The organism is Candidatus Nanosynbacter sp. TM7-087, from assembly GCF_022828365.1.
Lineage (GTDB): Bacteria > Patescibacteriota > Saccharimonadia > Saccharimonadales > Saccharimonadaceae > Nanosynbacter.
This window is the reverse complement of sequence record NZ_JAJQJU010000001.1, coordinates 461,374-518,269: the sequence shown is the minus strand read 5'-3', so window position 1 is coordinate 518,269 and position 56,896 is coordinate 461,374. Positions and strand designations below refer to the sequence as shown.

Genomic DNA, 56,896 nt, shown 5'->3' with positions numbered 1-56,896 from the left:
AGGTGCAATAAGTGACTAAGTTTTTGAAAAAAGTACGAAGTTTGGTTTTTGCTGATGATAGCGACGCGGTGTCTTTATTGAAATTCCGTAAAAAAGATCGTCCATTAAAGAAATTTACCGAGCGCGAACTAATCCAATTGGAAAGTGAAATTGGCGCAACAATTTTTGGCGAGAAGCCGGCGTATGTTGCGCGACGAGAATTTTTTAATTTAGATAAAGATACCTGGATTTGGTATGAAGAAGTTGCTGATGGTAAGGGTGGCCGGCAAGAATTGACGACACGTTATGAAGTGCAACCAAAGGGAATTTTGAAGATTCAGCCGAATTATCGCTATAGTTACTTGGAGGGCGACGAGCTTCAGAATTTTGTCTTGGCAACTAAGGAATATTACGAGCGAGTTTCTCGGCAATTGTATAAGAAAGATCCGCAAACCGGTCGGCCGCTTTGATATAATAAAAAAGTGAATAAAGACTATATCTATCTTGATCATGCTGCTGCTACGCCAATGGATCCGTTGGTGATTGATTCGATGCTACCATATTTTTCTGAAAAGTTTTTCAATCCGTCTAGTCCGTACGCTCCCGCCATATTTACAAAACGTGAATATCAAGACGCGAAGGCTCGGCTGGCACGCTGTTTGGGTGTGATGGCTGATGAATTGATAATGACAGCTGGAGCAACTGAGTCTGTTAATTTGGCATTCAATGCAGCAAATGGCGTAAGTTTAATTTCGGCAATTGAGCATGATTCGGTGATTAATTCCGCAAAAGCGCGTTCGGAAGTAAAGCTAATTCCGCCAATGAAAAATGGACGAATAGACCCGAACACGGTTAAAAAAATGTTAACGCCAGATGTTGGATTTGTTAGTATTGCGCTAGTGAATCATGAGCTGGGCTATATTCAGCCAATTGAAGAGATTGCGGAAATCGTAAAAACTGAGCGACTCAGGCGCCAAGAAAATGGCGAATCTTTACCGTTGATTTTTCACACAGATGCTTCGCAGGCGGCGGCTTTAATTGATGTGAAGATTAAAAGGCTGGGTGTTGATTTATTGACATTATCTGCGGCGAAAGTTTACGGTCCAAAGCAAGTTGGTTTATTGTGGGTGCGACCTGGTGTTGTTTTGACGGCCAATATTTTTGGTGGTGGTCAAGAATTGGGTCTGCGCAGTGGAACCGAAAACGTTGCTGGCGTGGTTGGTTTTGCGACGGCTTTGGAATTGGCACAAAAACGACGTTCTGCCGAAGTGAAGCGACTGCGAAAACTACGAGAAAATTTGGTAAAAGATTTGAGGCAGGCTTTTCCTGAGATGTTGATATCATCAGATATAAAAAAAAGTTTGGTGAGCTTTTTGAATATATCATTTTCTGGAATTGACGCTGAAAGATTGGTGTTTTTATTAGAATCTCGTGGAGTTCTAGTGGCTACGGGCAGTGCTTGCGCGGCTAATTCTGGAACGCGTTCTCACGTACTAGCGAGTGTTGGTCTGAGCGAATTAGAGATTGACGGAAGTCTAAGGCTTACCTTAGGCAAGTTGAACAATGATGAGAATATAAAGCGAGCTGGCGAATTTATCATTGAGGCTGTGCAAGCGGAAATGAAGAGGACTCGTCGATGATTCATAAACTAGTTGGCTTGATTGTTTTTGCTGCTTTGGTGATTTTTGGGCTTAGCGCATATTTGTCGCCGAATGATTTGGGAAAATGTCAAGGCGTGGGTGAAGGCGATTGTCGTAAGGCTGATGCAATAGTTGTTGTCAGCGGTGGCGATACGAATGCGCGAACTGACGAGGCTATTAAACTGTATAAAGAAGGTTGGGCGCCGTTGATTGTTGTATCTGGCGCGGCGGCCGATAAAACTGGTCCGTCCAACGCTAAGGCTATGTACCAGCGAGCGATTAACAGCGGCGTTCCAGAGAAAGCCATTGTTATGGACGAGTCTTCCGAAACGACCAGACAAAACGCCACTGAAGTGAAGAAGATTGTCGATTCGCGAAAAATTGAAGATGTGATTCTGGTGACGAGTGGATATCATATGCGTCGGGCGCAACTCGAATTTTCAGCGCAATTTAATGATGTGAAGATTCGAAGCCATCCAGTTGCTTCTGACAAAAACTGGAGTTCGTGGTGGTGGTTGACTCCGTGGGGCTGGTGGCTGGCAATGGGTGAATTAATGAGAATTGGGCTATTCGCTCTGGGGTTATCTAGATGAGTAAGAAAGTTTTTGTTGGAATGTCAGGCGGTGTGGATTCCTCCGTTGCCGCAGCACTTTTGGTTGAGCAGGGTTACGATGTAACGGGTGTTTATATGAAAAACTGGTCGGAAGATCTTCCTGGGATGCATTGTCCGTGGGCGGAAGATGTTGCTGACGCCAAGCGTGTGGCGGTTGGCCTGGGCATTGATTTTCGAGTTTTTGATTTCCAGAAAGAATATAAGCAAAACGTTGTCGATTACATGATTCGCGAATATCAAGCTGGCCGCACGCCAAACCCAGATATTATGTGTAATCAAGAAGTGAAGTTTAAGATATTTTTGGAGGCTTCGTTAGCGGCTGGAGCGGATTATATCGCGACAGGGCATTATGCGCGTGTTGTTCATGAATCGTCTTCGTCAGCCAAATTGTTACGCGCTCGTGATGATAATAAAGACCAAACCTACTTCTTATATCGAGTGACTTCGGAGGCTTTGTCCAAAACCATATTTCCGTTGGGCGATTTCACTAAGGCGGAAGTTCGCGAAATGGCGAAAGAGCGTGGTTTGTGGACGGCGAGTAAAAAAGAGTCGATGGGAATTTGTTTTGTTGGACAAGTTGGAATTCGCGAGTTTTTGTCGGAATATGTTAAAACTGCACCAGGAAATATCATTGATCAACAGACGGGATCTGTCGTCGGTAAGCATGACGGCGCAATTTTTTATACTCTTGGTCAGCGTCATGGTTTGAACGTTGGTGGCGGATTGCCTTATTATGTTGTGGGTAAGGATATGGAGAAAAATGAGGTTTACGTGTCGCGATCAATTGACAATGAAAGTTTGTGGCGAAAAGAGCTTAGGCTGGCGGATATTCATTGGATTGATCAAGCACCGCATAAAGATAAGAATGTACAAGTTCGGTTGCGTCATCGAGGCACTTTATTTGACGCGAAAATTGACGGAGATATTGTAAGTCTTTCTGCTTCGGAGCGTGCCGTAGCTGCGGGCCAATCTGCGGTAATATATGACGGCGATGAATGTTTGGGTGGCGGAATCGTGAAAACAGATTGACGTTATAGGAAAAATAGTGTAAACTGTTCTAAAGTAAGGAATAATAAAACGTAGAGTTAAAGGAAGAATTAATTTTATGCTAGCAATTCGTTTGCAACGTTTGGGTCGCAAAGGTTATCCAGTATATCGCTTGGCGGTACAAGAAGCACATCGTCATCCATCAAGCGGTCGTGTAGTCGCTTATGTCGGTAGCTACAATCCACATACTAAAGAATCAAATATCCAAGTTGAATTGGCTCAGAAATATTTGGACAATGGCGCACAGCCAACACCGCGCGTAGTTAAGTTATTGAAAGAAGCTGGCGTTAAGTTGCCAAAGTGGGTTAAGGAAGTCTCAGCTGACAAGCACAAAGCCATCCGTAATCCAGAAAAGCTTCGCAAGAATCAACCAAAAGAAGAGCCAGCTGAAGAAGTAGCTGAATAATTTGTTGAGATTGACGATTTGAACTATAAACCCCATCTGCAAGGTGGGGTTATTTTATGGTATAATAACACTCATGAATGCCCAAAAAATACGTAGTAAATATCTTGAATTTTATAAAAAACAGGGTCACGCCGTTGTTGAACGTGCGCCGTTGATTTTAACTAATGATCCGACGACTTTATTTACGGGCGCCGGAATGCAGCCGATGATTCCGTACTTGCTTGGTGAGGCGCATCCCGAAGGCAAGAGAATTGCCGATTCTCAAACGTGTTTGCGAGCGCAGGACATCGACGACATTGGGGACAATCGTCATACGACGTTTTTTGAGATGCTTGGAAACTGGAGTTTGGGCGACTATTTTAAGGAAGAGCAAATTGGCTGGATGTGGACGTTTTTGACTGAGGAAATTGGTCTTGATCCACAGAGATTGTACGTAACGTGTTTTATTGGTGCGCCGGAATATAATATCGATAAAGATGTTGAAGCGGCTAAATTGTGGCAGAAAAAGTTTGCAGAAAAGGGCATTGATGCAAAAATGGCGGATATCGGCAGCGAAGAGCAGGGCGCGGCGCGTGGTGTAAATCCAGGTGAAAGAATTTTCTTTTATGATGGCAGTAAAAACTGGTGGAGTCGCAATGGCGGTCCAGAAACTACTCCGGTTGGTGATCCGTGTGGCCCGGATAGTGAGATGTTTTATGAGTTTGATTTCATTGAGCATGATCCAAAATTTGGTGAAAATTGTCATCCGAACTGTGATTGTGGTCGATTTATGGAGATTGGCAATAACGTATTTATGGCATATAAAAAAGTTGCTGAGGGGCAATTTGAGCCACTTGATAAGCCAAATATTGACCATGGATCTGGACTTGAGCGAATCGCGGCTGCAGTAAATAATGATCCTGACGTCTTTAAGATTAGTTTGCTTTGGCCGATTATTGAAAAGCTGCAAGATCTGAGCGGCAAGGATTACGCTTCGCATACCGAAAGTATGCGAGTGATTGCTGACCATTTGAGAGCTGCGACGTTTATGGCGGTTGATGGGTGCGTGCCAAGTAACAAAGAGCAGGGCTATGTGATGCGTCGTCTGCTCCGTCGGGCAATTCGTTATAGTTTTGACTTGGGGATTGAGCAGAATTTCCTGCAAGAAGTTGTGCCGACGATTGCTGATTTGTACGAAGCTGATTTTCCAGAGGTGAAGAATAATCGCGACAATATAATTGCTGTTCTCGTTAAGGAAGAAAAAGCTTTTCGCCAGACTCTAAGAAAAGGCTTGCGACAAATGCAACGCTACATTGACGATGGCTTGACTGGTGAAGAATTGTTCACTTTGTATGACACTTTTGGTTTCCCAGTGGAACTCAGTACGGAAGAAGCGTATAAACAAGGAATTAAACTTTCGGACAATTGGCGCGAGGAATTTACCGCGAAAATGGATGAGCAGAGGCAGCGCTCTAAGACGGCTCGCAAGGGGCAATTTAGCGGTGGCTTGGAAGGTCATGACTCTATTCATTTGAAATATCACACGGCGACACATTTGCTGGGAGCGGCGTTACGTAAGGTTTTGGATGCGCCAGATTTACAGCAGCACGGAAGCAATATTACCGCCGATCGATTGCGCTTTGATTTTAATCACGATAAATTGACACCCGAGGAAAAACAGGCGGTTGAAGATCAGGTTAATGCTTGGATTGATGAGGATTTACCAGTTAGTTTTGCTGTATATCCGACCGATGAGGCATTGAGCATGGGGGCAATTGGTGCATTCGGTGAGCGTTACGGTGATGAGGTTAAGGTTTATTCTATTGGTAAAGATGATAATATCGTTAGCTTTGAAGTTTGCGGCGGCCCACACGTTGAACACACTGGAGTTTTGGCTGAAGATGGCAAGCGATTCAAAATCACCAAAGAAGAATCTAGTTCGGCTGGAATTCGTCGAATCAAGGCTGTTTTAAGATAGATAATTAACTGTTGCTCTAAAATCACAAGCGTTATATAATATTTCTTATATGGCATTGAAAGACATGTTGAAGAAGTCTGATAAAGATAGTCGCGAACTATTGGTTAGCTTAGATATTGGTACGGAGGTGGTTAAGGCGTTAATCGCTGAAGTTAAAGACGACGAGCTGAAGATTATCGGCGTTGGTCGAAAACAGCAGGAAATGGGCGATATGCACAGCGGTGCGATTGCTGATATTGCTGGTGTTGTAGCGAATTGCGAAGAGGCTCTGTCTGAGGCTGAGGATCAAGCTGGCGTTCAGGGTAAGCGGGTTGTTATTGGTATCGCGGGCGAATTAGTTAAGGGCGTTACGAATACTATTCGCTATCGTAGGCCGCAGCCGAATAAGCCATTAGACATTGCCGAGATGGAGTTCATCATTGAGAAAGTTCAGGAGCGAGCCCAGGGAAAGGCTCAGGCTCAAATTGCACTGGAAACTGGCAATGAGGATGTTGAAGTGAAGCTGGTTAATTCGGCGTTGGTGAGTATTCATATTGATGGCTATAAAGTTTCGAATCCGATTAGTTTTCAGGGGCGAGATGTGGCGGTGCAGATTTACACGGCGTTTGCTCCGATGGTTCATATCGGCGCGCTGGAGAAGGTCGCGGACGAGCTTGCGCTAGATTTGGTGGCTGTGGCTGCCGAGCCATTTGCGGTGAGTAGGAGCGTTTTGGGATCGGATACGGATAGTAATTTCACGGCGATTCTAGCGGACATTGGTGGTGGCACGACAGATATTGCAGTTGTTAATGACGGCGGAGTCGAAGGCACGAAGATGTTTGGTATTGGTGGACGAAGTTTCACTAGAACTATTGCGGCTGACCTGGATTTAAGCTTCAAAGATGCAGAAAAACTGAAGTTGAATATTGATAATGAGAATTTGAAGCCTAGCGTAAAGAAAAAAGTTGACGCGGCGATCGACAAGACCTTGGAAGTTTGGCTATCGGGCGTTGAATTAGCGCTGAGCGATTTTGATAATGTTGACTATTTGCCTAATAGGATTTTACTGTGTGGTGGCGGATCGAGCCTACAGAAAATTACTGAAGCTCTGAAAACTCGACGCTGGCCAGAAGACCTGCCTTTTACTAAGAAACCAGTAGTTCAATATATCAATCCGAGTGATATTACAGGGATAGTTGACGAAACCGGAGATGTTAGTGATCACACATTTGTAACTGCAATGGGCTTGTTGCGAGTTGGATATGATACAATTATCGGTAGCCAAGACGGTAATAGTTTAGTTGAAAAAGTAAATAGGTTGTTAAAGATTTAAAATGAATAAAGACGTTATTTATATCGATGTAGAAGACGACATTACGACGATAATTAGTAAGATTAAGGCGTCGAAAGAGAGGATTATTGCGTTAGTGCCGCCTCGAAGAATTGGCGTTTTACAGAGTGCCGTCAATATTCGATTACTGGCTCGGGCGGCAATTTCGGCAGATAAGAGAATTGTGTTGATTACGAATGATTCGGTTTTGGCTGGATTGGCGGCAACGGCGAAAATTCCTATTGCAAAAACGCTTCAGAGCAAGCCAGAAATTGCGGAGATTCCGGTTCTGAAAGTCGATGACGACAATGATGTGATTGATGGCGGCAAACTGGCGGTTGGAGATATGGCGGATTCCGCCAAAAGATCAAAGAAATCTGATGAAGATTCTGTCGTAGATAATGCTATAGCTGAAGCAAACAAGAAGGAGTCTAAGGGGCTGGATTCTCTGAAAAAGATGGTTAAAAAACCGAAAGTCCCTGATTTTAATACATTCCGTAAGAAGTTCTTATTGATAGGCGGTGGTGCTTTACTTTTGATCGTATTTTTGGTTTGGGCAATTTGGTTTGCTCCACACGCCACGGTCGTTATTTCAGCAAAGACTACTAGTATGACAGTCAGTGATACCGTCAGCTTGAATGAAACAGCCGCTACAAGCGCAAAATCTAATGTCATTAAGTCTGTAAAGAAAGAATTAGCAAAGGAAGTTAGTGTTGAATTTTCTGCTACGGGCAAGAAGAATGTCGGAGAAAAGGCGACCGGAATAGTTGTCTTCAGTAACTCGTCGTCAAGTAGTGTGACTATTTCAGCTGGTACAATTTTGAAAAATAGTGGGCTATCTTATACTTTGAATTCTTCTGTGACTGTCCCAGGAGCTACGTTGGGTTGGAGTTGTCCAGGATATAAATGTCCGGGATCTACTTCTGGGTCTATTACCGCAAGCGAGGGTGGAGCTCAGTATAATGCAGCCACTGGCAGTATGAGTATTTCGGTTGATGACATTTCTGCGTCGCTGCGGTCTGCTACTAGTGGCGGCACCGATAAAACTGCAACGGTTGTGACGGCTAGTGATATAGAATCGGCAAAAAGCAAGCTGAGCGAAAAGAAGATTGATGGATTAAAGGAGCAATTGTTGTCATCATTCGGCGATTCGGCAACGGTTATAACGGAAAGCTACGTTGAAAACCGATCAGATCCTAACCCAAGTGTAGCGGTAGACGGCGAAGCGACTGGAGCTGTAACTCTGAAATCTACAATTACCGCCAGCGCGTTGGCTATTGATAAGAATGAGCTAAAAAACTTTGTGGAAGCAAAGCTTAAAGAGGAGATTTCTGGTAAGAAGTCGCAGAGAATTTATGACAATGGAGTAAGCAAGATTGCGTTCTCGCAATTTTCTAAGGCGCATAATGTACAGACTGTGCGTTTAACTACGAATGGCAAGGTTGGCCCAGATATTAAAGAAGCGAACGTAAAGGATCAAGCCAAAGGCAAGAGTTACGGAGAAGTTCAGTCTGCTATTGAATCTATCGAAGGTGTTGAAGACGTCGACGTTAAATTCTCTCCATTCTGGGTTAAATCTGTTCCAAAAGATATCAATAAGATTAATGTCGAATTTAAGATAAAAGATGTCAAGTAAAAACTTTTTAGCGCTAGATGTTGGATCTCGGCGAATTGGCTTGGCTATGGCGGATTCGCAAGTGAAGATCGCTGTGCCGTTTGGTTGGTTGGAGAATAATGAAAATATCGTCCAGGAAATAACAGAGCTAGTATTGAGGCACGATATTGATACGATCGTAGTGGGTTATCCACGAAATCAATCTGGCGAACCAACAAAGCAGACGGAATTTGTAGAAGAATTTGTTAAGCAATTTGAAGACATTGAGCTTGATACGGAGATTGTTTTTCAGGACGAATCTTTAACAAGTGTGCAGGCCGAGCAGAGATTGGGTAATAAAATTAAAGATAAGGGCGAGATTGATGCGGAGGCTGCTAGCATAATTTTGCAGGACTTTTTGGAGGAGAATTATGAAAATTCGTAAACAACGCATTTGGCTATTAGTGTTGTCAATAGTTGTGGCTATCGCTGGAATCGGCACCCTTGGGGCAACAATGTGGTATAAGCAAATGCTTTCTCCTGTCGACGTAAATAGTCAGCAAACCTTCAGAATCAATATTAAAGAAGGTATGGGATCTAGTGATATTGCCAAAACTTTAGAGGATAATAAAATTATCAAAAACTCTTTGGCGTTTTCTATTTACACAAGGATCCATAATTCGGCGAGTAAGTTCAAGGCTGGTGTTTATTCTGTAAAAGCTTCACAATCTGTCGATGAGATAATTAATCATTTGACTAGCGGTAAAACTGATGAGATTGCTATAACATTTTATCCTGGATCGACTTTGAATAAAAAAATGAAGAATTCTGACGGCAGAGAAGTTGAATCCGTGTTGCTTAAGGCGGGATTCTCGGATGATCAGATAAAAAAGGCATTTGCTACTAAGTATGACAGTCCAGTTTTTGCGGGTAGACCGGAAAATGCTGGGCTTGAGGGGTATATTTACGGTGAAACATTCTATATTTCTCCAGACGAAACCGCAGAACAGGTTTTGCAGCGTTCAATTGATCATCTGGAGAAAATTGTTAAGAAATATAATCTGGAGGAGAAACTTAAAGCTCGTGGGCTGACTTTATATCAAGGTATAACACTAGCGTCGATTATTCAGCGCGAATCGATTGGCTGTGGGTCTGGTGCGGCAACTTGCGAGGATCAGCGTAAGATTGCTAGCGTATTTTACAATCGCCTGAAAGCCAATATGCCGCTTGGCTCTGATGTAACATATCAGTATATTGCTGACAAAACAGGGGTAGAGCGCTCGCCGAATCTTAAATCGCCATACAATACACGCATTCAAAAAGGCTTAACTCCTGGACCAATCGCTTCGCCTAGTTTGAGCGCGTTGAATGCCGCTGCTGACCCGATAAACTCTGATTATCTATATTTCCTGAGCGGCGACGATGATACTACGTATTTTGCAAAAACCAACGAAGAGCACGAGGCTAATGTCAAGGCTCACTGTCAAAAGAAGTGTCAGATTTCTTGACAAAAACGCATTTTATAAAATTTATTGACTTTATTGTCAATGTTGTGTAAAATAGATGTTAGATCATTTGTCTAATTTATCAACAGAGGTGAATTACGATAAATGACCTGCCAAAATTGTCGCTACGGATATAGCAAAACTAATGTAGAATAATAATAATCAATTAGGTCGACAACATATCCTGTTCTATTGCGAGAAGAAAGACAATTTGGTAGAGGTGCTAGTGGTAACATTAGCACAAGGAGAACGATTATTCGTAACCATTTTACATCTCTTCGGAGTAAAAAACGTAAACTGCAATCATTTGCAATCTACGGTGGAATATTTTTATTGACTATATCATTTTTGATCTACGGCAATAGTGGTAGTAATGTATCCGCTGAAAGATCAAAAACTTTGGCATCATCTGAAACTACTGGTGTTTCATCGGTATCTAAGTCTGCTAAGTCTAAAACAGCTTCAGTAGATGAATTAACGGCAGCTAATGCTGTAACTAATTTGGCAGAAACGGCGGAATTGCCTTCGGCTGGTGATTTACGCGAGTCTGAAACTTCACTAACGATTAAGAAGAATCTTTCTCAGAATGATACAGAAGTTATAACAAAACCTGACATTGTTAAGCCAGACACTTCGGCGGCGCGTGGTATTTCATCTTACGTAACCAAAGAGGGTGATACGATGGAGTCTATTGCTAAGAAATTTAAGATTTCATCTCAGACGCTTCGTTGGGCTAATAATACAACTTCAGACGCTGTAGAGCCGAATAAGACTCTAGTTGTGCCTCTTGTTGACGGTGTTATCTATACTGTTAAAGACGGTGATACTGCCCAATCTCTGGCAGAAAAGTATAAGACGAGTGCTGAACGTGTTGTTCTATATAATGATATCGATGACGGTGCTAAGTTGTCTACTGGCTCTAGAATTGTGTTGCCTGGAGGTGAGCTTCCAGAAAATGAGCGACCTGGTTATGTTGCTCCACGAAGTAGGTCTTATGGTAACCGATATTCTTCTTCGGCATCGTCTACTACTACGAGCGCAAGTCGAAGCTGGTTGACTGCTTCTGTCGGCAACCGCTATGCGGCAGGTAACTGTACATGGTATGCATACGAGCGTCGTTTGCAGCTTGGTCGTCCAATTGGTAGTTTCTGGGGTAATGCTAATACTTGGGCTACAAGTGCTCGTGCCGCTGGATTCGTGGTTAATAATACGCCAGCACCTGGTGCAATATTCCAGACGACTGCCGGATATTATGGTCACGTTGGTATTGTTGAGCGAGTTGAAAACGGTGTGGTTTACGTTAGCGATATGAACTATGCAGGTTATGGAATCATTACTCACCGTACGCTCAACGGTGCAGGCGGTTATCTATATATCCACTAGAACTAGTTAATATTAGCACCTCCGCTATCTCTCGGGGGTGCTTTTTGGTATACTAAAGATATGTTTGTAGATATTGCAAAAGTTTTAGTGCGCGCCGGTAGAGGCGGTAATGGTGTAGTCAGTTTTCGTCATGAGAAATACGTCGACAAGGGCGGTCCTGATGGTGGTGATGGCGGTCGTGGTGGTGATATTGTTTTTTTGGCGACGAAGAATCTTAATACGCTTTTGAATTTTAGATATAAGCCGGAGCTTAAGGCTGAAAAGGGTGGTGATGGCGGAAAACGTAATAAGCGAGGAAAAAGTGGTGCGCCGCTAATCGTTAAGGTGCCGATGGGCACCCTAGTGAAGCGCGACGGTATGGTAATTGCGGATTTGACCGAAGATCAGCAGCAGGCAGTGGTGGCTCGCGGTGGAGATGGTGGATTTGGAAATGCGCACTTTACGTCTAGCACGCGCCAAACGCCTAAAATTGCTGAACTTGGTGAGGCTGGCGAGGAGTTCGAGGCAGAGTTGGAATTGAAATTATTGGCCGACGTTGGTTTGGTTGGCTTTCCGAACGCTGGTAAGTCGACGTTCCTGAGTGTGGTTTCTAATGCGCGTCCGGAGATTGCCAATTACGAATTTACGACTTTGACGCCTAATTTGGGAGTGGCTGATGTTGATGATGGGTCGATTTTGATCGCTGATATCCCGGGGTTGATTGAGGGCGCATCGGAAGGTAAAGGTTTGGGTGATCAGTTTTTGCGACATGTCGAGCGAACGGCCGTGTTGCTTCATATGATTGATGTGTATAGCGATAATCCTGCGGAGAAATATCAGGCAATTCGTCGCGAGCTGGAAAAATATTCTGAATCATTAGCGGAGCGTCCAGAGATAATAGCGCTGACCAAGTGTGAAGGCTTGGATGATGAGATTATTGCTATGCAGTCGACTGCCCTTCAAAAAGTAGCTAATGGAGCGCCAGTTGTGGCGATTTCTTCCCAGACGCACGACGGAGTGACTGAGCTTCTACGAATGTTGCGCGATGAAGTTGCTGGGTATCGAGAGCGTGAAGCTGAGATTGTTGATGAAAAAGAGGAAGATTTGCCGACAATTTCGTTGGACGATCAGGTCGTTTCTGATGCTTGGTCTGTAAGGCGTGTTTCTGACGCTGAATCTAATGAGATTGACGATGAAGATGAGAAGATTGAGTTTATTGTTACGGGTGCTAAGATTGAAAAGTTTGCTCGTCGGACTAACTTTGATCAGTTTGAATCCGTTAATCGCTTGCGAGATATTATGCGAAAAATGGGAATTACTCACGAATTATTGCGTCAAGGGGCGATTGGTGAAAGCTTGATTCAGATTGGCGAATCTATGCCGTTTACATTGATCGAGCAATAGATTCTGCTGGTGTAAATTAGCGTGAGCTTGATGATATAATATAAATATGGCGCAAACATTTTTCTTCTACGATCTTGAAACTAGCGGTCTTAATCCCAGGCAAGATCGAATTATGCAATTTGCCGGTCAGCGAACCGATATGGATTTGCAGCCGATTGGCGAACCGTATAACATTCTCGTGACACTAAATGACGATACGCTGCCGAGTCCTGATGCGTTGATGGTGACGGGCATAACGCCACAAAAAACTGTCGAAGAAGGCTATACTGAGGCTCAATTTGCGCGTATGTTAAGCGAGGAAATATTTACGCCTGATACGATTGCTGTTGGATTTAATAATATTCGTTTTGACGACGAGTTTATTCGTCATTTGTTTTGGCGAAATTTTTACGATCCATATGAGTGGACTTGGAAAGACGGTCGATCCAGGTGGGATTTGTTGGATGTGGTGCGCTTGACCAGGGCGCTTCGACCTGAGGGAATTAAGTGGCCAATTGACGATAAAGGCGAGCCGAGTAACCGCCTAGAGCTTATCACGAAAGCTAACGGGATAGAGCATGAAAACGCCCATGACGCGCTGGCGGATGTGACGGCGTTGATTGCTGTGACTAAATTGATTAAGCAGAATCAGCCACAAATGTACGACTATTTGCTGAAAATGCGCGATAAGAAATTGGTTCAGAAACTGGTGAATGTCGATGATAAAAAACCTTTTGTTTATGCGAGTGGTCGTTATGATAAAGAGTTCGCCAAAACGACCGTAGCATTTCCGCTAACCACGAGCCGAAATGGTGGCGTGATTGTTTATGATTTGCGTTATGATCCGACGCCGTTTGTTGATCTGAGTGTTGAGGAATTGTCGGCGAAGATATTTGCAACATGGGAAGAAAGGCAAGCTGAGGATTTTGTCAAATTGCCAGTTAAGGAATTGCAATATAATCGTTGTCCGGCAGTTTCGCCACTTGGCGTGTTGACTCAGGGCGATGGCTGGAAGAAGATTTCTCTGGATGCGGAAACTGTACAGAAGCACCAAGATGTTTTACTTTCTCATCCAGATTTTGCTGAAAGGTTGCGCAGTATATTTGAGAATAAGCCAGAGTTTAAGAAAATGACCGATCCGGAAGCGCAATTATACGATGGATTTTTGGACAATAGTGATCAAGTTCGCGTTGAAGCCGTACGTAATGCTGATGAGCGCGAGTTGGCTGACTTTCATCCGGATTTTCAGGATGAGCGATTGTCGCCACTATTGTTGCATTATAAAGCGCGAAGTTTTCCTAATTTGCTCAGTGAAGATGAGTTGCGACAATGGGAAGAATGGCGAACTGAGCATTTACAGGCGCAACTGCCGCAATTTATGAAATCTCTGCAACGATTAGCGCCTAGTGCGACTGACGAACAGCAGTTTATTTTGCAAGAATTGCAGTTATGGCTGGAGTCGGTTTTACCTTCTGTTGACGCCTGAAATATGGTTATGCTAAAATCAGAAAGACGGTTTCGCATAGAAAAACAAAAAATGGGGGAGTGATGTTAATTAAGAACAGAAAACGTGCAGCATACAGGGGGATACTGTCTTTGGTATTCATATTTTCGTTGTCGACGTTGGCAGTCTTATCGCCTTTGGTTAGAGCAGAGGAATCGCCTAAGTATACATGGAAGGACGTAACCGTACCAGGAGATGATAAATTTAGGGAGGCGACTATCAGTCCAGACGGATCAAAACTTTTTGTCCGACGAGAAGATACTAATACTGGCGATATGAAATTGTTAATTTCCGCAGATAATGGTGTAAGCTGGAATAGTTTTGCAATGCCAGATTACGCGAATAGATTGCTAGTAAATACAGACGGATCTAAGATGGTTGTGAACGGTCGGCACGGAGAAAATTCTTTTTATACGTCAACTGACGGTGGGCGTAATTGGGTGAAGTCTAGTAATATAGACCCGAGTAATAATCATTTATTTATGAGCCCAGACGGTTCCACTCTGGCTAGGTGTGGAGATGATGGTGAAACTCCTCCGCTTTATGTTTCTACTGACAATGGTCAAACTTGGACGCAAAAAGGTAATATTTGTCCCGAGCGCGTGCTTGATGGCGGAAAGATGATTGCAATAAATACAACTCCGAGTGTGGTAAAGAGGTCTAATGATTACGGATTAACTTGGACGGATGCTGGAGCTCACAGCCCCTATGACGTAACACTTGCGTCTATTAGTGCTGATGGCAATAAACTGTTTGATGGTCACAAAATTTCAGTAGATGGCGGTGTCAGCTGGGCGCCTATTCCTACTAAAGTTCCGACTTGGAAGACGGGTGACTATATTACGCAGACAGGCATTAGCGATGACGGCAAGAAATTGTTCGCTTATGTTCGACCAGGTGTCCTAGACGCTTCAAATTTGCCATATATTGTAATATCGGTGGATGGTGGTAAAACCTGGACGACACAGAGTGATAGTGTGTTTGGTTTTGGTAGTGTCTATTCGTCTTCGTCGATGTCCAGAATGTTCGCGATGTTCTATGACATGACAACGGGCGCACCTTATTATCGTCTAGCAACCCTACCGACGCCCCCACCTGTAGCTCCTGGCGGTACTGGCTCAGGCACGAGCGGAGCTGCCACTCCATCCACAGGCTCTACTTCTGCCACTCCTGGGCAAAAGCCAGGAAAAGCATCAGGGCGTTTGGCTGAAACAGGAAACTCTGTTCAGTTAATCGGTGGATTGGCGGTTATCGCCGTCGCAGCTGGTGCGTTGGTGCTGAGAAAACGGCTGTAAAAATTAAGTCATAGACGGAGCGAGCTTTTGAGATTCAATCTCATCATAAGGCTCGCTCTTTTCCATATTGGAAAGTAGATAAATTGATAATAAAATAAGTTCGCTTTTTTGATTTGGTGTAAAGTAGCGGATTTTTCTGTTGATTCGTCGTTGCGCGATTTCGCCGGCAATGCTAATGAATTCCCAGAACAGGGCAGAAAGTGATTTTCTGAGGATAATTGCCAACGGTACGATAATTGCCCAGAAAATAACCATTAAAATTGCGGGCAGGCTGATGTTTGTGAATGGGATTTTTCCTAGGAAAAAGAAGAAAAAAAGTTGGTCAATTACAAAAGGCGCGAGTAGTATCGCTCCGAGTGTTATAACTAAGTAAATGCCCAGCTTTCTCATAGATCTAACTGTAGCAAATAAGATATTGACTTGCAATCATAAGCGTAATGTGTTTTAACTCTGATTTGCGTCGATATTTGGACTGGAAAAAATTGTCAAAAACCTGTATAATATAGCGGTTATGACAGAGGTAATTCGTGTTAAAGGTGCTCGTGAGCACAATCTGAAAAATGTAGATATTGAGATTCCGCGAGATCAGCTGGTGGTGATTACTGGGCTTAGTGGGTCTGGGAAATCCAGCCTGGCATTTGATACGATTTACGCTGAAGGTCAGCGTCGCTATATGGAGAGCTTGAATTCTTATGCGCGTCAGTTTTTGGGGACGATGGATAAGCCTGATGTTGATTCGATTGAAGGGCTTAGCCCAGCGATTTCAATTGACCAGAAGTCGACCAGCCGCAACCCGCGATCTACCGTGGCTACAGTTACCGAAATTTATGATTATCTTAGGCTTTTGTTTGCGCGAATTGGTGTGCCGCATTGTCCGATTTGTGGCAATGAAGTGACGCGTCGCACGACCGAGGTGATTATTGACGAGATTTTGCGACAATTTGTTGATAAGCGAATTTTGCTATTGGCGCCAATTGTTAAGAATAAAAAAGGTGAGTTTGCGCATATTCCGGAGCAATATCAGCGACTTGGTTATGCCAGGGTTCGCGTGGACGGCGTGGTGTACGCGCTGGATGAATTTCCAGAGCTGCAAAAAAGTTACAAGCATAACATCGAGCTGGTGGTTGATAGGCTGGCGTTGACGGCGGAAATGCGATCTCGATTGAGTCAGAGCGTTGAGCAGGCGCTGGACTTAGGTCAGGGAGTTATCGAGGTTTTAGACGCGGACAGTGATGAAGTGAAGACATTTTCGCAGAGATACGCTTGTGTTGATCATCCTGATGTCGATATCCCAGAGCTGGAGCCGCGACTGTTTAGTTTTAACGCGCCGCAGGGAGCTTGTCCTGTGTGTACAGGTTTGGGGTCGAGGTTGGAGGTTGATCCAGAATTGGTCTTTAATAACAATTTGACGATTTCCGAAGGCGCAATTCGACCTTATAATCGAATGAATTCTGACGCTTGGAATATGAAGCGATTGGCGTCTGTTGCTGAAGCTCACGGCTTTAGTTTGAAAGTTCCCGTAGACAAGCTTTCTGATGATGCTAAACATAAAATATTATACGGAACTGGTGACCAAAAATATCGCGTTGATTTGGGTGGCGGTCGGCATTATGATACGACTTACGAGGGCGTTATTCCTAATCTGGAGCGACGCTGGAAAGAAACTGATAGCGATTTTATGCGACGAGATATTGAGCGATTTATGCGCGAGAGGGATTGTTATGCCTGTAAAGGTGCGCGCCTGAAACCTGTGGTTTTGGCGGTGACGGTTCATGAATTGAATATCGTTGACGTATGTGATTTGAGTGTTGATGACGCGTTGGATTTGTTTGACAATAAACTTCAACTGACTGAGCAAGAAATGACGATTGCTCGCTTGATTGTGAAGGAAATCAAATCTCGTTTGGCATTTATGAGTAATGTTGGGCTGAACTACTTGGAACTAAGTCGAGCGGCTAACACGCTTAGTGGCGGTGAGGCGCAGCGAATTCGCTTGGCGACGCAAATTGGCGCTGGACTTCAGGGCGTACTTTATGTACTGGACGAGCCGTCAATTGGACTTCATCAACGTGACAACGACAAGTTGATTGATATGTTGAAGCGCCTTCGAGATTTGGGAAATTCTGTGCTGGTGGTTGAGCATGACGAGGACACGATTCGTCAGAGTGATTTTCTGGTTGATATGGGACCGGGAGCTGGTGTGAATGGCGGTCAAGTAGTGGCAATGGGGACGCCTGAAATTGTTGCGAAAAATGAGAATAGTATAACGGGTCGCTATCTATCTGGGGCGGAAAAAATTGCCGTTCCGAAAAAGCGTCGCAAAGTCGTGAAAGATAGAAAGTTGATTGTTCGTGGCGCTCGCGAAAATAATCTTAAGAACATTGATGTAGAGTTTCCTTTGGGTTTGATGACTGTAGTGTCTGGTGTTTCTGGTAGCGGAAAGTCGACGCTTGTGAATGACATTGTGGCGCGGGAACTAGCGGCGGAACTTAATCGCGCAACGACAGCGCCAGGGTTGCACGACGCTATAGAAGGTGTGAATTTGCTTGATAAGACGATTGTCATAGATCAGTCGCCAATTGGTCGAACGCCGCGCTCCAATCCAGCAACATATACTGGGATTTTTACGCCGATTCGCGAGCTTTTTGCCAGCACACCCGAGGCTAACGTTCGAGGCTACAAATCTGGGCGTTTTAGCTTTAATGTTAAAGGCGGTCGCTGCGAAAATTGTCAGGGTGATGGTGTGATAAAAATTGAAATGCACTTTTTACCGGACGTTTACGTTCAATGTGACGAGTGCCACGGCAAGCGTTATAATCGCGAGGCGCTGGAAATTAAGTATAAAGACAAGACGATTGCTGATGTTCTGGATATGACAATTGATCAAGCGGCGGAGTTTTTTGACAGTGTGCCGAATATTGCGCGTAAACTTCAGACATTGGTTGAGGTTGGGCTTGGCTATATTAAACTTGGTCAGCCAGCAACTACTTTTTCAGGCGGTGAGGCGCAGCGAATTAAATTGGCAACGGAGCTCTCCAAGCGTTCCACTGGAAAAACTATGTACATTCTGGACGAGCCGACCACTGGGCTTCATTCTGCTGACGTAAAGCGACTGTTGGGAATTTTACAGCAATTGGTTGAGGGCGGTAATAGTATGATTATCATTGAGCATAATTTGGACGTCATAAAGTCAGCCGACTGGATAATTGATATGGGTCCAGAGGGCGGAATTGGCGGCGGTACCGTTGTGGCTTGTGGTACGCCTGAAGATATCGCCAAAGTGCCAAATTCGTTCACTGGCAAATATCTGAAAAAGATGCTTTAAGGCTATTTTTTACGCTTGGTTTTTGAGAGGAGAACCGACAATTGTTTTCTTAATAAAGCGCGAGTATTTGGTTGTTTCAAAGCATGAATAATCATCGGCGAGACGGACAAGAAGATGATGAGAATAGCCGCAACTTCAATATTTACGCCTGCTTTGGTCAAAAACTCGCCAGCGTAGAATCCTAGATAAACGAATGCTGACGACCAAAGAAATCCACCGATAAGATTGAAAGTTAAGAACGTTTTATAGTGCATTTTACTGGCGCCGGCAACGATTGGGGCGAAGGTTCTTACAATTGGTACAAATCGAGCCAGGACGATTGTCGCTGAGCCGTGCTTGTCGTAAAACTTTTCTGTTTGCTCCAAATATTTTTTCTTGAAGAATCGGGAATTTTCTTTTTCAAACAGCTTGCGTCCAACTTTGTGACCAAAACTATAGCCAACACTGTCGCCTAGTACTGCCGCCGCAAAAACCAAAAGCGCAAAAATGTGGATGTCAATGTGCTGAGGATTTTGCTGAACCATATATCCAGCGGTGAAAAGTAGACTGTCGCCAGGTAAGACGAAACCAATCAGTAGACCGGATTCTGCAAAAACTACTAATAAAATTGCGAATACGCCAAAGCTAGTTATCAAGTGAATAAAAGATTCCATATCTTGATTATAACATAATTAGCGTATGCAGATTGAGCTATTCTTCAATAAATCCGCCAGATTGTCGCGCCCATAATTTTGCGTAAACACCGCGTTTTTTATTGATGAGTTCGTCGTGTGATCCGTCCTCGACAATTTTCCCATTTTTCAAAACAATTATACGGTCCAACTTAGCAATTGTAGATAAGCGATGGGCAATGACAATTGAGGTTCGATTCTCCATCAACGTTTCCAAGGATTTTTGGATCAACGCTTCTGACTCAGAATCTAGCGCTGAAGTCGCCTCGTCGAGGACTAGAATTGGCGCATCTTTTAGAATTGCCCTAGCAATTGCAACTCGTTGTCGCTGTCCGCCAGATAATTTAGTTCCGCGTTCGCCAACCATTGTGTCAAAACCGTTTTTAAGTCCAATGATGAAATCGTAAGCGCCAGCTTTTTTGGCGGCTTCTTCAATTTCTGCGTCCGTTGCATCAGGTCGACCGTAAGCGATGTTTTCGCGCACGGAGCGGTGGAATAGTAATGGCTCTTGTGGTACGTAAGCGATTTTGGCGCGCAGGCTTGCTTGGGTGACTTCGGAAATATCTTGTCCGTCGATGGTAATTTTTCCCGAGTCAATGTCGGCGAAGCGTAATAGCAATTTGGTGAGCGTCGTTTTCCCAGAACCGCTCGCTCCGACTAAACCTATTTTTTCGCCCGATTTAATATCCAGAGAGAAGTCGTGGAATAGAGTGTCGCCTTGACCTTCGTCGTGCGTGAAAGTTACTTTATCCATAGAAATTTCGCCGTTTGTGACTTTTAGCTTTGAATTGCTTTTATCAATCAATGTTGTTGGCGTTTGTAAGATTTCTACCATATCATTTGCGTTACCGATAATTCGGTTGTAATTGCGCATAATTCCGTTCATATTCCACAACTCATGTGCGACGCTTCCAGTGTAGGTGATAATAAGATAAACGGACGCCACGGACACCAAATTATTCTGGGCTGCGTACACTGCGAAGGCGATTGCTCCGATTTTAATAACCATGTTGATTGACGAATATATAGTGCTGACTTTTAAGAATCCACGCATTACGTCGAGGCTTGAATTTCGCCAAGAGTTGACGGTTTTTGTGAAAAATTTCTGTTCCGTAGCTTCGGCGCCAGATGACTTGACTGCTAGAACGTTTGAGATTACGTCGGCTAATTGACCGTTTAATTTGTTGCTGGATTTGGCTTCTTTTTTTGTCAATTTCGCCATTGGCTTGGATCCGTAATAAACGACGATGCTGAAAACGATTGAGAAGATGAGTAAGAATAACGCGTATTGCCAGAGAAGGGTTGATAGGACAATTATCGAACCGACCAGTGAAACAACTAGTGGCAAAATTGACCAAATTATCGTGTCCCAAAAACTTTCCACCGCACCAACTAATTTATTTGTTTGGCTAACGAGCGACCCGCCGAATTTATTTGAATGAAAGAATAATGTTTGGTTAGTCAGTTTGCTGAAGCATCGAGCGTACAAATCTCGCTGCATGGCGGTTTCGAATGTCCAGACGAGATATAAAACTAATCGCCAGCCGATGACGCTCGACCATAATTCACTGACGCCGTATAAAGCAATTAGTGTCCATAGATTTTTTGCGTCGTGTAGTTGATTGTGTTGGATAATACTAAGAAGTTGGGCAATTATGAGCGGCCCGACAAAAATAGTAACCACGAGAGTTAGCATTGCAAAAAATATTGCCAAGTTTCGGCGGTGTCTGTATGGTGCTGATGTTTTCCAAAATAGACGAAATATTTCTTTGCTGTTCGGTTTGTTTTTCAAATCAATTCCTTTCGATAATAAATTAATATTTATAAACTGCACAGAAAACTGAGCGTTCTTAAGTGTTCAAAAATGTATATTAGAGGAACTCGCCGTCGGGAGTTCATAGACTTTGACTATTATAGGGAATATATAGATATAAGTCAATTTGTGGAGCAAAGGTCTTGTTTATTTATTGTAAATACTTTACAATAGGAACATGACGCAAATTGTTAGGCGATCAACAAAATACACGAATGACGTGATGGCGATTTTAAAGAGTAAGCATCATGCGACGAATGCGGAAATTGCTCAGGAATTGCGGAACATTCATCCTGAAGTCAGCGACACGACGGTGCATCGAATAACTCAACGCCTGTGTGGCGACGGGATGATTGGTTTGGCGCCATCGACCAAAAAAGGTTGCTTGCGATATGATATTCGTAAGGACGATCACGATCATTTTGTGTGTAGTGACTGCGATGGCTTGATGGATATTAAAATTGCCGATGAGATGAGAAAGCAAATTGCGCATGAAATTAGCGATTGTTATATTGACGGCCCGTTGGTTGTGACGGGAGTTTGTAAAAAATGCCAGAAAAGGAGGAAATAATGGCTTTATATGAAATTACAACGAAGCAAGAATTCGAAGATAAGGTGCTAAAAAGCGACGGTCCTGTACTAGTTGATTTTTGGGCACCGTGGTGTCCGCCATGTCGTGCAATGGCTCCGCTTTTGCATCAAATTGCTGAAGAAACAGAGTTTGATATTGTTAAAGTTGACACTGAAGCAAGTCAGGAAAATGCACAATTAGCTATGGAATATCGCGTGCAGGGAATTCCAAACATGAAGATTTTTGTTGGCGGCGAGGAAGTTGCTGAAATGATTGGCATGAAGCCAAAGCAGACATTGATTGACGCTTTGGAAAAAGCTGCGAAATAAAAAATAGAAGGGGGATTTATGAAGGGTTTTAGTGGAAATATCGAAGAGCTTACATTGGCAAATAATAATTTTCGTCAAGTTCTATATACTGCCAGGCATTGTCAATTGGTGTTGATGAGCCTGCCCGTTGGCGGGGAAATTGGTTCGGAGATTCACGAGGAGAATGATCAATTTTTCAGATTTGAGTCTGGCGAAGGTAAGGTTTTGATTGATGGCAATGAATATATTGTTTCTGACGGTAGTGTGATTATTGTGCCGGCGGGCGCTGAGCATAATGTGATAAATACCGGCGAGGAGCCACTTAAGCTTTATACTATTTATAGTCCAGCACACCATAAAGATGGAATCGTTCGGGCGACTCGCGAAGAAGCGGAGGCTAACGAAGAAGATTTTGACGGCGTAACTACCGAATAAGCTGTCGCCAAAGGAGAAAGTTTTTACTAATTATGTCTCAGAAAGGGTCAATAGTCGGCGAGATATTCAGCTCATTCGTGCGGGCAATTTTTCGTGGAACTGCATGTGTCATATCGCTAGTTTTTAGGATTGTACCGCAGAAGGATCGCGTACGGGTGATAGTTTATCGTGATGATGGTAAGATTTTATTAGTTAGAGGTCGTTTTAGCCGCCAAAAGTGGGCTCTACCGGGAGGCGGGGTGAAACGTAGTGAGAGTTGTGAACAGGCTGCCGTTAGAGAAACCTTGGAAGAAGTTGGATTAAAAGGGTGCATAATCTGCGATATCTCGGAAAAGCTAATTCTCATGAATCATATGTCAAATTTTCAGTTCGAGTTTTTGCGGCGCACGCGTCTGACTATGACATAAAATGTAACTTTGAAATAATGGAAGCCCGGTGGCTTAATATGAATTATCTTCCTGAAGAATACACTTTACTAACTAACGCTTTATGACATAATTGTAATATGGAGAATATATTTGATATTATTGAGAAAAGTAACCTTCATGATCGACTAAATGACTTGGGTGGGCAATATGTTATCGTTGGCAGGCTGGGCTTACACGCAGTAACTAATGCTGAAGAAATCAATTGGGGCGAGCGAGTAGTGACAGTAGGTGGCGATACTGATTTTCCACGACTCCGTGAAAATGGTACTATCCGCGACCTAGATACGTTAGTGTGTAGTGTTAATACTGAGGTTGTAGATGAATATAAGAAGACTATAGTCAGGGCTATTGGTAATGAAGTGGTTGCATCAGTGTTTGGACTACATCAATATGAGAAAAATAGGCGTGGGTTGCTTGATTTCACGGGTAGTCGCTATTCTGATAACGAAGGCAACAATGATCGGTATGAAGTCAAAGCGGATGTCAATTGACGCTTTGGAGAAAGCTGTGAAATAAAATGGCTATTTGTAAAACTGGCAATCCACTTTTGTATGATCAGATAGTGTCTGATCCGGCTAACGCTGATTTTACAGAAAAAGGATGGTCGCCCGTATATTCCGCTTCACCAAATTCAAAAATTGTATTAGTTGGGCAAGCTCCGGGGCGGATTGCTCAACAAACATTGAAGCCTTGGAACGATGCAAGTGGACGTTTACTTCGTCAGTGGTTGGACATAACAGACGAGCAATTTTATGATCCCGATCTTTTTGCGCTGATGCCGATGGATTTTTATTATCCAGGCAAGGGTGCACATGGTGATTTGCCGCCACGTCTGAACTTTGCTAGAAAATGGCATCCGCGTTTGTTGGCTCAAATGCCGAATGTGCGATTGACTATACTGGTTGGGTCTTATGCTCAGAAATACTATTTGAATCATCGTGTTGAACATAATTTAACGGCAACCGTATCTAATTTCGACGCATATTTACCAGATTATTTTCCGTTGGTTCATCCATCGCCGCTTAACATTGGCTGGCGTAAGCGTAATCCGTGGTTTGAAATAGATGTTGTGCCGGTTTTGCAATCTATAGTTAGGGAATCGTTATTGTAATGCGACCCTGCTTTTATGTATAATATGAGTATGAACGATCGACAAATTTCCCAGCTTGAAATAGTAAAGGCTAAAGTTCGGCGGTTGCTGGGTGGCGACACTTCGGGGCATGCTGACGATCATGTCGAGCGAGTAGTGTTGTTGGCAGAGCGTTTCGCTAATGAATGCAGCGAATCGGTGAATCTGCAAGAAGTGCTGTTGACGGCCTGGCTGCATGATGTTGATGATTATAAATTAGTCGGTAAAACGCAGGCGGAAAAATTGACGAACGCGGTAGATATTATGGCGCAGGCAGAGGTTGATGATGATTTAAGTCAGGCTGTGTTAGAAAATATTGCGGCGATTGGTTATAACAAACGGCTGAACGGCAGGCAACCGCAGCGGCTAGTGGGTAAATTGGTGTCTGACGCTGATATGTGTGATGCTATTGGTGCGGTCGGCATTGAGCGGGCGTTGGTTTATGCTTGTCATCATGGTGGGCGGATTTTTGACCCTAAAGTCTGGCCTAATGTCAATCTGGCAGCGCGCGAATATAACGCTGATGGCAATACGCATGATACTGACGGATTTATCAATCACTTCTTTGAGAAGCTGCTGAAATTGAAAGGTTTGATGTTGACTGAACCAGGACGAATAGAAGCGGAGAATCGGCATCAAATTATGGCTGATTTTCTTCGTGCCTATTTCCGCGAGAAGAATGCCCCCGAATGGAGTGAATTTTTGGAGAAATATTTACGTAGCGTCGAATAAGTATTGAAGAATGGTTAGCTTTCGCTTTTTATTGATCTGATCAATAATTTGTAGTTATATGAAATTATGACAAAGTATAAAATTGAACGGATTTATGAGTCGACCGCGTCAGACGATAGCTATCGTGTGCTGGTTGATCGATTGTGGCCGCGCGGAATTAGCAAAGAGCGAGCTGCATTGGACGAGTGGAATAAAGAAATTGCCCCGACCGATGAATTACGTAAATGGTTTAATCACGATCCAGAAAAATTCCCGGAATTTTCTCGCCGTTATATGAAGGAGCTAGATAATAATCCTGCAGCTGCCGAAGCAAAGAGTAATTGGAACGAACAATCTGCAGTTACACTGCTATATGGCGCCAAAGATACGGAATATAATCAGGCGATAGTTCTCAAAAAGTGGTTGGAAGATTAGTTAATCGCTAGGAGAATGCTTGCATAATTGTCGTATTTAGATTGTAATATATTTAATGAATCAAGCATTGCAAGCCAAGCTGAAAACTTTACCGCGAACGCCCGGTGTTTATTTTCATAAGTCGGCGAGCGGCGAGGTAATTTATGTTGGCAAGGCGGCGGTTCTTAAAAATCGTGTACGTCAGTATTTTCAAGATTCGCGCGGGCGAGATAACAAAACTATGGCACTGGTGGCGGAAATTTTTGATACTGATTGGATTGAAACCGAGAGTGAGGTTGATGCGCTATTTTTAGAGAGCGAGATGATCAAGCGTTATATGCCGCGATATAACGTTCTGCTGCGCGACGACAAATCTCAGATGTATGTTCGGATTGATATGAAAAGCGATTGGCCGACGGTCAGTTTTACGCGGAATCCTGCCGATGATGGTGCGGATTATTTTGGTCCATTTTACAATGGTTTTGCGTTAAAAAAGGCATTGCGCTATTTGAGGCGAATTTTTCCATATCTCACTCGCCAAAGACGCCCTGGGCAATCAAAGTTGGATGAAGATTTGGGTTTAAGTCCGAAAATAAGTGATGGTTCGGACGCGTATAAAGCTGGTTTGCGTAAATTGATAAGTTATATTAAGGGAAATCGCAAGGCTATTGCTGTGGAGCTGGAACGTGATATGAAAACGGCTGCGGGACTTCACGATTTTGAGCGGGCGGCAAGTCTGAGGAATAAGTTGCGCGCCATGCAAGAGCTTCAGCGACGCGTTATGTTTGGCGACAAGGAATTTTTGGATATTTCAAAAGACAAGGCACTGGCTGATTTAGCGAAACTACTTGGCTTGAAAAATATTCCAGTGCGAATTGAGGGTTATGATATTTCGCATATGAACGGACGTCAAGTCGTGGCGAGTATGGTAGTTTTTACGAATGGTGCGAGCGATCGTACGGAATATCGCAAATTTAAGGTGGGTGAAAAAAACGACGATACTGGAAATATGTACGAGGTGATTTTTAGGCGACTTGGCGAGCGAAATATCAAAAGCTGGGGTCATCCGGACCTGTTGTTGATTGACGGCGGAAAGGGTCAACTTTCGGCGGCGATTAAGGCAAGGGATGAGCGCGGAATAAAATTGCCGATTATTAGCATCGCCAAACGTGAGGAAGAAATTATTATTCATAAAACTGGCTCGCAAATTGACGTAACGCGCATTGAAGAGTTGCAAAAATCTATTCATCAGGATGTCGCTATTCACGAAGACAATGATGTGTATGTGGTAAATTTGCATCCTACTCAGCGCAACGCCGGCTCTCATTCAAAGAATTTACGAGGCTCTGCTATTGATGACGATTCCAGCCGGGACAATTTTACAAAAAGTTCTATTGCGACAACGGACATTGTCAAGCTTTTCCAGCGGATTCGTGACGAGTCACACCGATTTGCTGTGAGCTATCATACAGCGCTGAAGCGTCAACATCAGACAAAAAACCAGCTGGAAGAAATTCCAGGGATCGGCCCGAAGACACGTGCGAAATTGTTGAGGAAGTTTGGTAGTGTGAAAAAAATTATCGAGGCGGATTATACGGAATTGCAGGCGGAAGTTGGCACGAAAAAGGCGAATTTAATTAAACGCTTGTCTTAAGTTTGGGCGACCAATCGACAATAAAGCATAAATTATATATAATAAGACTAATGAAAAGACAATTTGCGACGTTTTTAATTCGGCTGATTCTTAACTCGGTAGGTATTTGGGTTGCAGTGCGGCTACTTGGAAATGAAACTCCGGGCGCAACTTCTGTGTGGACGTTTATGATAGCGGGGTTGATATTTTCGGTAGTGAATAGCGTATTGAAGCCAATTGTTACAATTTTAGCTCTGCCAGCAATTCTACTGACTTTAGGACTGTTCACCTTAATTGTGAACGGCTTTATGGTTTATATCTCGCTCGCTTTGGCGCCAGGAATTTCTATGACTTTTGCGCATTCAATTATTGCCGGGATTATATTGAGTTTGGTAAACTATATTATAAGTAGCGCGCTGGTTTTGCAGCGGGAAGAAAAGGAGTAATATGTCAATTGATACAATTTTACCGTACGTGACGCTTGGATCTGCCGTACTGATGATTATCGCAATTTTGTTGCAACAACGAGGCGCAAGTTTGGGTGCAGGATTCGGCTCGTCTGGGGAATTATTCACTACTCGTCGCGGATTTGATAAAAACTTGTTTGATGTAACTATTGTTTTTGCGGTGATTTTTGTGCTATCGATTTTGGCAAGTATGATTTTGCCGGGATTGCAAAAATAGGAGAATAGATTTGAGCTCGGATAATTCGTCATGGAATCGTTTTGCGCGGCTAAAAGTTTCCAGTAAAGATGTCAATAAGCGTCTGCGCAAGATTGAAAAGGGAAGCTTGCGTCATGCACATAAATTCGTGACATCCAGGTTAGATCGTTTGTCTAATGTGCGACGTCGGGTTTCTGTTTGGATTATTCTAGTATTGGTGATGATTGGCGCCAGTGCGGTGCAGTGGCATATTTCTCGCAATTCTTTCACGACAATGGCGTATACTTCTGGCGGATCATATTCTGAGGGTGTGCTGGGTCCTTTGGAAAACTTAAATCCGATTTTCGCAAAAACCAATGCTGAAAAATCCGCCGCAAAGTTGCTGTTTTCTAGTTTGTATCGATATGACTCAACGGGCAATATCAAGGCTGATTTGGCTGATAGCGTCAGCGTGAACGATAAAGAAACTGAATATACGGTTAAGTTGAAGAAGGGCTTGAAGTGGTCAGACGGGCAAGATTTAACGGCGGACGACGTAATCTTTACGTTGAGGTTATTAGCGAATCCAGAAGTTGGAGCTGAGATATCTGGCTGGAAGTCTATAAAATTCGAGAAAGTGTCTGACGATTCGATGAAGTTTATCTTGCCGTCGTCATATTCGCCGTTTGTCCACGCTTTGACATTCCCGATTATTCCTAAACATATATTAAAAGATGTTAAACCGTCGAATTTACGTGAACATGATTTTAATAAGTCGCCTATATCCAGCGGTCCATTCGCCTTTAGGTTGTTGCAGAATGCAACTAGTGATGGCAGTAAAAAAGTGCTATATTTGCAGTCGAATAGCAATTATTATGGCAGCACTCCTAAGTTAGAGCGATTCCAGTTGTACGCGTATCCGACGCAGGATGATATTGCGAAAAGTTTGCGTACGCGAGAAATTACAGGAACTCCAGAATTGATTTATAACGATCAATCCGCCGAGGTAAAATCTATGTATGCCGCAGAAGCGCATTCTTTGAATAACGGAGTTTACGCGCTGTTTAATAACAACAGTCAGTTCTTGCGATCAAAAGCTGTTCGCCAAGCTTTGTCGCTTAGTGTCGACACATCCAAGCTGCGCCAATCTTTGTCATTGTCTACAGAGGAATTATCTGGTCCAACGCTCAACAAATTCCTAGGAAAGAATTCGAATTCGTCTAGTTATGACGTCAAGAAAGCGAAATCTCTACTTGACGCCGAGGGCTGGAAGAGTGTGAATAATGTTCGTCAGAAGGGAAATGATAAGTTAAAGCTCAACGTGGTTGTTTTGAAGAATAGCAATTACGAAAAGGTCACCAGGTATTTGGCTCAAGTTTGGTATGACGAGCTGAATATAGAATCGGATATTAAAGTTGTTGATCCAAATGATGCCACTCAAAATATTCTTCAGACAGTTTTGCAGCCGCGCAATTTTGACGTGCTGGTTTATGAACTCTCCTTGGGGGGCGACCCCGATGTTTACGCCTATTGGCATTCTTCACAGGCAACCAACAATGGTTTGAATTTCTCTAATTACAATAATGCGATAGCGGATGATGCTTTGGAGAGCGGTCGATCTAAGATCTCAGCGAAGCAACGCGCTGATCGTTACGCGAAGTTTACTGCCACTTGGCAAGCAGACGCCCCGGCAATTGCCTTGTATCAGCCGAAGTTTGACTATATCCATATTCGGAACGTTAAAGCTCTCGACGCAAGTACCGAAGTTGTCAATCCCGTCGATCGTTATGTTGATGTTCAATATTGGGCGACGGAGAAAAAGTCCGTTTACAAAACCCCGTAATCGGGTATAATGGTAAGTGGTTATGCGGGCGTGGCGGAATTGGTAGACGCGCTAGCTTGAGGGGCTAGTGAGCATTGCGCTCGTGGAAGTTCAAGTCTTCTCGCTCGCACCAAACATATTGCAACTATTAGACGATCTGTTCGTGATATGTTTTGCAAAATCTGATATAATAAAGGCGGTGGCGCGTTGGCGGAGCGGTTACGCAGAGGTCTGCAAAACCTTTTAGACGAGTTCGACTCTCGTACGTGCCTCCAATTTTTGATAAATAGTCCTGAGTATTGGGCTATTTTTTATTTTGCGAAATTGTACAATTTACTTAGTGAATATAGTATAATATAAGCAGTCTGGCGTGTAGGCGTCTGGATTGTATATAAATAAGCGCGAGTGGCGGAATTGGTAGACGCGAGGGACTTAAAATCCCTTGACCAAAAGTCGTGCGGGTTCGATTCCCGCCTTGCGCACCAAAGTTGTAAAGAAAATAATATTGAATAGGAAAGGGACAAAGGTAAGAAATGAGTCCGTTGGTAATTGTACTTATTGTTGTAGTAGTAGTTCTATTAGCACTCGTAGGAGTTGTAATCGGTGCGTACAACAGCTTAGTGGTACTGCGCAACCGCGTAGAAGAGGCGTGGAGCGATATTACTGTTCAGCTAAAGCGCCGAACTGACTTGATCCCAAATTTGGTCAACTCGGTAAAAGGTTACGCTACACACGAAAAAGAAGTGTTTGAAAAGGTCACAGAAGCTCGTTCAGCAATCATGAATGCTGGCAGCGTGGCTGAAACCGCTAAGGCTGAAAATGCTTTGGAAGGTGCATTGAAGAGCTTGTTCGCTGTATCTGAGGCTTATCCAGAATTGAAAGCAAATCAAAACTTCTTGCAATTGCAACAAGAATTGGTTGACACTGAGGATAAAATCCAAGCAGCTCGCCGATTCTACAACGGTGGCGTTCGCGACCTGAATACGAAGATCCAAACTTTCCCAACAAATATAATCGCAGGAATGTTTGGCTTCCAATCTAAAGAATTCTTTGACGTTGAAGACCGTGCAAGCGTCGAAAATCCAGTTGAAGTAAAGTTCTAATTGAACCTTGAAATGAAAATCGCTCGCCTATTTTTAGCGGGCGATTTTTGGTATAATTAACATATGTACAATGCAGTTTCTCAAAACAAACGCAACACAATATTGATAATGTCGGTCTTTGTGATAATTATTGGAATTATCGGCTTATTTGTCGGCGCGGCAACTGATAGCTATTCATTAGCGCTCATCATTTTTATATGTGCAATGTTATATGCTTGGCTGCAATATTTCATAGCTGGCAAGTTGGCTATGATGATGACTGGCGCTCAGGAAATTAGTAAAAATGACGCTCCTGAACTTTGGCGAGTGGTGGAAAATTTGTCTATAGCTTCTGGTGTGCCGATGCCGAAAGTCTATATTATCGATGATCCAGCTCCAAACGCTTTTGCGACTGGTCGCGACCCGAATCATGCAATTGTTGGTGCGACTACTGGGCTTTTAGACATTATGGATAAGCGTGAGCTGGAGGCGGTTATGGCGCATGAAATGAGTCACGTGCGCAACTACGACATTCGCGTGAGTATGATTGCTTTTGGTCTGGTTAGCGCAATTGGGTTATTTGCAGATTTGGCACTTAGAATGATGTTTTATAGTGACGACCGTGATAGTGATGTTAATCCTATCATCTACGCTCTCGGGCTAATCGTGGTTATATTGGCGCCGCTTTTGGCAACGATAACTCAATTGGCGGTCAGCAGGCAGCGTGAATATCTGGCGGATGCCTCAGGTGTGCTATTGACACGAGATACTGAAGGGTTGGCAAGCGCGCTGGAGAAATTGCGCCAATACGGCAGACCAATGCAAAAACAAAGTTCTTCCACTGCCAATTTGTTCATGAATAATCCTTTGAAGCCCGGATTTTTCTCAAAACTATTTAGTACTCATCCACCGCTAGAAGATAGAATTGCAAGGTTGAGAAATAACGCAACAAAGATGTAATTATGGCAACAAAAACCTCCAAAAAACGAGTAGTCAAGAATCCTAAGAAGCCAAATGCTGATCATAAAAAAGGTGTATGGCCTGGTATTAAACGTGACTTTAGTAAATTGAATCAGCAGCGGCGTAATTTTTTGGCGCGTCGACCTCATCATAGTTTTCGGTTAACGAAGCGACGAGATCACCAACGAGATCTTAAAATTCCAGGATATTGGTCACTGACTAGCGAAGCTTGCCGTCTAGTGTGGCGAAATAAGAAAACTTTTTTGGCGTTAATTATCGGCATGTCGATATTGACGTTTGCCTTAGCCAGCGTCATGTCGCAAGACACATACCAACAACTTAAAGACGTGATGAATCAGGCCGAGTCGAATGGATTCGACGGAATTTATACAACAATTAGCCTATTTTCTGGCGTTGCGGTTAGTTATATTTCCGGTAGTGGAACGGCTGGTGGAAATGTTCAGCAAGCGGCGGGAATCTTTCTGGGACTATTAACTTGGCTGTCGTCCGTTTGGCTGACGCGAGCTATTTTAATCGGTAAAAAACCGAAAATGCGTGATGGCTTATATAGTTCTGGATCGCCTATAATTGCGCTGATAATTGTCATCGGGGTTTTCCTAATTCAAATGGCTCCTGCGGCAGTGGCTGTGATTATTTATAGCGCGCTTAATGCTTCGGGAGTGTTAAATCAAACGCCGATTCTGATGGCGGCTGGCGGTGCGGCGATTCTGATAGTGGCGATGTCTGTCTATTGGGCGACTTCTACGGTTTTTGCGATGATCATCGTAACATTGCCGGGAATGTATCCGTTTCACGCGCTGCGTTTGTCGGGCGATATTGTGACGGGACGAAGACTAAGGATTTTGCTGAGATTTGCGTGGGCTGTTGTTTTGGCTGTGCTTTTGTGGGCTGTTATTCTAATTCCGGTGATTCTGTTTGATGGAGCACTGAAGGGTTGGATTAGCGGTATTGATTGGTTGCCAATTGTCCCAACAACTGGCTTGATTTTACTCTACGTAACGATAATTATGATTTCTGTATATGTCTATTTGTTCTACAGAAAGGTGGTTGAAAGTGACACCAAAAAAACCAAGAATTGACGAAATCAAAGACCTGTTAAATCGTTATAGCTACGAATATTACACCTTAGACAAGCCGAGTGTGAGCGATGCGGTTTATGACAGTCTGATGGACGAGCTGAAGAAAATTGAATCGGATCACCCAGAGCTGATTACTGTCGATAGTCCTACGCAGCGAGTTGGAAATAAGCTGCTCGACGGTTTTCAAAAAGTAAAGCACGTGCGCCGAATGGTTAGTTTGAATGACGTTTTCAATAAAAGTGAAGTTGAGGCGTGGATTGAGCGAACTGATAAATTGATACCAGGTCAGCAACATGAATTTTTTACGGATATAAAAATGGATGGCTTGGCGTGCGCGTTGATTTATGTCGACGGTGTATTGTCGCAAGCTGTGACACGTGGCGATAGTTTTATCGGCGAAGATGTAACGAATAATGTTCGGACTATTAAAAACGTACCGCTTCGTCTGCGTGAAGTGGCGGGTTTTGAGAATTTTTTGCACGGTCGGACAGAGATTCGTGGCGAAATTGTCATGCTGAAACGGGATTTTGAGGAGCTTAATAAAAGGCAGAAATCTCTAGGACTGCCTACATTTGCTAATCCGCGCAATTTGGCTGCGGGGACAATTCGTCAATTAGATCCTGCGCTGGTGGCGGCGCGCCCGTTGCATTTTCGCGGATATGATGTGATTCGCGATGATGGTTCGGAAGTTCCGACGAATAGTTTTGCTTATGAGGCTTTGACGGCGCTGGGGATTCCTTGTAATCAGCAGGCTAGCGTTTTTGACAATTTGTCTGATGTGATGAAATTTGTTAACGAGTGGAGCGACAAACGTCATGATTTGCCGTTTAATACGGACGGGCTAGTTGTTAAGATTAACGATCGAGAGATATATGACAATCTCGGGATGGTGGGCAAAAATCCGCGTGGGGCGGTGGCTTATAAGTATGCAGCTGAAGAAGCTACAACGATTGTTCGGGATATAGTAATTTCTATTGGGCGAACTGGCGCGGCGACTCCGGTGGCTGTGTTCGATCCAGTAGTAGTGGCGGGAACTACGGTGCAGCACGCCAGTTTGCATAACGCCGATGAAATTGAGCGTTTGGATATTCGGCGAGGCGACACTGTGGTGATTTTTAAAGCTGGCGATATTATTCCGCAAGTTGAGAGTGTCTTGAAGGAATTGCGACCTGCAGATTCTGAGCCAATTGATTATGAGGCAGAATTAAAACGGCAATATCCGGAGTTGGAATTTGTGCGACCGGAAGGTGAAGCCGTTTATCGAGTTAAGGGCTCTAGTGGTCCGCTGATTTTGAAGCGAGCTTTGGCGCATTTCGCGTCTAAGGGTGCGCTTGATATTGATACGCTTGGCGAAAAGAACGTGGAGGTTTTAATTGATAATGGTTTGGTCGGTGATTTGGCGGATATTTTCACACTTACTAAAGACGATTTGCTGAAACTGGATCGGTTTGCTGATGTTTCTGCACAAAAGTTAATCTCGGCAATTGCTGATAAAAAAAGTCCAGAATTAGAACGATTTTTGTACGGTCTGGGAATCCGTCATATTGGCGCGCAAACGGCGATTGATCTGACGAATCATTTTGAGAGTATGGAAAATTTGGCGAAAGCGACGATTGATGGTTTGCGACAAGTTGATGGCGTGGGTGAAATTGTTGCTGAATCTGTAGTGGCGTGGTTTGCTGATGAGGATAATGTAAAATTACTCAATAAATTCACCGAGCTAGGTGTCGTTCCTCGGTTCAATAAAAAGGCTGGTGTTTTGAGTGGAAAAAGTTTTGTCATCACGGGTACTCTGAAATCTATGGGGCGCGACGCTGCTGCGGATAAAATTCGTAATCTCGGTGGAGTTTTTCAAACTGCAGTTTCTAAAGACACGACATATTTGGTGGCTGGCGGTAAGGTTGGTGCTAGCAAATTGAAAAAGGCCGAGCAGTACGGCACGAAAATCATCGATGAGCAAGAACTATTGAAAATAATAGGCGACGCAGATCAATAGTCGCAGTGAGACATAAAGCTTGTGTTTTTTTGGGCGATAATGCATAATTAAACATGAGCTGGTACGCATAGGGGCATTCTCCTATGCTTGCCAATTGAAAGACAAACACATATTCAAATATGCCCCGGGTGGGCGCGTAGCAGCTCTTCTATAGTGCTTATGGTATGATATAGTTATGGTTACTGTTTCAAAAAAAAGGGAAGAAAAACTAGCAAAATTAGTGCGAGAATTTTTTGCTGTTCATCCAGATGTGAAGCTTGTGGCAATAACTGGTAGTGCCGGAAAGGCTAGCGCAAAAATAGCTATCGGTACGGTTTTGGCGCAACAATTTGATATTCAACTTCGCAATGAAGAGCCGAAGACGAAAGCAGACGTTTTCCTTCAGATGATGGGTGTGAAAATGCCTGAAAAAGGCTTGTTCAAATGGTGGAAAGTGATGCGCGCCGTAAAGAAGAGAATTAAGGCCGAAAAACCGGAAGTCCAGGTAATTGTTCAGGAATTTAATCCAAAGGAACTTGGCTATAATGATTGGTTTAAGGCTTATGTTGTGCCAGATATTACGGTTGTAACTTCTGTGACGAATGGTCGAATGCAGGTTGAATATTCCTTGGAGGAAGTGGCGAATGAGATGATTTCGCTGGCGAATTTCTCGCGAATGGCGATGATAAATCGTGATGACATCGACGGGCGTTTTGCTAGCTTTTTGACGAATCCTAATATCACTACTTACGGAAGTGATCCCGTGGCGGAGTATAATTTTGACGATCGTAATTTTTCCCTGAAAGACGGACATCACGGCTTTATTATGTCGCCAGAAAATCCTAATGGATTAGAAGTCAACGTTAAGCTAATTGGCGAGCATAATATTCGTCCAGCGATCGTGGCGGCAGCTATTGGGTATGTGTTTGGTGAAACTGAGGGGAATATAAAAAAAGGTATAGAGAATTTGCGTCCACTGCCTGGCAGGATGAATTTGCTGAAGGGCGCGGATAATACTTGGTTGATTGATGATAGCTATAGTTCGACGCCGTTGACTGCCTTGGCGGCTTTGCAGTCTTTGTATCGAATTGAGACTCCGCAGCGAATTGCTGTGCTTGGCAATATGAATGGCTTAAAGGGGATTTTTGAGCAAGCTCACGCTGAACTTGGTTCTCATTGTAGCCCGGATTTGTTGGATTGGGTTGTGACGGTTGGTGAGAAGGCTAATCAATATTTGGCGCCGGCCGCTCGTCAAAAAGGTTGCCAGGTGAAGGAATGTAAGAATGCCATCGAGGCTGGGTCTTTCGTACGCGACAAATTGAAATCCGAAGGCGTTGCTCTGTTTAAGGGTTCAAGCGGCGGCGTATGGCTAGAGGAATCTATAAAAATCAACCTTCATAGCACTGAGGACGATAAATACTTAGTCAGGCAAACGCCGGAGTGGATTGCTAGGAAAAACCAATTTTTCTCACAATTTAAAGATTAATGTGATATGTTAAATTCAAGTTATACAAAACAAGGGGGAATGATGGATCAAGGTAATCAACCTGCACCGCAGCCACAATATAATGGCGTACCGATGCAACCAAAAAAGAAGAAAACGGGATTGATAATTGGTATAGTGCTGGGAGTTATAGCTCTTATTGCTATTATTTCTGCTGTGCTAGTTTATTTCTTGTGGTGGCAGAATCCAGAAAAGATGGTTACGGATGCTGTGTCTAATGCTATTATGGCAAAGAAGATGACTGCCAACGGTAAGGTAGTTGTTGATATGCGCGACCAAGGAAAAATAGAGCTAAACGTAAAGACTGCTACTGATTCGGGAAAGTCAAAGGCGAATATTGACGCTAAGCTTAATATCAAAGGAATTGAAAAGAGTATTCCGCTAGATGGTGATATGGTTCTTGGTGATGATGGGACGATATATGTGAAGATAAATAACTTCAAGGAGTTGTATGGCACTTTGCTTGAGATAGTTATGGAGTCTTCGTCTGGCGGTAAGATGTCAAGGGCTCAAATAGAGGCTTATCGTGATCAGACTTTGAGGAAGATGAGCTCTGAGATAGATAAAATGGGTAATACATGGATGAAGATTTCTCCAGATGAAATCGGCGATGAATACAAGTGTGGCATTGATGCTTTGAAAAAGTTTCAGAATGACGAAAGCGCTCGCAAGGAAGTAGCTCAACTTTATCAAAAGAACAGCTTCTTCACTATAAAAGACTCAAAGATTAGTGATCGTAATGGTGGGCGTGGTTTTGAACTGCAGGGTGATAACAGTAAATTATCGAAATTTAGTGATGAGCTTAAAAATTCATCAGCAGGCAAGGCTCTCAGTAAGTGTGGAAAATCGAATGGCTACAAGAGTAGTGAATCATCATCTATTGACGAATCTTCATTGAAGGTGTGGGTTGATAGGTCATCTCATGAACTGAAAGCCTTAGAGTTGAAAGGTGATAGCAAGAAGGCTTCTGTAGAAATTTCATTTGACATTAACATGAACAAGTCTGAGGAGATTAAGGCACCGTCGGACGCTGAGAGCTTGAAAGAGTTTATAGAAGGTTTTATGGAAGGGTATTCGAGCGGATTATCATCAACCTCGACTAGGTAAATAACTTAATTGCCTAATAATAATCCCGTTCGTAATGAGCGGGATTATTTGCTATAATTACAGATATGAGACGCTATAATCCGACAGAAATTGAACAAAAATGGCAAAACAAATGGGAGGCTGACGGCACTTACGCGGTTGATTTTAATGACACGACCCGACAGAAATATTACAGCTTGAGCATGCTTCCGGGGATTACAGGGGCGGGAATTCACATTGGTCACGGTCGTACTTTTCAATTTGCTGACATCAAGGCGCGATTCAAGCGCCAGCAGGGCTATAATGTCTATCATCCAATCGGCTGGGATAGCTTTGGTCTGCCGGTTGAAAATTACGCTATTAAAGTCGGAAAAACGCCACGTGTAGCGCACGATGAGGCGAAAGTCCACTTTAAGGAGCAATTGAAGCGACTTGGGTTTAGTTATGATTGGACAAAAGAAATTTCTACAGCCGATCCAGAATATTACAAATGGACTCAGTGGATTTTTACGCAATTATACAAGCACGATTTGGCATATCAAAAAGAGCAGCCGCAATGGTGGTGCGAAACTGATAACACAGTGCTTGCTAACGAACAGGTTGAAGGTGGCAAATGTTGGCGCTGCGGCAATCCTGTAACCAAGCGAAATCTCAAGCAGTGGTTTTTCCGAATTACGGCGTATGCAGATGAAATTTTAGAGGCAACCGATGCACTTGATTGGACGGAAATGGTTAAAACCATGCAGAAGAATTGGATTGGTCGATCGGTCGGCGCGGAAGTTGAGTTTGCTGTTAGCGATCAAGATTCCAAGATTACAGTTTTCACAACTCGTCCTGATACGTTATTTGGCGCGACGTATGTAGCTTTGGCGCCGGAGCATCCTCTGATTCCTCAGTTGGTCAATTCTGATACGCGCGAAAAGGTTGAAGCGTATGTCCAAGCTTCGCAACAAAAATCTGATGTTGAACGTCAAGAGAATAAAGAAAAAACGGGCGTATTTACGGGAAGTTATGTCATAAACCCAGTCAATGGTCAAAAATTGCCAATCTGGGTGGCGGATTATGTTTTGGGCGGCTATGGAACCGGCGCAGTCATGGCTGTGCCAGCGCACGACGAGCGCGATTTTGCGTTTGCCGAGAAGTTTGACTTGCCGATTGTCCAGGTTATTGATAAGCCTGAGCATTCAGCTGATGTCGGCTGTTATTCTGGTGAAGGTGAATTGATAAATTCCGGACAATTTAACGGGACCAGGAGTGAGGATGCTCGCGAGCAAATTGTTGCGTGGCTGGAGCAGCAGAATTCTGGGCGAAGCAAAACCACGTATAAAATGCGCGATTGGCTAATTTCTCGTCAGCGCTATTGGGGTGCTCCGATTCCAATTGTTCATGTTGATGGTCGTGCGCCAATTGCCGTGGCTGATGAATGCTTGCCGGTGATTTTGCCAGAGGTGGATAACTTTAAGCCAACGGGCGGTAATACTTCTGTTTTGGCTCAGGTTGATGATTGGGTGCGAGTATGGGTGGATGTTGAAACTGGAAAAACTGTACCGATTACAGAAAGTAAGCCTGATGGCGACAATTGGGTAGAAGGTCGACGCGAGACCGATACTTTGGATGGTTATGCTTGCTCTAGCTGGTATTTCTTACGATATCTCGACCCGCACAATGATAATGAAGCATGGAATCCTGAGAGAATTAGCCATTGGATGCCGGTTGATTATTACAATGGTGCCGACCACGCCGTGGCTCACTTGCTATACAGTCGTTTTTGGATGCGATTTTTCTATAAGCTCGATCTCGTTCCGACTCCAGAACCTTTCAAGCGAATGATGTACAATGCGTACATTATGGCACCAGACGGTCAGAAAATGTCCAAGTCTAAGGGTAATGTCATTGATCCGATGGAGATTATGGATAGTGGATATGGCGCTGATGCGTTGCGAGTTTACGAAATGTTCATTGCTCCTTATGACATGGATGCGCCATGGGACCCTCGTGGTGTTCCGGGAACTTACAGGTTCTTAAATCGAGCATGGAACTTGGTTCAGGAGTTCGTTGATAAGAATCCAAGCGATTCTCTTGACGCGAATGAAAAAACAGTTCAAGAATTATTGCGATTAACTCATTTGACGATTAAAAAAGTTACTCGTGACATTGAAGATGAGAAGTTTAACACGGCCGTGGCTTCGATGATGGAAATGGTCAATGGTCTGTATAAGATAAAAGAATCGCACGGAATTGACATGTCAGATGAATGGCGATTTGCATTAGAAAGCTTGATTCAGATTTTGGCGCCTTTTGCTCCGCATATCACAGAGGAATTGTGGCATGAAATGGGTCATGGTGATACAGTTCATGTTGGTCACTGGCCAAAGTGGGATGAAAAATATCTAAAGAGCAGCGTGATGACTATTATAGTTCAGGTGAACGGCAAGCTTCGTGCGAAACTTGAACTACCGAGTGATATGGACAAGCAGGGTGTTGAAGCGGCAGCCCTAGCTGATGAGAATGTTCAGAAGTTCACAAACAATAAACCACCTAAAAAGATGGTTTATGTTCCGGGTAAGTTGGTGAATATTGTTAGCTAAGTTGACTTAGCGTGTTATCTCTACCACCACTACGTCTCGTTTACCGTCGTCATTTACGTCTGCAATAACAGTCTTGACTTGATCGCCATTTTGCATTTCCACTGACGATGAAGGTCCCGCTCCTTGTTTTTTATTGAAGTCGTATGCTGTCTGCGTACTCGTTAGAACGCTTTCACCTAGATGATTCATTTCGTCTTGGCTGAAGTTGTTCTCCTTGGCTAGTTTGGTGGTTTCTTTAACTATATTTCCGCCTTCTTCTATAGTGAACGTCTCCACTACTGCATCATCAGGCAAGTCTACCGCTCCTTCTCTGTAGTCATCTACAAACCGAGCGATCTCTTCTTGTGTGCTAGGTTTTTGCTCGGGCATATTGGCTTGTCTTGCTACATATACGAGAGTACCTCCAGCTATTAGGGAGAGGGCCAGGGCTATCCCTCCTAACTTTTTAGGAAATTCTGTTGTCGTTGTTTTATTTTTAGATTCTACTCTATTTGGTGATAGTTCTTTACTCATGCTCTATATATTACCATAAACGACATAAAAAGTCAATATTATTATCTAATTTGCGGACAAGCCCTTGAGATTGTCCAATAAAAAAGGTATAATGGTACGTAAGTTTTATGACAACCTAAAAGAGGAGAATAAATTATGGCACAACCTAAGAAACAGAGTAGTTCACGTAAAACTGGTCTTCGTCGCAGCCACTTGGTATTAAAATTGGCACGTCGCGTTAACGCAACTTCACCAGTTAAGGTGAAGACAACCAAGCGTGAAACTGGTAAAACAACAAAATAATAATTACGAACAGGACGCTTAATAATGGCATCAAACCGTCATTTGGGACGAATTGTCGCACTGCAAACACTTTATGAACATGAATTTCGCAAAGAGGTTGGTGATAGCGATGTTGACTATAAGACTATTTTAAAGCGTAATTTGGCTGAATATAAATCATCAGTTGACGATATTGAATTTATTGATAATTTGATCAGCGGCATACTTTCGACACAGAGTCAATTGGATGAGAAATTGCAGCCATTGGCGCCAGAATGGCCTATCAGTCAGTTGCCGCGAATTGACCGGGCGGTACTTAGAATTGGTTTATATGAATTGCTATATTGTGCAGATACCGTTCCGCCAAAAGTAGTGATTAACGAAGCGGTAGAATTAGCAAAAGCGTTCGGTTCGGATAACTCGGGTAAGTTTGTGAATGGCGTGCTTGGCACGGCACTCCGTACTCTCGTGGAGGAGTCCGACAGTGAGAACAAGCAACTTTGATAAGATAAAAAAATATTTTAGTGGCAGCAAGAAGCCATTGATTCAGGAAATTGTACGCGAGCCAACTGCTGGTGGTGTGATTTTTCGTCGTAATAAAAAGGGCGAGGCGGAATTTTTACTATATCAGGACGCTCGCGACCGCTGGACAATTCCCAAAGGACACATTGAGCCGGGCGAAACGGCTCAGGTGACGGCTCGTAGGGAAATCGGTGAGGAAACTGGACTGAAGAAAATTGAGCTGCACGGCTGGCTGGGCAAGGTGAATTTTCGTTATCGTCGAATTGATAAATTAGTATTGATGACAACGCAAGTTTATCTAGTTAAGGCGCTGGATCCTAATGAGAAACTCCAAAAGGAAGAGTGGATGAATGGCCTTAAATGGTTTAGCTTTCATGAGGCGCTGGATGAAGTTGAATATGAAGATATTGGCAAGCTGATTCTTTTGGCGATGAAACGAATTAGACAGGAGAATTTATAAATGAACGGAATGAACACTGCGCCATATCAAGATTTTGCGCGCGAAAAATTAGGTTTTGAGTTTGAGAATTTGGATTTGCTAATCACGGCTTTGACCCACCGCAGTTATGTTAATGAGCATCGAAAATCTGTCCATCATCATAATGAGCGATTGGAATTTTTGGGTGATGCAGTTTTGGAATTGGCGGTAACGGAATATTTGTTTACGCATTTTTCTGAGCCAGAGGGAATTTTGACTGCTTGGCGGGCAGCTTTGGTGCGAACGGAAAGTATTGGCGACGCTGGCGATAAGTTAGGCTATGGTCCGCTGATTCGTATGTCAAAAGGTGAGAAAAACGGCTCAGAGCGAGCGCATTTACAGATTTTAGCTAATGCATTTGAGGCGGTAATCGGCGCTATTTATTTGGAGCGCGGTTTTGATGACGCTCGCGATTTTATTCATAAGCATATAATTGTTAAGCTGGACGGAATTTTGGAGTCGGGCAGTTGGCGTGATCCGAAGTCGTATTTGCAGGAGATTTCTCAGCGAGTTGACAATCAAACGCCGGTATATAAAGTCCTGAGCGAAGAAGGTCCAGATCACGACAAAGTCTTTACCCTTGGGGTTTTTGTTGGCGATAATATGATGGGGCGAGGAATTGGTCCGTCAAAGCAAGTTGCTCAACAGCAAGCTGCTCGCGCTGCAATTGCCAAATATAAAGAATCTGGCGAGAAATAATTAAAGTTTGCACGGCGTAAACTGCTCGTGTATAATGGAAATACAGTTTAATTCCAGGAGGAGGGGCAGAATGTCAACAATAGATCAGCAGTTTGTAGAATATACTGTAAAGGCGTTGGTTGGACATCCAGAAGACGTCGTAGTAGACCGAACAATTGATGAAAAGGGTGTTTTACTAACATTGACAGTTAATCCAGCAGATTTGGGTCGAGTTATTGGTAAGCGCGGCAGTACAGCACAGAGTTTGCGTACACTTCTGCGAGCTTTGGGCGCAAAGAATGACGCTCGATATAACTTGAAGATTGTTAACAATGATGGTTTTTCTGGTGAGCGCGAAGAAAATGATTATAACGGTAGTGCTTCTGTGGATAACTCAACAGATGAAACTGTGGAAAATGGATCATCTTACGCAGAAAACACCAGAAAAGAGCTTGCAGAACTCGACGATCTTGATATATAATTAAAACCAGTTCAAGCACAGACATTATGCGAGAACAGCTCTATGCGAGACAATGGGAAACCATTGAGAGCCTTATTTGTGCTAAAAAACCGTCCTTACTGGGACGGTTTTTTGGTGGGGAATAATTTCTATAAAAAGACATGAAAATAGCCCGCCGAGAGGCTCAAGCCGAGACTTAATGTCTCAACGAGCTATTCTCATTGGCGGGCGTTAGCCCTTTGTGATGGGTCGAGAGATCCAACCGCCAACATCCTCTAGTGGGAAGGGTAGTTGGAGCGTGTCGATCCAGAAAATGAGTATCCCCGGCGGGAGTACCATAAGGACTTCCACCAGGAACACCACTGAGTCTTGACTCACTCGCCGTCCTTCTTATCCAGGTACTTCGTGAGGTAGCCGACGAGGCCACCTGCAGCGACCTTACCGCCGCTCCAGATGATATTGGTGAGGGCACGCACGATCAGCGGGGAGACGACGATGAGAACCATGACGATGAACATGGAAATGAGAGCAGTAGTAGTCATTGTAGTTGTCCTTTCTATGTAAGGGCTACTTCTGTTCGGTTGAACAAAAGCTAATACATATATATCATACCTGGACAAAAAAGTCAATACTTGCTACACTGTAACAGATGAGAAAGTTTCAGGTAATTACACTTTTCCCAGAAATGACAACGGGAGTTTTTAATAATTCCATGATGTGGAAGGCTCAGAAAGACGGTATCGTGGAGCTTACGACGGTGAATCTACGGGAGTTTGGTTTGGGTCCTCGTCGTCAGGTTGATGATACTCCTTATGGCGGCGGCGACGGGATGCTTCTTATGGTTGAGCCGTTATGGAAAGCGGTAGAATTTGCGAAATCTCAAGATGAAACAGCGAAGGTGGTGTTAATGAGTCCGCGAGGGCAACGCTGGAAGCAGGCTAAAGCTCAGGAAGAAGCCGATGATGACAGGGGTGTGATATTTATTTGCGGGCGATACGAGGGTGTTGATGAGCGAATTTTAGAGCTAGTTGATGAGCAATGGAGTATTGGTGATTTTGTGCTGACGGGCGGAGAGCTGGCGGCAATGATGATGATTGATTCTATTGTTAGGTTGATTCCTGGAGTTTTGGGCGGCGAAAAGTCTGCGGAAATTGAAAGTTTTTCAGATGGAGAAACGTTGGAATTTCCACAATATACACGACCTGAGGAGTTTAAAGGTTTACGTGTGCCGGATGTTTTATTGAGCGGACACCACGGAAAAATTGCCGAGTGGCGCGCTGAACAATCGCGGATATTGACCAATAAAAATACCCCATAGAGACGGGGTATTTTAAGTTGTGGTGGATTTGTCGTAGAGCGAAAGATACTGTTTTATGGTGTTTATTTTTGTAACGTTCGCTGATTTAACTTTATGACGTTTTTATAAAAAGTGCAAGTGCTTTCGTAAAAAATACAACAAGCTTGAGCTTTTTTGACGCGCAAGCTATACTGAAATTATGTCTAGAAAAGTGAATAAAATTGTTAAATTGATTGCAGGACTATTAATAATGGTGCCATTATTATGTCAATTATTTACGTTTGAGAAGTTTTCTGCGGTATTTACTTCTGCGGGAATTACGCCATATTTAAGTCTTCCGATTGCGATATTACTAGTAATCGCAGAACTTGTGTCGTTGCCGTTTTTAATTGGTATGAATATGTCAAAAAGAATTACCCTAACAAGTAGGACGGCTGGTTTTTTGAGTTTGGGGATTATGACGGTAATTAGTTTTTTGGCGTTTGTGAATGGGCATGCGGCAGTGATATTTGGCGCAACGATAAAGAATGTGAATAGTGTGGCTGCGATTTTTCTGGTATTCGTGATGTGGATTTTGTTGATTTGCGCAAATTTATCGACGAAAAAAACAGCCAAATAATTGGCTGCTAAATTTCAAATTTGGCTGGGATGGAGGGATTCGAACCCCCGAATGGCGGGACCAGAACCCGCTGCCTTACCACTTGGCGACATCCCAACGGCAAGCATAATTGTACTATAGAAAAATGATTTCCGCAAGCGTTTACTGGCCAGCGTTGACGCGATATACTTATAGTATGGATTTGCAATGGATTGTGAAGCTAATTGCTGACGGACTAGTGGTGCCGGTCGTGCTAATTGGTGCGTACGCGTTGATAAAGTTGGTTCCAAATAAAGAGAAGTATCAAGTTTACAGCCAAGTTCTGATGGCTGGTTTGACTGCTTACGTGGCAGCAAAAATCATCGGGTCAATTTATCAACCAGATCAAATGCGCCCGTTCGAGATTCTGGGCGTATCTGCCGGCGCGTCATTCCTTAATAATCCGGGTTTTCCGTCTGATCATGCGCTGTTCACAATGGCAATCACTCTGGCGGTATTTTTCGGAGCAAAGAGTTGGCGGCTGGCTGTTGTTTGTCTGGTTATGACAATCTTAATATGTGTAGGTCGGGTTATTGCTCTGGTGCATACGCCGCTTGACGTTGTTGGCGGATTATTGATTGCTTGTGTAGGGATTATTTGGTATAAACCGATGAATCTTCTGAAAAAGCATAATATTTAAGCATATACATTTGCAATATTGACAAGTTTACGTTACAATTTACGTATGAAATTATTGTCAGCTATTTTCCGTGAAGAAATATCAGATTACACATATCCATTTTCAAGGCGAGTTTTCTTGAGGATTTTGGCGATTTTAGTTGCTAGCGGCGTGGCTATTTGGTTGCTGGCACTTGCGTTTGATAAATTTATGATTACACCCGTATTTTGCGCGAACGCTGAGCATATTTCTATTTGCGCAAACAGCACAAGCATCGCATCTTACGTCGCGTTGGTTTTGGCGGGAATTATGCTAGTTCCAGTGTTGGCGGTATTTGGCATCAAGCGACCTCTGCTAGTAGTGATCGCGGCAACTGTGTCATTGTGGGGTGCTACATTATGGGCTGGCGGATCTTGGATTTTGTCATTGCTATGGGTAGTTTTGGCGACAGTTTTGGTATATTTGTCGTTAATCTGGTTAAATAGAATTCGTGGCAACGGCGCAGCAATTTTATTTATGACTTTATTCGCAATCTTAGCACGAGTTGTCTTGGCGCTATAATCACTGTACACTAAGTGTATGGAAATCATTATCATTATTCTCTTAATTGTTATTACTATTGGTTTGGGTGCGACTTTATTTGTCCTGCAATCAAAAATCAGCGAGCTAAAAAATCAATCATCCGTCGAGCTAATTAAAACCGATGTCGTGGAATTGGGGCGAACTATTGCGAAACTGAATGAATCCGTTAGCGATAAGTTGGAGCGAAGCAATGCGCAAGTCCAGACTTCCGTACAGAAACAATTGTCAGAAAGCGCGAAGTTGGTAGCTGACGTGACGCAGCGATTGGCGAAATTAGATGAGACCAATAAGCGTGTGGTTGATGTGGCGACCGATCTGAAGACTTTGCAAAACGTGTTGCAAAACCCAAAGCAGCGTGGTGTTTTTGGTGAGTTTTATCTGGAAAGTGTGTTGGATAATGTTTTGCCAGCCAAGCAATATCAAATGCAATATCGCTTCAAGGACGGTGAAATTGTTGACGCGGTTATTTTTCTGGACAAGGGTCAAATATTGCCAGTGGACAGTAAATTTTCTTTGGAGAATTACAATCGCATGATTAATGCCGAGACAAAATCTGAGCGTGAAATGTGGCTAAATAAAGTAAAGGTTGACCTTAAGGGGCGAATTGACGAAACTAGTAAATATATTCGTCCGCGCGAAAACACCATGGACTTTGCCTTTATGTTTATTCCGTCAGAGTCGCTATATTATGATTTACTCATCAACAACGTTGGTACGGGCGGTTCGAGTCGCGATTTGATCGAATATGCGTTTCGGGACAAGCGGGTTATTATTGTGAGCCCGACTAGTTTTCTCGCGTACCTGCAGACTGTTCTTCAGGGGCTTCGTAGTTTGCAGATTGAAGAGCAAGCTAAGGATATTCAAGTTCGAGTTGGTCAATTGGGCGTTCATATTAAAAAGTTTGACGAGTTGATGACAAAAATGGGTAAGAGTCTTAGTACGACCGTTGGTCATTATAACAATACGTACAAGGAATTGGGGAAGATCGATAAGGACGTCGTGCGAATTTCTGGTGGCGATAACCAAGCGCAGCCGGAGCTGATTGATCGGCCGACTCAGGAAGATTGACATAAAAAATACCCCGCCGATTAAGCGGGATATTTTATTGTGAAGTTATAATCTATTCTTCGTCTTTGTTTCGGTAATTGACGAGTAGAAATAGGTTACCGCCTAATGCTGCGCCGATTAGGGTAGCGGCAATCACTTCCAGGCTAAAGCGTGAATAGCTTTTTTCGCCTTCAGCTGGCAATACTCCGTTGCTGCGTAGTTGAGAGTCGGTTTTCTCTGTAACAGCCAAAGAAACTGCCGGGTTCAAAGTTGCTCCTGAGATGTAGATTTCGCGTGGGTAAGTGCGGCCATTTTTCTCAGTTTGGGCAGTACTTTGCTCTTTTTGGATTTTTGCAATAGCAGTACTTTTAATGTACGAAGAGATTGAGCCAGATACGACAAGACCAATCATCAATGCTAAGCCAATTCCAAAAGCTTGACCAGCTGCTTTGATTTCTTTGCGTTGTAACACTGCGGCAATGCCAAATACAAATACAGCAGTACCGACTAATTCCATCGCAAAGATGCTCCAAGAGAATGCAGTAAATTGGTCGAAGCTTAGGGCGAATCCGCCGTTTGTTAATGAGCCAACAAGCACGATAGCCGCCATTGCGCCGAGGAATTGTGCGCCCCAGTAAAATGGAACAAGTACGGTCTTTAGCTTACGCATTGTCCATAGACCAAATGTGACAGCTGGGTTTACGTGTGCGCCAGAAATGCTGCCGATAGCTGCAACGATGAACATCAACGCAAAACCGACATACATTGATGACAAAATATCTGATGCGAATAATGCGGCAAGTGTCAAAATGAATGTGCCGATGACTTCCGCAATGACGATGTTAATTAAGTTGTTTGGTAATTTAGAATCTAGTTTGACACGCTTGCTTTTAGCGGTAGATTCAGCAACGACGCGCTTGACGGTCGTTTTGGTTTCAGTCTTAGCGGCAGCGGTTTTCTTTTCTGCGGCTTTAACTGGGGCTTTCTTTGAAGTTTTCTTCGTAGCCATATTCCCTCCTTAAAGTAATATCACGACTATTATAACATAATTTGCTATACTGTAGTTATGGGATTATTTGTAAATCAACAAGATCAGCGTAGTGAATTGCAAGAGCGAATTGCGGCGGAATTAAGAGAGAAGGCGAAGGCTTCGAGTTTGCAAGAAAAAGCAACTATGGACGGCGTCGACGACATAAGATATTTGGAAGGCACGAAACAGACGACGACTTTGGCGTGGGCGTGGATTTTAATCGCTATTATGGCTGGTGCGGTGATTGTAATGTTTTTAATGCAAGGACGATAAAATGGTTGACTTAGACGAATTGAGAAGAGAAATAGTTTTGGCGGTTTCGCAATCCAAATCTCCGCGTGAGTTTTTGCGCGATCGACGACTTAGGGAATTGTATGATCAAATCAAGTCATTGCCGCCAGTTGAGCGTGGTTCGTTTGGCAAGCAGATTAACGAGCTGAAACAAGCTGTTGAACAGGCTATTGCTGTGCGATTGGAAGAGCTGGAAAAAGTTGACTTGAAACCGATTGATGTTACGGCGCCGATGGATGTAAATTCTCCAAAACCTGAACTTTTGCCGAGCGAACAAGGCACGATTCATCCGCTGAGCGCTGAAATTGAGCGCATCTCTGAGATCTTTAATCGCATGGGATTTGTTACGGAAGAATCCAGAGAGATTGACGATCAATTCCATATGTTTGAGAGTCTGAATTTTCCAAAAGGTCATCCAGCGCGCGACGATTATGACACGTTTATGACCGAGGAAACTGATTCTAATGGCGATCGTTTGATTGCTCCAGCACATACGTCGACTATGCAAAATCGCGTGTTGATGAAATATCGCGACAATTTGGAAAAAGGCGAGGCTATTGCCGCTATCGTTCCTGATCGTGTTTTTCGCAACGAAGATTTGGATGCACGCCACGAGCATACGTTTTATCAAGTCGAAGGCGTGTATGTTTCACGCCGAGTTAATGTTGGTAATTTGATTGCCACGCTACAAGAATTTTTGCAGGAATATTATGGCAAGAAACTTGACGTCCGCGTTAATCCATTTTACTTTCCGTTCACTGAGCCGAGTTTTGAATTTGCGTTAAGTTGTCCGTTTTGTGAAGGAAAAAATCCTGATTGTAAAGTTTGTTCTGGTGAGGGTTGGATTGAGCTATTGGGCTGCGGAATGATTCATCCGAATGTCCTTCGGGCGGCACAAATTGACCCGAATGAATATACAGGATTTGCTTTTGGTTGCGGAATCGACCGCTTGGTTATGATGAAGTATGGAATCGAAGATGTCCGTCATTTTGAAAGCGGCAAATTGGACTTTTTGGAACAATTTTAAGCAATATGAAACTTCGACAGATTAAGGATTTTTTGTGCAAGAATCGCCTTCAGGCACTCTGTATTCTTAATGGTGTCGTTTTGGCTGTGGGCTTGGTTGTGGCGATGCTGCTTTCTGATGATAATCGGTGGACGAACTGGAGCTTGAGTAGATTGGGCGAAACCACCTCGAATCGTTTGTCTGCATTTTCGTTCAATTCGGGAGTGTTTTTATCTGGTTTGATTATGGTGACGATTGGGTTTTTTATGAATCGTGGTTATCTTAAACTTGGTCAAATTCGCTCTGCCCGAATATCTGGCTGGACACTTTCATTGTTTGCGATTTGTATGATAGGAGTGGCGCTTTGCCCGAACGACACAATGCACGCGGCTCATTTTGTTTTCTCGCGCGGCATCGTGATATTGATGGTGCTTTTGATGTTTCTTCTGCCTTCGAGTTTGAGCTATTTAACTCATCGTGAGCGAATTTCATCTTTCAGTTTTCCGATTTTTGCGGCAATTATAGCGGCGCAAGGTTACACAATGGGCAAGTTTTGGTTTGTGATAGTAGAAGTTTTATTGGGGATTTTTGCGACGATGTGGCTAGTCCTGGTTTGCCGTAGAATGGAACTTAAATTGTCCGACCTGAAAACTTCGTAAAATGCTATAATTACTTCAAAAGGAGGAATATGAATCACACAATTTTTGACGACATCGTATCTGGAAAAATGAAATCTTGGAAGATTTGGGAAGATGAGAAATTCCTAGCATTTTTAACACCGTTTCCGAATACGCCAGGTTTTACTGTGGTGATTCCGAAGCAGAATCCGGGCGATTACGTATTTTCTTTGGACGATAATTTATATTCCGAAATGATGCTGGCAGTGAAAAAAGTTGCTGGTATTTTGAAAGCGGTAAGTTGGACTTTTTGGAACAGTTTTAAGGAGCTATTACACACGATAATAGTAGTAGCTCAAAAACTTGTAATAAAAGAGGCAGTTCTGTGTGCCGATAGAGAATTTGTTGCAGCGAGAGAGATCGCTAAAAAAGATAGGAGGAGGTAAAATGGATATACAACAATTTGACGCACTCATCATTGGTTTTGGCAAAGCTGGCAAAACATTGGCGGTAGCGCTGGCAAATGCGGAAAAAAAGGTAGCGCTAGTGGAGCGGTCGTCAAAGATGTATGGCGGCACCTGTATTAATATTGCTTGTATTCCTACTAAGGTGCTAGTCAATGCAGCCGAACATCATCAAAGTTTTGATGAGGCGATGGCACATAAGACAACAGTGGTAGCGCGGTTGAATGAGAAGAACTATCATATGCTTGCGGATCGTGAAACAGTGAGCGTCATTGAGGGTGAGGCATCGTTCGTAGATGATCGTACTGTGAAGGTTGTGGCGGGTAACGACGAGCTAGTAGTTAGCGCACCGCAGATTTTTATTAACACCGGTGCGGAATCAATCATCCCAGATATTACAGGTGTTGATAAGCCGTTTGTGTATACCAGTACTGAATTGCTGGATAGAATGACGCAGCCAAAACAGCTAGCTATCATTGGTGGCGGTTATATTGGGTTAGAATTTGCCTCAACTTATGCCAAACTTGGTACAAAAGTAACAGTATTTGAGAGGGGCGATGCTCTGCTTGCGCGTGAAGATCCAGCAATTGCTCGGGCTGCTACTGAAGCATTGCAGGCACAGGGTGTTGAGATTGTGTTTAGTGTGGATGTGACAGCGATTGAGGGTGAGTCTACTGCGACGATTCGCACAGTAAATCATGATGATTACGCTGGTTATGATGCGGTTTTGATGGCTACGGGCCGTCGCCCGGCAACGATAAGCTTGAATTTACCAGCTGCTGGTGTAGCGACGGATGAGCGCGGGGCAATTGTGGTTGATGAAACACTTCGCACTAGTCGGTCGCATATTTGGGCAATGGGCGATGTAACGGGCGGGCCACAATTTACCTATGCGTCGCTGGACGATTTTCGGATTGTGAGAAGCCAGTTGCTGGGTGATGGTCTGTACACTCGCGCCAAACGAAAAACCTTGCCGTACACGGTCTTTATGCAAACGCCGCTAGGTCGGGTGGGTATGACAGAGGCTGAGGCGCGTGCGACGGGGTGCGAAATTATCGTAAAAGAGCTGCCTGCTATGGCGATTCCACGCCTACATGTTGATAATGCTACAACAGGATTGCTGCGTGCGGTGATTGATGCAAACACTGAACAAATTTTGGGTGCTAGCTTATTGTGTCGTAACTCACCAGAAGTCATTAATATTATCAAAACTGTAATGGATAATGACCTGCCGTATACTGTACTGCGTGACCAAATATTCACTCATCCAACGGTGAGTGAGGCATTAAACGATTTATTTGCATAAAGGAGTAATTATGAATCACACAATTTTTGACGACATTGTATCTGGAAAAATGAAATCTTGGAAGATTTGGGAAGATGAGAAATTCCTAGCATTTTTAACACCGTTTCCGAATACGCCAGGTTTTACTGTGGTGATTCCGAAGCAGAATCCGGGCGATTACGTATTTTCTTTGGACGATAATTTATATTCCGAAATGATGCTGGCAGTGAAAAAAGTTGCTGGTATTTTGGAAAAAGCATTTGACACGCCGCGAGTGGCGCTGATTTTTGAAGGCACGGGCGTAGCACACGTACACGCCAAGTTGATGCCGCTTCATGGTGATTTGGCAAAGGGAATTGGTTCGCCAGTGTCACACGAGCAGGTATTTTATGAGAAATATCCCGGATGGCTAACCACGGCTGACGGTCCAAAAATGGATGACGCTCAATTGGATGAAATTCAGGCGCGAATCTTAGCTGCGCAAGGTAAATAGGATAGCTAGTTTGCCTCTAATTTTACGTCTTTTCCTTCGTATATGTCCAAATAGAACGGATATAATTTGTCGGCGTGCTTTTTAACCTCATCTTGGTCTAAGGCTACAATGTCGTGACCGATGTCAAATGAGGCTGGAATTGAATAATATTGGAATTTGGCGCCAGAAGCTGCAGCCATTTGCTTAGGTATGTTGACCGCGAGATTTTTATCAATTGCGGTGTCGTTTTCGCTCGTTACAACCCCGACGTATTTTAATCCTGGAGCTTTTAGGTCGGATTTATAGTTCTTGGCGATTATTATATATTTTCCAAGAGCGCGATATGACAAATTGCTACCTGTGAACGAATCTGGAAGAATATTACGTCCATAAAGATTTCGTAAAAGCGGAATTTTCCAGGAAGGAGTTTCTGATGCTGAAGGTTGATAAAAAGGTGATAGAAATAGCGCTCGTGATATCGTTTGGCTATTGTACTGAGTAATCCAGGTTGCCATATTGGCGCCACCAGAAAGTCCTATAACGCCCACTTCATCGCCCAGGCCGCTGATAATGCTAGTACTGGAATTCATAAATTGTGCCATTGCTGGAATGGTAATTTCTCCATGCCGTTTGTTATCGGTGAGGCCATGGCTGGGAACGCGGGGAATGTAGACGTTGTAGCCAGCGTTGAAAAAGGTGTCGCCCAGGTCTGCGAATTGCTGTGGGCATGCGCTTACGCCGTGAATCATCATAACGGCTTTGGCGGTTCTTTTGCCGTGGGTTTTAATAATCGATCGACATTCTGATCTAACGTCGGTATTTGAAGTGTCTTCACTAACAGTACGATTTGCAGCGGCGATGGCGTCGTTATAGTTCAATTTCTCAGAGCTTGAAGATTGCAATTGCTTGGATGTTGCTGGCCAAAAGAAAGCTGCGGCGACTAATAAGGCGATTATAACGACAATTGAGCAGACTACCCGAATAGTAATTTTTATGATGCGATTTTTTCGTGAAGTATTCATGGGTATATTATAGTATATTTTAATATTATTTCAGCTTAAGCATTATAGTAGGCGTATAATAACCAACATAATGAGAGTCAATTATTTACAATTATCAAATATCCTTAGCTTTAAATACGAGGAGGATATAAACAGCGCCTTTAAGATTGAATTTGACCCAGATCTTAATATTATTATTGGAGGGAACGGATCTGGCAAGTCAACGGCTTTAGAGGCTATGAATTTTGTATTCACAAGAGTCCTATTTAAGTATTGTGAGTTTAGGGATTATAATTTTTCGTTGTCAGGTGAAAATCGAAGAAATGTCCTTGTGATAGATGATCGATCTAATAATATTTCAGGTCTTCGACTCCAGCCTAATTGGAATTCGGAATCGAAACCACAGAGAATAAGAATATCATTTACACTTGATGATGTTGACAAAACTAACATGAGCCATATAACAAATAATTACACTCATATAAAAAATATATTTGAGGAGTATTCTCATATAGAATTTCCCATAGATTTTAGGCCTATAAATGGCGATATAAAAATTGTTATAGATATTATCTTTAATTATGAAAAAAGCACATACAAGGTAGAATATACTAATTCCACATCAGATTCCGCACAATTCTATCTAGAACACTACCAGGCAATTAACGAGGCTATCTCGATACATAATAATGAACATGCCGACCATATAAAATCTCTTGGAAGTACATTTTCTATGTTGTCTGCTTTTCGTAATTATAATACTTTCTCTCTGCAAACTTCTTTGCAATCTAACCCGGTAAGCCAACTACGAGAAATCAGACGTGATTCTTCTTATCGCAGTAATCATGATCAATCTGGTAGTGAGCCAGCTATATTCAATATTGTAAAGCTCAAGCTTGGTGAGGAATATCTTAATTTTTTAAAAGGCAAAAAGGATATTGATGAGGCTAAAGATTCTGTAAATAATTTGAATATGGTTAATAATATAAACAAGAAGCTTGAATTATTGAATTTAAAATTCTATATAGAACTCACAGACTTAAGAACTTGGTCATACGAATTTAGATTTTACGATATAAAAAATGAGCGAAATCTAGGAGACATTAACAGTCTTAGCGCTGGACAAAAATCAATCATACACTTAATATTTGAGGCGTACGGTCGAGATGATGTAAATGGCGGTCTTGTTATTATCGATGAGCCAGAGATTCACTTGCATTACCAATTTCAATTTGAGTATCTTAAAATACTCGAAAAACTAGCGGAAGAGCAGCGCGTACAGTACGTTATTGTAACTCATTCGGAAGGATTCATAAGCAACAAGACAATAGAGTATGTCAAACGATTCTCGCTAAATGAAGAGCGTAATTCCGTGGTGTGTAATCCCGATATTAGGGAAGATCAAAAGAAGCTGATAGAAATCCTAAACAATACTTGGGCAGCTCGAGTACTATTTCTAGATAGAGTATTGCTGGTTGAAGGTCAGGATGATGAATATTTCTTCAGAGCTGCCATAAAGAAACTACAACCAGATCTCAGTCAAAATATTACTGTATATGGGGTACGTGGAAAAGACAGTATATCCTCATTTAAGTCCTTCTTTGAATCTTTCGGGCTAACGGTGTATCTTATTAAAGATTTAGATGCTACAGGGAGAGATTTTTACAATTCTACCGTGTCATTCAAATATGATAAACGGACAAAACAGGCGGGGCTTGATAAACGTAAAATCGACAAATATAGAAACGAGCATCCTGACCTAGACCAGCAAATAGAATCAAGATATTCATCCGACGAGTTTTATCTAAAGAAAGGAGCCGTCGAACAGTATACCAAAAAACCAAAAGGAATTGAGCATGTAATTGATTTTTGTGAAAATGAGATGAATAATTTTCTAAACAGCGATGACGACAGAGCAAAGGAAATTCGTAAAATTATAGAAATTATCTCAAAATAGAGTGGCTTTCGGCTAAACGAGATATTTGAATATTCATTTATATGATGGTTTAATTATAGCAAGAAAGGTAAATGATTTTATGACCACACACCAATTAAAATTGGCGACTGAGCCGTTTGCCGCTATCGCATCTGGTCGGAAAACCATTGAGTCGCGACTATATGATACTAAACGACAGAAAATCCAGATCGGGGATCGGATTATTTTTACAAATAGAGATAATTCTGAGCAAACTGTTACCACTGAGGTTGTTGGTTTGCTGAGATATGCGACATTTCGTGACTTATTTTCTCACAATAATCCGCGAAAGTTCGGCAGTGATAATGTCGAATGGTTAGAAAATCAAATTTCTGAATTTTATTCTATTGAAGACCAAAAGATTTATGGAGTGATTGGTATTGAGTTTAGAGTTTGTCAGTAAGCTTGCATATTGGCGGCGTTAATATTTCCTCTTCAGAATCTTTTCTCTGCTAGAAAATCGGCTAGAGCTAATAATCCAGGACTAGCGTCGCCTTTACTTGTTTTAGGATTGCGTTCATATTTGCGGCGTTTATAGTTTTCGCTAGATCAATGTTGGATTGCATCTCGGCTTCTATGTGTGAGATGGACTGTTGAATAAGAGACACCTCAAAAGGCGTTATATCGTTGATGGTTTTTTCAAATAATGCATTAGACTCGCTTGTGAATAGTGCGGACGTAAAGAATACGCTTGATTCGCTAGTCGTGCCATCCAACTCTCCAGCGAAAGCCCGGTTACCGCCAATTTTTTCCGTTTCCTTTAAGAATCGCCTAATGATCAGATGCTCAAACAAGTGGCACGTGTCGTGGTCTGCTGGTAAATCGTAGGCAGAGTATAGCTTATGAATCATAGGTTTATTATAACAAGGTAGTATTCTACCCAGGCAGCTTTATGCTACTAGGACGAGGTCTTCTCGAACTCAGAAACACTCAGTCGGCATAAACCTACCAACTCCGTTTTTGTTTGACTGCTGCCAGATAATAGTGGCAACGACCATTTGGGTCTGAGACGAAAAATAGTTCTTCTACTTCATCATTTGGACAGATTCTAAGGTGCTGGTCATTGGCATATGGCTTGATAAGATATGTGAACTCAAACTCAAAACCACCAGATATTTTCTTTACTTGTTGGCTCTCGTCCATTGGGTCGGGATAGTCAATTGCTATAAGTATGAGCGACTGGCCAGTTGTTGTTTGAAATAGATAATAGACTGCATCTGGATATAGCGTGATGAAAGAAGCAAATTCACGAACATATGTCGCTTCATTAAGTAAAGGAAAAGCTTGAGTGATAAAATCTGGTATTGTGATGCCGATGCTATTTTTCATGTCTTTACAATTGTACTATTTTGAGTGTGAAAAATGGACAGTTTTATGACTTGTATCGTGGTCTGCTGGTAAAGAATATGCTGAATGCAAGTTGTGAATCATGAATTTATTATATCAGTATGGAAGTTAGCTTAAATCTTATAAGCTCGGTGGCGTGTTTGTACGAAGAAAAGCTTTATTCATCATAGTCAAACAAATTCCCAGCCCCCGCCGCTTTATATAAAGCATCTATCGCTAAGAGTATATCATTCTGAAGTGCTGGTTGGTTGTCAATATTCTTATCGTAAAAATTCCGTAATGACTCCGGATAGTGTTCGTCGGGCATATTGTACAGGAACGTATCATGCAGTAGTTTCTTCTGCTCGGGTGAAATATCATTAAAAAACTCTGGATGAAAATCATAAAACCATTCTAGGCGAGTTTGCAATTCTAGATATCTATCGTAGTTCATAGCTATATTATAATTCAGGGAATGACCCCTCTCCAGGTCTGAAGAGGGAAATGTCCTTGAGGATTATCTCCCGCCTACCCGAGGACGGCT

Annotated in this window: 63 protein-coding genes and 4 tRNA genes (1 of these 67 cut by a window edge); 56 read left to right on the top strand and 11 right to left on the bottom strand. The window is 43.1% G+C overall.

Going from position 1 to position 56,896, the window contains the following annotated elements; all coding sequences use genetic code 11:
- The 15 genes from LRM41_RS02785 to LRM41_RS02715 form a co-directional block, all read left to right on the top strand.
- A protein-coding gene (locus LRM41_RS02785) for a hypothetical protein (protein ID WP_243819361.1) crosses the window boundary here: on the top strand, positions 1–11 show its end. Its footprint begins 289 nt before the window's first position; the window shows 11 of its 300 coding nt (coding positions 290–300); its start codon lies beyond the left edge, outside the window; the stop codon is at positions 9–11.
- Positions 12–449, top strand: coding sequence for a hypothetical protein (locus tag LRM41_RS02780; protein ID WP_129631416.1), 438 nt, complete (start codon positions 12–14; stop codon positions 447–449).
- A gap of 12 nt (positions 450–461) precedes the next feature.
- The gene (locus tag LRM41_RS02775; protein WP_243819360.1) at positions 462–1,619 is read left to right on the top strand and encodes a cysteine desulfurase family protein; all 1,158 of its coding nucleotides are present in this window, start codon (positions 462–464) and stop codon (positions 1,617–1,619) included.
- Positions 1,616–2,212 (top strand): YdcF family protein, encoded by a 597-nt coding sequence (locus LRM41_RS02770; protein ID WP_243819359.1) that lies wholly within the window; start codon positions 1,616–1,618, stop codon positions 2,210–2,212. The genes LRM41_RS02775 and LRM41_RS02770 overlap by 4 nt, the downstream gene beginning before the upstream one ends.
- Complete coding sequence (gene mnmA / locus LRM41_RS02765) at positions 2,209–3,261, top strand: tRNA 2-thiouridine(34) synthase MnmA (RefSeq protein WP_243819358.1); 1,053 nt, start codon at positions 2,209–2,211, stop codon at positions 3,259–3,261. The genes LRM41_RS02770 and mnmA overlap by 4 nt, the downstream gene beginning before the upstream one ends.
- Before the next feature lie 76 nt (positions 3,262–3,337).
- A complete protein-coding gene (gene rpsP, locus LRM41_RS02760; RefSeq protein ID WP_129634821.1) occupies positions 3,338–3,685 on the top strand; it encodes a 30S ribosomal protein S16 in 348 nt (115 codons plus the stop codon).
- Positions 3,686–3,758: 73 nt separating this feature from the next.
- A complete protein-coding gene (locus tag LRM41_RS02755) occupies positions 3,759–5,642 on the top strand; it encodes an alanine--tRNA ligase (protein ID WP_243819357.1) in 1,884 nt (627 codons plus the stop codon).
- A 49-nt stretch (positions 5,643–5,691) separates the two neighbouring features.
- A complete protein-coding gene (locus LRM41_RS02750; protein WP_243819356.1) occupies positions 5,692–6,954 on the top strand; it encodes a cell division FtsA domain-containing protein in 1,263 nt (420 codons plus the stop codon).
- A 1-nt stretch (position 6,955) separates the two neighbouring features.
- Complete coding sequence (locus LRM41_RS02745) at positions 6,956–8,587, top strand: hypothetical protein (RefSeq protein WP_243819355.1); 1,632 nt, start codon at positions 6,956–6,958, stop codon at positions 8,585–8,587.
- Positions 8,577–8,990 (top strand): Holliday junction resolvase RuvX, encoded by a 414-nt coding sequence (ruvX, locus tag LRM41_RS02740; protein ID WP_129631399.1) that lies wholly within the window; start codon positions 8,577–8,579, stop codon positions 8,988–8,990. Before LRM41_RS02745 ends, ruvX begins: the two co-directional genes overlap by 11 nt.
- Positions 8,977–10,053, top strand: a complete 1,077-nt coding sequence (gene mltG / locus LRM41_RS02735; RefSeq protein WP_243819354.1) for an endolytic transglycosylase MltG — start codon at positions 8,977–8,979, stop codon at positions 10,051–10,053. Before ruvX ends, mltG begins: the two co-directional genes overlap by 14 nt.
- 189 nt (positions 10,054–10,242) lie before the next feature.
- Complete coding sequence (locus tag LRM41_RS02730) at positions 10,243–11,433, top strand: CHAP domain-containing protein (protein ID WP_243819353.1); 1,191 nt, start codon at positions 10,243–10,245, stop codon at positions 11,431–11,433.
- 60 nt (positions 11,434–11,493) lie between these two features.
- Positions 11,494–12,816, top strand: coding sequence for a GTPase ObgE (gene obgE / locus LRM41_RS02725; protein ID WP_243819352.1), 1,323 nt, complete (start codon positions 11,494–11,496; stop codon positions 12,814–12,816).
- Positions 12,817–12,862: 46 nt separating this feature from the next.
- Positions 12,863–14,281 carry an exodeoxyribonuclease I gene (sbcB, locus tag LRM41_RS02720; RefSeq protein WP_243819351.1) on the top strand — a complete coding sequence of 473 codons (1,419 nt, stop codon included), beginning with the start codon at positions 12,863–12,865 and terminating at the stop codon, positions 14,279–14,281.
- Positions 14,282–14,343: 62 nt separating this feature from the next.
- A complete protein-coding gene (locus tag LRM41_RS02715; RefSeq protein WP_243819350.1) occupies positions 14,344–15,594 on the top strand; it encodes a WD40/YVTN/BNR-like repeat-containing protein in 1,251 nt (416 codons plus the stop codon).
- A gap of 3 nt (positions 15,595–15,597) precedes the next feature.
- Here the strand turns inward: LRM41_RS02715 and LRM41_RS02710 are convergent, their stop codons facing one another.
- Complete coding sequence (locus LRM41_RS02710) at positions 15,598–15,984, bottom strand: hypothetical protein (protein WP_243819349.1); 387 nt, start codon at positions 15,982–15,984, stop codon at positions 15,598–15,600.
- Between the two features lie 121 nt (positions 15,985–16,105).
- On the opposite strand from LRM41_RS02710, the gene uvrA reads away from it, so the two are divergent.
- On the top strand, positions 16,106–18,919 hold the full coding sequence (gene uvrA, locus LRM41_RS02705) for an excinuclease ABC subunit UvrA (protein ID WP_243819348.1): 2,814 nt from the start codon (positions 16,106–16,108) through the stop codon (positions 18,917–18,919).
- A 2-nt stretch (positions 18,920–18,921) separates the two neighbouring features.
- Here the strand turns inward: uvrA and LRM41_RS02700 are convergent, their stop codons facing one another.
- The gene (locus LRM41_RS02700) at positions 18,922–19,572 is read right to left on the bottom strand and encodes a DedA family protein (protein WP_243819347.1); all 651 of its coding nucleotides are present in this window, start codon (positions 19,570–19,572) and stop codon (positions 18,922–18,924) included.
- Positions 19,573–19,609: 37 nt separating this feature from the next.
- A complete protein-coding gene (locus LRM41_RS02695; RefSeq protein WP_243819346.1) occupies positions 19,610–21,382 on the bottom strand; it encodes an ABC transporter ATP-binding protein in 1,773 nt (590 codons plus the stop codon).
- Between the two features lie 199 nt (positions 21,383–21,581).
- Here LRM41_RS02695 and LRM41_RS02690 point away from each other — a divergent pair, with 199 nt between their 5' ends.
- From LRM41_RS02690 to leuS, 22 genes are all read left to right on the top strand, one after another.
- Complete coding sequence (locus LRM41_RS02690; RefSeq protein WP_178142954.1) at positions 21,582–21,974, top strand: Fur family transcriptional regulator; 393 nt, start codon at positions 21,582–21,584, stop codon at positions 21,972–21,974.
- Positions 21,974–22,303, top strand: coding sequence for a thioredoxin family protein (locus LRM41_RS02685; protein WP_129637096.1), 330 nt, complete (start codon positions 21,974–21,976; stop codon positions 22,301–22,303). The genes LRM41_RS02690 and LRM41_RS02685 overlap by 1 nt, the downstream gene beginning before the upstream one ends.
- A gap of 18 nt (positions 22,304–22,321) precedes the next feature.
- Positions 22,322–22,717 carry a cupin domain-containing protein gene (locus tag LRM41_RS02680; protein WP_243819345.1) on the top strand — a complete coding sequence of 132 codons (396 nt, stop codon included), beginning with the start codon at positions 22,322–22,324 and terminating at the stop codon, positions 22,715–22,717.
- 32 nt (positions 22,718–22,749) lie between these two features.
- Positions 22,750–23,124, top strand: a complete 375-nt coding sequence (locus LRM41_RS04060; protein ID WP_353524504.1) for an NUDIX hydrolase — start codon at positions 22,750–22,752, stop codon at positions 23,122–23,124.
- Positions 23,125–23,222: 98 nt separating this feature from the next.
- Positions 23,223–23,636 carry a hypothetical protein gene (locus tag LRM41_RS02675; RefSeq protein WP_243819344.1) on the top strand — a complete coding sequence of 138 codons (414 nt, stop codon included), beginning with the start codon at positions 23,223–23,225 and terminating at the stop codon, positions 23,634–23,636.
- A gap of 26 nt (positions 23,637–23,662) precedes the next feature.
- Positions 23,663–24,256, top strand: coding sequence for a uracil-DNA glycosylase family protein (locus LRM41_RS02670; RefSeq protein WP_243819343.1), 594 nt, complete (start codon positions 23,663–23,665; stop codon positions 24,254–24,256).
- A 30-nt stretch (positions 24,257–24,286) separates the two neighbouring features.
- On the top strand, positions 24,287–25,006 hold the full coding sequence (locus tag LRM41_RS02665; RefSeq protein WP_243819342.1) for an HD domain-containing protein: 720 nt from the start codon (positions 24,287–24,289) through the stop codon (positions 25,004–25,006).
- Positions 25,007–25,072: 66 nt separating this feature from the next.
- Positions 25,073–25,420, top strand: a complete 348-nt coding sequence (locus LRM41_RS02660; RefSeq protein WP_243819341.1) for a DUF488 domain-containing protein — start codon at positions 25,073–25,075, stop codon at positions 25,418–25,420.
- Positions 25,421–25,475: 55 nt separating this feature from the next.
- Complete coding sequence (locus tag LRM41_RS02655) at positions 25,476–27,053, top strand: helix-hairpin-helix domain-containing protein (RefSeq protein ID WP_243819340.1); 1,578 nt, start codon at positions 25,476–25,478, stop codon at positions 27,051–27,053.
- Between the two features lie 50 nt (positions 27,054–27,103).
- Positions 27,104–27,478, top strand: a complete 375-nt coding sequence (locus LRM41_RS02650) for a phage holin family protein (protein ID WP_243819339.1) — start codon at positions 27,104–27,106, stop codon at positions 27,476–27,478.
- A 1-nt stretch (position 27,479) separates the two neighbouring features.
- Positions 27,480–27,716 carry a preprotein translocase subunit SecG gene (gene secG, locus LRM41_RS02645; RefSeq protein ID WP_129631344.1) on the top strand — a complete coding sequence of 79 codons (237 nt, stop codon included), beginning with the start codon at positions 27,480–27,482 and terminating at the stop codon, positions 27,714–27,716.
- A 10-nt stretch (positions 27,717–27,726) separates the two neighbouring features.
- Positions 27,727–29,517 (top strand): peptide ABC transporter substrate-binding protein, encoded by a 1,791-nt coding sequence (locus tag LRM41_RS02640; RefSeq protein ID WP_243819338.1) that lies wholly within the window; start codon positions 27,727–27,729, stop codon positions 29,515–29,517.
- Between the two features lie 24 nt (positions 29,518–29,541).
- Positions 29,542–29,629, top strand: a tRNA-Leu gene (locus LRM41_RS02635).
- A 68-nt stretch (positions 29,630–29,697) separates the two neighbouring features.
- Positions 29,698–29,771 (top strand) — tRNA-Cys (locus LRM41_RS02630).
- A gap of 124 nt (positions 29,772–29,895) precedes the next feature.
- Positions 29,896–29,981 (top strand) — tRNA-Leu (locus LRM41_RS02625).
- A gap of 48 nt (positions 29,982–30,029) precedes the next feature.
- Entirely contained in the window at positions 30,030–30,599 is a 570-nt protein-coding gene (locus LRM41_RS02620) for a LemA family protein (protein ID WP_243819337.1), read from the top strand.
- Between the two features lie 63 nt (positions 30,600–30,662).
- Complete coding sequence (htpX, locus tag LRM41_RS02615; protein WP_275973489.1) at positions 30,663–31,538, top strand: zinc metalloprotease HtpX; 876 nt, start codon at positions 30,663–30,665, stop codon at positions 31,536–31,538.
- Positions 31,539–31,540: 2 nt separating this feature from the next.
- A complete protein-coding gene (locus LRM41_RS02610; RefSeq protein ID WP_243819335.1) occupies positions 31,541–32,638 on the top strand; it encodes a hypothetical protein in 1,098 nt (365 codons plus the stop codon).
- Positions 32,613–34,634: an NAD-dependent DNA ligase LigA gene (ligA, locus tag LRM41_RS02605; RefSeq protein WP_243819334.1), complete on the top strand. Its 2,022-nt coding sequence runs from the start codon at positions 32,613–32,615 to the stop codon at positions 34,632–34,634. The genes LRM41_RS02610 and ligA overlap by 26 nt, the downstream gene beginning before the upstream one ends.
- 175 nt (positions 34,635–34,809) lie before the next feature.
- Positions 34,810–36,099: a glutamate ligase domain-containing protein gene (locus tag LRM41_RS02600; RefSeq protein WP_243819333.1), complete on the top strand. Its 1,290-nt coding sequence runs from the start codon at positions 34,810–34,812 to the stop codon at positions 36,097–36,099.
- Positions 36,100–36,138: 39 nt separating this feature from the next.
- Entirely contained in the window at positions 36,139–37,224 is a 1,086-nt protein-coding gene (locus tag LRM41_RS02595; protein WP_243819332.1) for a hypothetical protein, read from the top strand.
- Between the two features lie 65 nt (positions 37,225–37,289).
- Entirely contained in the window at positions 37,290–39,791 is a 2,502-nt protein-coding gene (gene leuS / locus LRM41_RS02590) for a leucine--tRNA ligase (RefSeq protein ID WP_243819331.1), read from the top strand.
- Positions 39,792–39,797: 6 nt separating this feature from the next.
- Here leuS and LRM41_RS02585 read toward each other — a convergent pair whose 3' ends face one another.
- Positions 39,798–40,304: a hypothetical protein gene (locus LRM41_RS02585; protein WP_243819330.1), complete on the bottom strand. Its 507-nt coding sequence runs from the start codon at positions 40,302–40,304 to the stop codon at positions 39,798–39,800.
- Between the two features lie 135 nt (positions 40,305–40,439).
- Between LRM41_RS02585 and LRM41_RS02580 the strand changes: the two genes are divergently transcribed.
- From LRM41_RS02580 to LRM41_RS02560, 5 genes are all read left to right on the top strand, one after another.
- Positions 40,440–40,586, top strand: a complete 147-nt coding sequence (locus LRM41_RS02580) for a hypothetical protein (RefSeq protein WP_243819329.1) — start codon at positions 40,440–40,442, stop codon at positions 40,584–40,586.
- A gap of 24 nt (positions 40,587–40,610) precedes the next feature.
- A complete protein-coding gene (gene nusB / locus LRM41_RS02575; protein WP_129636594.1) occupies positions 40,611–41,069 on the top strand; it encodes a transcription antitermination factor NusB in 459 nt (152 codons plus the stop codon).
- Positions 41,050–41,547 carry an NUDIX hydrolase gene (locus tag LRM41_RS02570; RefSeq protein ID WP_164999844.1) on the top strand — a complete coding sequence of 166 codons (498 nt, stop codon included), beginning with the start codon at positions 41,050–41,052 and terminating at the stop codon, positions 41,545–41,547. Before nusB ends, LRM41_RS02570 begins: the two co-directional genes overlap by 20 nt.
- On the top strand, positions 41,548–42,264 hold the full coding sequence (gene rnc, locus LRM41_RS02565; protein WP_178143025.1) for a ribonuclease III: 717 nt from the start codon (positions 41,548–41,550) through the stop codon (positions 42,262–42,264).
- Positions 42,265–42,334: 70 nt separating this feature from the next.
- Complete coding sequence (locus LRM41_RS02560; RefSeq protein WP_243819328.1) at positions 42,335–42,724, top strand: KH domain-containing protein; 390 nt, start codon at positions 42,335–42,337, stop codon at positions 42,722–42,724.
- Between the two features lie 353 nt (positions 42,725–43,077).
- On the opposite strand, the gene LRM41_RS02555 is transcribed toward LRM41_RS02560, so the two are convergent.
- Positions 43,078–43,245 carry a hypothetical protein gene (locus LRM41_RS02555; protein WP_243819327.1) on the bottom strand — a complete coding sequence of 56 codons (168 nt, stop codon included), beginning with the start codon at positions 43,243–43,245 and terminating at the stop codon, positions 43,078–43,080.
- Between the two features lie 107 nt (positions 43,246–43,352).
- On the opposite strand from LRM41_RS02555, the gene trmD reads away from it, so the two are divergent.
- Positions 43,353–44,021, top strand: coding sequence for a tRNA (guanosine(37)-N1)-methyltransferase TrmD (trmD, locus tag LRM41_RS02550; RefSeq protein WP_243819326.1), 669 nt, complete (start codon positions 43,353–43,355; stop codon positions 44,019–44,021).
- A gap of 178 nt (positions 44,022–44,199) precedes the next feature.
- A complete protein-coding gene (locus LRM41_RS02545) occupies positions 44,200–44,619 on the top strand; it encodes a hypothetical protein (protein WP_243819325.1) in 420 nt (139 codons plus the stop codon).
- Positions 44,620–44,640: 21 nt separating this feature from the next.
- Here LRM41_RS02545 and LRM41_RS02540 read toward each other — a convergent pair.
- Positions 44,641–44,715, bottom strand: a tRNA-Gln gene (locus LRM41_RS02540).
- A gap of 79 nt (positions 44,716–44,794) precedes the next feature.
- Between LRM41_RS02540 and LRM41_RS02535 the strand changes: the two genes are divergently transcribed.
- From LRM41_RS02535 to LRM41_RS02525, 3 genes are read left to right on the top strand one after another with little or no spacing between them, the layout of a single operon-like run.
- On the top strand, positions 44,795–45,277 hold the full coding sequence (locus tag LRM41_RS02535) for a phosphatase PAP2 family protein (RefSeq protein ID WP_243819324.1): 483 nt from the start codon (positions 44,795–44,797) through the stop codon (positions 45,275–45,277).
- A 45-nt stretch (positions 45,278–45,322) separates the two neighbouring features.
- The gene (locus tag LRM41_RS02530) at positions 45,323–45,817 is read left to right on the top strand and encodes a hypothetical protein (protein ID WP_129637143.1); all 495 of its coding nucleotides are present in this window, start codon (positions 45,323–45,325) and stop codon (positions 45,815–45,817) included.
- 18 nt (positions 45,818–45,835) lie between these two features.
- The gene (locus LRM41_RS02525) at positions 45,836–46,906 is read left to right on the top strand and encodes a DNA recombination protein RmuC (protein WP_243819323.1); all 1,071 of its coding nucleotides are present in this window, start codon (positions 45,836–45,838) and stop codon (positions 46,904–46,906) included.
- A gap of 52 nt (positions 46,907–46,958) precedes the next feature.
- On the opposite strand, the gene LRM41_RS02520 is transcribed toward LRM41_RS02525, so the two are convergent.
- Complete coding sequence (locus LRM41_RS02520) at positions 46,959–47,894, bottom strand: MIP/aquaporin family protein (RefSeq protein ID WP_243819322.1); 936 nt, start codon at positions 47,892–47,894, stop codon at positions 46,959–46,961.
- 57 nt (positions 47,895–47,951) lie between these two features.
- Between LRM41_RS02520 and LRM41_RS02515 the strand changes: the two genes are divergently transcribed.
- Genes LRM41_RS02515 through LRM41_RS02490 form a run of 6 tightly spaced genes read left to right on the top strand, consistent with a single transcriptional unit; the run spans position 47,952 to position 52,071 of the window.
- Positions 47,952–48,188 carry a hypothetical protein gene (locus LRM41_RS02515; protein ID WP_129631287.1) on the top strand — a complete coding sequence of 79 codons (237 nt, stop codon included), beginning with the start codon at positions 47,952–47,954 and terminating at the stop codon, positions 48,186–48,188.
- A gap of 1 nt (position 48,189) precedes the next feature.
- Complete coding sequence (pheS, locus tag LRM41_RS02510; protein WP_243819321.1) at positions 48,190–49,233, top strand: phenylalanine--tRNA ligase subunit alpha; 1,044 nt, start codon at positions 48,190–48,192, stop codon at positions 49,231–49,233.
- A 5-nt stretch (positions 49,234–49,238) separates the two neighbouring features.
- Positions 49,239–49,871 carry a hypothetical protein gene (locus LRM41_RS02505; RefSeq protein ID WP_243819320.1) on the top strand — a complete coding sequence of 211 codons (633 nt, stop codon included), beginning with the start codon at positions 49,239–49,241 and terminating at the stop codon, positions 49,869–49,871.
- Between the two features lie 29 nt (positions 49,872–49,900).
- Entirely contained in the window at positions 49,901–50,275 is a 375-nt protein-coding gene (locus tag LRM41_RS02500; protein ID WP_243819319.1) for an HIT family protein, read from the top strand.
- A 7-nt stretch (positions 50,276–50,282) separates the two neighbouring features.
- Positions 50,283–51,599 (top strand): FAD-dependent oxidoreductase, encoded by a 1,317-nt coding sequence (locus tag LRM41_RS02495; protein WP_353524511.1) that lies wholly within the window; start codon positions 50,283–50,285, stop codon positions 51,597–51,599.
- Between the two features lie 10 nt (positions 51,600–51,609).
- The gene (locus tag LRM41_RS02490) at positions 51,610–52,071 is read left to right on the top strand and encodes an HIT family protein (protein WP_243819317.1); all 462 of its coding nucleotides are present in this window, start codon (positions 51,610–51,612) and stop codon (positions 52,069–52,071) included.
- A gap of 5 nt (positions 52,072–52,076) precedes the next feature.
- Here LRM41_RS02490 and LRM41_RS02485 read toward each other — a convergent pair whose 3' ends face one another.
- Positions 52,077–53,072 (bottom strand): alpha/beta hydrolase, encoded by a 996-nt coding sequence (locus LRM41_RS02485; protein ID WP_243819316.1) that lies wholly within the window; start codon positions 53,070–53,072, stop codon positions 52,077–52,079.
- 70 nt (positions 53,073–53,142) lie between these two features.
- Here LRM41_RS02485 and LRM41_RS02480 point away from each other — a divergent pair, with 70 nt between their 5' ends.
- Together LRM41_RS02480 and LRM41_RS02475 are read left to right on the top strand one after the other, a co-directional pair.
- Positions 53,143–55,008, top strand: a complete 1,866-nt coding sequence (locus LRM41_RS02480; protein WP_243819315.1) for an AAA family ATPase — start codon at positions 53,143–53,145, stop codon at positions 55,006–55,008.
- Between the two features lie 79 nt (positions 55,009–55,087).
- Complete coding sequence (locus LRM41_RS02475) at positions 55,088–55,429, top strand: ASCH domain-containing protein (RefSeq protein WP_243819314.1); 342 nt, start codon at positions 55,088–55,090, stop codon at positions 55,427–55,429.
- A 67-nt stretch (positions 55,430–55,496) separates the two neighbouring features.
- Here LRM41_RS02475 and LRM41_RS02470 read toward each other — a convergent pair whose 3' ends face one another.
- From LRM41_RS02470 to LRM41_RS02460, 3 genes are all read right to left on the bottom strand, one after another.
- Complete coding sequence (locus tag LRM41_RS02470) at positions 55,497–55,877, bottom strand: hypothetical protein (RefSeq protein ID WP_243819313.1); 381 nt, start codon at positions 55,875–55,877, stop codon at positions 55,497–55,499.
- 94 nt (positions 55,878–55,971) lie between these two features.
- Complete coding sequence (locus tag LRM41_RS02465; RefSeq protein WP_243819312.1) at positions 55,972–56,355, bottom strand: hypothetical protein; 384 nt, start codon at positions 56,353–56,355, stop codon at positions 55,972–55,974.
- A 175-nt stretch (positions 56,356–56,530) separates the two neighbouring features.
- Complete coding sequence (locus LRM41_RS02460) at positions 56,531–56,806, bottom strand: hypothetical protein (protein WP_243819311.1); 276 nt, start codon at positions 56,804–56,806, stop codon at positions 56,531–56,533.
- Positions 56,807–56,896 lie beyond the last annotated feature (90 nt).

Excerpts from the sequence above, each read along its gene's own strand:
- LRM41_RS02475 (WP_243819314.1), top strand. The coding sequence starts at position 55,088 with ATGACCACACACCAATTAAAATTGGCGACTGAGCCGTTTGCCGCTATC.
- trmD (WP_243819326.1), top strand. The coding sequence starts at position 43,353 with ATGAGAAAGTTTCAGGTAATTACACTTTTCCCAGAAATGACAACGGGA.
- htpX (WP_275973489.1), top strand. The coding sequence starts at position 30,663 with ATGTACAATGCAGTTTCTCAAAACAAACGCAACACAATATTGATAATG.
- LRM41_RS02490 (WP_243819317.1), top strand. The coding sequence starts at position 51,610 with ATGAATCACACAATTTTTGACGACATTGTATCTGGAAAAATGAAATCT.
- LRM41_RS02650 (WP_243819339.1), top strand. The coding sequence starts at position 27,104 with ATGAAAAGACAATTTGCGACGTTTTTAATTCGGCTGATTCTTAACTCG.
- LRM41_RS02530 (WP_129637143.1), top strand. The coding sequence starts at position 45,323 with ATGAAATTATTGTCAGCTATTTTCCGTGAAGAAATATCAGATTACACA.
- LRM41_RS02580 (WP_243819329.1), top strand. The coding sequence starts at position 40,440 with ATGGCACAACCTAAGAAACAGAGTAGTTCACGTAAAACTGGTCTTCGT.
- LRM41_RS02600 (WP_243819333.1), top strand. The coding sequence starts at position 34,810 with ATGGTTACTGTTTCAAAAAAAAGGGAAGAAAAACTAGCAAAATTAGTG.
- LRM41_RS02545 (WP_243819325.1), top strand. The coding sequence starts at position 44,200 with ATGTCTAGAAAAGTGAATAAAATTGTTAAATTGATTGCAGGACTATTA.
- mnmA (WP_243819358.1), top strand. The coding sequence starts at position 2,209 with ATGAGTAAGAAAGTTTTTGTTGGAATGTCAGGCGGTGTGGATTCCTCC.
- obgE (WP_243819352.1), top strand. The coding sequence starts at position 11,494 with ATGTTTGTAGATATTGCAAAAGTTTTAGTGCGCGCCGGTAGAGGCGGT.
- LRM41_RS02685 (WP_129637096.1), top strand. The coding sequence starts at position 21,974 with ATGGCTTTATATGAAATTACAACGAAGCAAGAATTCGAAGATAAGGTG.
- LRM41_RS02555 (WP_243819327.1), bottom strand. The coding sequence starts at position 43,245 with ATGACTACTACTGCTCTCATTTCCATGTTCATCGTCATGGTTCTCATC.
- LRM41_RS02465 (WP_243819312.1), bottom strand. The coding sequence starts at position 56,355 with ATGAAAAATAGCATCGGCATCACAATACCAGATTTTATCACTCAAGCT.
- LRM41_RS02585 (WP_243819330.1), bottom strand. The coding sequence starts at position 40,304 with ATGAGTAAAGAACTATCACCAAATAGAGTAGAATCTAAAAATAAAACA.
- LRM41_RS02690 (WP_178142954.1), top strand. The coding sequence starts at position 21,582 with ATGACGCAAATTGTTAGGCGATCAACAAAATACACGAATGACGTGATG.
- leuS (WP_243819331.1), top strand. The coding sequence starts at position 37,290 with ATGAGACGCTATAATCCGACAGAAATTGAACAAAAATGGCAAAACAAA.
- LRM41_RS02485 (WP_243819316.1), bottom strand. The coding sequence starts at position 53,072 with ATGAATACTTCACGAAAAAATCGCATCATAAAAATTACTATTCGGGTA.
- LRM41_RS02745 (WP_243819355.1), top strand. The coding sequence starts at position 6,956 with ATGAATAAAGACGTTATTTATATCGATGTAGAAGACGACATTACGACG.
- mltG (WP_243819354.1), top strand. The coding sequence starts at position 8,977 with ATGAAAATTCGTAAACAACGCATTTGGCTATTAGTGTTGTCAATAGTT.
- rnc (WP_178143025.1), top strand. The coding sequence starts at position 41,548 with ATGAACGGAATGAACACTGCGCCATATCAAGATTTTGCGCGCGAAAAA.
- LRM41_RS02610 (WP_243819335.1), top strand. The coding sequence starts at position 31,541 with ATGGCAACAAAAACCTCCAAAAAACGAGTAGTCAAGAATCCTAAGAAG.
- LRM41_RS02595 (WP_243819332.1), top strand. The coding sequence starts at position 36,139 with ATGATGGATCAAGGTAATCAACCTGCACCGCAGCCACAATATAATGGC.
- LRM41_RS02680 (WP_243819345.1), top strand. The coding sequence starts at position 22,322 with ATGAAGGGTTTTAGTGGAAATATCGAAGAGCTTACATTGGCAAATAAT.
- secG (WP_129631344.1), top strand. The coding sequence starts at position 27,480 with ATGTCAATTGATACAATTTTACCGTACGTGACGCTTGGATCTGCCGTA.
- LRM41_RS02715 (WP_243819350.1), top strand. The coding sequence starts at position 14,344 with ATGTTAATTAAGAACAGAAAACGTGCAGCATACAGGGGGATACTGTCT.
- LRM41_RS02535 (WP_243819324.1), top strand. The coding sequence starts at position 44,795 with ATGGATTTGCAATGGATTGTGAAGCTAATTGCTGACGGACTAGTGGTG.
- LRM41_RS02750 (WP_243819356.1), top strand. The coding sequence starts at position 5,692 with ATGGCATTGAAAGACATGTTGAAGAAGTCTGATAAAGATAGTCGCGAA.
- LRM41_RS02520 (WP_243819322.1), bottom strand. The coding sequence starts at position 47,894 with ATGGCTACGAAGAAAACTTCAAAGAAAGCCCCAGTTAAAGCCGCAGAA.
- rpsP (WP_129634821.1), top strand. The coding sequence starts at position 3,338 with ATGCTAGCAATTCGTTTGCAACGTTTGGGTCGCAAAGGTTATCCAGTA.
- LRM41_RS02665 (WP_243819342.1), top strand. The coding sequence starts at position 24,287 with ATGAACGATCGACAAATTTCCCAGCTTGAAATAGTAAAGGCTAAAGTT.
- ruvX (WP_129631399.1), top strand. The coding sequence starts at position 8,577 with ATGTCAAGTAAAAACTTTTTAGCGCTAGATGTTGGATCTCGGCGAATT.
- LRM41_RS02560 (WP_243819328.1), top strand. The coding sequence starts at position 42,335 with ATGTCAACAATAGATCAGCAGTTTGTAGAATATACTGTAAAGGCGTTG.
- LRM41_RS02675 (WP_243819344.1), top strand. The coding sequence starts at position 23,223 with ATGGAGAATATATTTGATATTATTGAGAAAAGTAACCTTCATGATCGA.
- nusB (WP_129636594.1), top strand. The coding sequence starts at position 40,611 with ATGGCATCAAACCGTCATTTGGGACGAATTGTCGCACTGCAAACACTT.
- LRM41_RS02525 (WP_243819323.1), top strand. The coding sequence starts at position 45,836 with ATGGAAATCATTATCATTATTCTCTTAATTGTTATTACTATTGGTTTG.
- LRM41_RS02660 (WP_243819341.1), top strand. The coding sequence starts at position 25,073 with ATGACAAAGTATAAAATTGAACGGATTTATGAGTCGACCGCGTCAGAC.
- LRM41_RS04060 (WP_353524504.1), top strand. The coding sequence starts at position 22,750 with ATGTCTCAGAAAGGGTCAATAGTCGGCGAGATATTCAGCTCATTCGTG.
- LRM41_RS02500 (WP_243819319.1), top strand. The coding sequence starts at position 49,901 with ATGAATCACACAATTTTTGACGACATCGTATCTGGAAAAATGAAATCT.
- LRM41_RS02670 (WP_243819343.1), top strand. The coding sequence starts at position 23,663 with ATGGCTATTTGTAAAACTGGCAATCCACTTTTGTATGATCAGATAGTG.
- uvrA (WP_243819348.1), top strand. The coding sequence starts at position 16,106 with ATGACAGAGGTAATTCGTGTTAAAGGTGCTCGTGAGCACAATCTGAAA.
- LRM41_RS02700 (WP_243819347.1), bottom strand. The coding sequence starts at position 19,572 with ATGGAATCTTTTATTCACTTGATAACTAGCTTTGGCGTATTCGCAATT.
- LRM41_RS02460 (WP_243819311.1), bottom strand. The coding sequence starts at position 56,806 with ATGAACTACGATAGATATCTAGAATTGCAAACTCGCCTAGAATGGTTT.
- LRM41_RS02755 (WP_243819357.1), top strand. The coding sequence starts at position 3,759 with ATGAATGCCCAAAAAATACGTAGTAAATATCTTGAATTTTATAAAAAA.
- sbcB (WP_243819351.1), top strand. The coding sequence starts at position 12,863 with ATGGCGCAAACATTTTTCTTCTACGATCTTGAAACTAGCGGTCTTAAT.
- LRM41_RS02505 (WP_243819320.1), top strand. The coding sequence starts at position 49,239 with ATGAAACTTCGACAGATTAAGGATTTTTTGTGCAAGAATCGCCTTCAG.
- LRM41_RS02480 (WP_243819315.1), top strand. The coding sequence starts at position 53,143 with ATGAGAGTCAATTATTTACAATTATCAAATATCCTTAGCTTTAAATAC.
- LRM41_RS02620 (WP_243819337.1), top strand. The coding sequence starts at position 30,030 with ATGAGTCCGTTGGTAATTGTACTTATTGTTGTAGTAGTAGTTCTATTA.
- LRM41_RS02470 (WP_243819313.1), bottom strand. The coding sequence starts at position 55,877 with ATGATTCATAAGCTATACTCTGCCTACGATTTACCAGCAGACCACGAC.
- pheS (WP_243819321.1), top strand. The coding sequence starts at position 48,190 with ATGGTTGACTTAGACGAATTGAGAAGAGAAATAGTTTTGGCGGTTTCG.
- LRM41_RS02655 (WP_243819340.1), top strand. The coding sequence starts at position 25,476 with ATGAATCAAGCATTGCAAGCCAAGCTGAAAACTTTACCGCGAACGCCC.
- LRM41_RS02770 (WP_243819359.1), top strand. The coding sequence starts at position 1,616 with ATGATTCATAAACTAGTTGGCTTGATTGTTTTTGCTGCTTTGGTGATT.
- LRM41_RS02515 (WP_129631287.1), top strand. The coding sequence starts at position 47,952 with ATGGGATTATTTGTAAATCAACAAGATCAGCGTAGTGAATTGCAAGAG.
- LRM41_RS02710 (WP_243819349.1), bottom strand. The coding sequence starts at position 15,984 with ATGAGAAAGCTGGGCATTTACTTAGTTATAACACTCGGAGCGATACTA.